This window comes from Pseudomonas sp. NPDC089743 (assembly GCF_044748785.1).
GTDB classification, from domain to species: Bacteria; Pseudomonadota; Gammaproteobacteria; order Pseudomonadales; family Pseudomonadaceae; genus Aquipseudomonas; species Aquipseudomonas putida_X.
On record NZ_JBIVGS010000010.1, the window covers coordinates 112,198 to 168,482 of the forward strand.

The window sequence follows — 56,285 nt, forward strand, 5'->3', positions numbered from 1 at the left end:
CCTCGTCCTCTTTCTTCAGTTCCTTGAGCGGCTCTTCACCCTTGGCCTTGCGGCGGATGTTTTCCAGCGCCAGCTGCTTGGCTTCGATTTCATCGTGGCGGGCGCGGCGGTCCTGCTCGTTGAGGCTGACGGTCTTCTCATTCATCAGCTTCTGGGTCAGGGCCAGGCGGTCACGGATATAAGTGAACTCCGCGTCCTTGTCGCTGCGCGCTTCATGCTGCGCCTTGAGCTGCGCCAGGAAGGGCTTGAACGGGTCGGCCGCTGGCTTGACAACCGGGCGGATGGTGTCCCACGGCATGGCCTCGGGCAGGGCGCTTTCACCGATTTCCTTGGTGTCGATGATCGACGGGTAATCGATGTCCGGCAGCACGCCCTGATGCTGGGTGCTCTGCCCGGAAACCCGGTAGAACTTCGCCAGGGTCAGTTTCAGCTCGCCATGGTTGAGCGGCTGAATGGTCTGCACGGTGCCTTTACCGAAGGTCTGACCGCCGATGATCAGCGCGCGGTGATAATCCTGCATGGCGCCGGCGAAGATTTCCGAGGCCGAGGCCGAGAGGCGGTTGACCAGCAGCGCCAGCGGGCCTTTGTAGAAGGCGCCAGGGTTTTCGTCTTCCAGCACGTCCACCCGGCCATCGCTGTTGCGAACCAGCACCGTAGGGCCCTTCTCGATGAACAGGCTGGTCAGCTCGGTGGCTTCTTGCAGGGAGCCGCCGCCGTTGTTGCGCAGGTCGATGACCACGCCGTCGACTTTTTCCTTCTGCAGTTCGGTGAGCAGCTTTTTCACGTCACGCGTGGTGCTCTTGTACTCCGGGTCCCCGGCGCGATACGCCTTGAAGTCCAGGTAGAAGGCCGGAATTTCAATGATCCCCAGCTTGTAGTCACGGCCAGCCTGCTTGAGCTTGAGCACCGACTTCTTGGCCGCCTGCTCTTCAAGCTTGACCGCCTCGCGGGTGATCGACACCACTTTGCTGGTCTGGTCGCTCGGGGCATTGCTGGCCGGGATGATTTCCAGGCGCACGACCGAGCCTTTCGGGCCACGGATCAACTTGACCACTTCGTCCAGGCGCCAGCCGACCACGTCGACCATTTCCTTGTTGCCCTGGGCAACGCCGATGATCTTGTCGGCCGGGGCCACTTGCTTGGTCTTGGCCGCAGGGCCTGCAGGGACCAGGCGCACGATCTTGACCTGGTCATTGTCGCTTTGCAGCACCGCGCCGATGCCTTCGAGCGACAGGCTCATGTTGATGTCGAAGTTCTCGGCGTTGTCCGGCGACAGGTAGTTGGTGTGCGGGTCGTAGGACTGGGCGAACGTATTGATGTAGGCCTGGAAGATGTCTTCGGCACGGGTCTGGTTCAGGCGCGACAGCTGGTTCTTGTAACGCTTGGTCAGGGTTTCCTGAATCTGCTTGGGCTCTTTGCCGGCGATCTTCTGGCGCAGCACCTCATCCTTGACGCGTTTGCGCCACAGGTCGTCCAGCTCGGCCTGGTTCTTCAGCCACGGCGCATCCTTGCGGTCGATCAGCAAGGTTTCCTTGGTGGTGAAGTCCATCTTGTCGACGCCCTTGTTCAGCTCGGCCAGGGCGAAGTCCAGGCGTTGCTTGACGCGGTCCAGGTAGCGCTTGTAGATGGTGAAGCCAGGGTCGAGGTTGCCGCTTTTGAGGAAGTCGTCGAACTGGCGCTTCCACTTGTCGAACTCGGCGATGTCAGCCGCAGTGAAGTAGCTGCGCGCAGGGTCGAGCAGCTTGATGTAGCTGTCGTAGATGATCACCGAACGGGCGTCATCGAGCGGCGGCTTGCTGTAATGGTGACGTTTGAGCAACTCAACCACATTGAGACTGGCGACGATTTCGTCACGGTCCGGCTGCAGGCTGTCCCATTTGTTGGCGGCCGACGCATTGCCGCCGAGCGTGAGGCTACCCAGCCCGATCATCAGGGCCAGGGCGGTGCTTGGAAGGAAATGCTTCATGCTGATTCGACGTGGAGGCAATTGATCACGCATAGTAGGCCGTCTTTTCCGTTGCCGGTTCCATGGAGCCGGGCAAATACTGCAAAAAGCCAGGGGCGTGGGTACCCCAGGCTCAGTCATGTCAATCAACTATGGAGGCACTGTGAAGGCATTGCAAGGCGAAGACGGACATGTGGAGTGGGTCGAGGCCGAGCGCCCGGCCCTGGATGCCGGCCAGGTACGCATTCGCGTGGCTGCGGCGGGCCTGAATCGGGCCGATCTGCTGCAAATGAAGGGGCTTTATCCGCCACCGCCCGGCGCCAGCCCTTACATGGGCCTGGAATGCGCCGGGGTGGTGGAAGAGGTGGGCGCGGGTGCCGACTGGCGGGTAGGCGACCGAGTGTGCGCGCTGCTGGCCAGCGGGGCCATGGCCGAAGAAGTGGTGGTCGATGCCCGCCATGTGCTGCCAGTACCCGAGGGCCTGACCCTGCACGAGGCCGCAGCGCTACCCGAGGTCTACGCCACCGCGTGGCTGAACATTTTCCAGTTGGGCGCAGTGAAGGCTGGCGAGAAGGTGTTGGTACACGCCGGTGCCAGTGGCGTCGGCTCGGCCGCCATCCAGTTGTGCAAGGCGTTCGGCAACCCGGTGTACGTCAGCGTTGGCTCGCAGGACCGCCTGGCGTACTGCCAGGCACTGGGCGCGACGGGCGGGGTGGTGCGCAATGAAAACCTGGACGCGCTGGAGGGCATGGGCCCGTTCGACGTGATTCTCGACCCGGTGGGCGCCAGCTACGGGCAGCTCAACCTCAAGCTGCTGGCCCGCGATGGACGCTGGGTGATCATCGGCCTGATGGGCGGGCGCACGGTTGAACTGGACCTGGCGCAGGTGCTGGGCAAGCGCCTGGAAATCACCGGCTCCACGTTGCGCAACCGTGACGACGGGTTCAAGGCCGAGCTGCTGCGCGAGTTGCAACAGCAGGTGTGGCCGTTGTTCAGCGAAAAGCGTTTGTCGCCGCAGCTGGTGGACACCTACCCGGTCGAGTTCGCCCAGGCAGCCTATGCCGAACTCGAGAGCAATCAGGTGTCGGGCAAGCTGGTGATGGTGATCGACCCTAGCCTGGCGTGAGATTGCCGGGGCTGCTTTACGGCCCAACCGCGACACCAGCCCGCTGCTGCAAGGGCGTGCAAGCCCCTGCAGCAGCCTTGGGTCGCGATTGGGGCGCAAGGCGCCCCTGCGGCCCTCAAGACCAGCTCAAGATTGGCCAGCCATTCTTCTCGGCATGCTCGCGCAGCACCGCATCAGGGTTAACTGCATGCGGGTGATCAACCTTCAGCAACAACGGCAGATCATTGCGCGAGTCGGAATAGAAGCTCGCTCCCTCCAGGTTTTCCTGTTCCTGGTCCAGCCACTCCAGCAAGCGGGTGATCTTGCCCTCACGGTAAGTCAGCACCCCATGGGTCTTGCCGGTATACACCCCGTTCACAGCCTCCAGCTCGATCGCCAGGTACTCGTCCACGCCTAACCGCGCCGCAATCGGCCCGACCAGGTGGGTGCCGGAAGCAGAAATGATCAGGATGCGGTCGCCACGCTTGCGGTGCTCGGCGATGCAGCGGCAGGCATCACCGAAAATGATCGGCTCGATGACATCCTCCACCCAGGGTTCAACCAGGTGCTCGACTTCTTCCAGGGTGCGCCCGGCAATCGGCTCCAGGCTGAAGGCCATGTACTCCTCCATCTGCAGGTGGCCTTTGCCGTAGGCCTCCATCAGGGCATGGTCGCGGCGCAGGAACTCCTTGCCGTCGACCCAGCCCAGCCGCGCCATCTGCTCGCTCCATAGCGACGCGCAGTCGCCGTGGATCAGGGTTTCGTCCAGATCGAAAATTGCCAGTGCCATGCGTTGAGTCTCCTTAGGCCACTTCCCGTAGCGCCGTGGGGTCGATCGACAAGGATACCCGTTGGCCGTCCGCGTGCAGATCGGCCGATGAGCGATTGAGCACATCCACCACCAGTTCCACGTCACGCACCCGTACCCGGTAGCGGATCACATTGCCGAGCAGGCTGTGGCTGCGCACTTCGCCGTCCCGTTCGCCCTCCAGGCTCAAGGTGATCGACTCGGGGCGAATCGCCAGGCGGCTGGTCACCGGGCGCTGCAGCAGGCGGCTGGCGCTTTGCGGGTCGAGCAGGTTGTAGTTGCCGATAAAGCCGGCGGCGAACAGGTCCACCGGTGCCGTGTAAAGGGTTTCGGCATCGCCGCTCTGGACGATACGCCCTTGGTTCATCAGGAAGATGCGATCAGACATGGTCAGCGCTTCTTCCTGGTCATGGGTAACGAAGATGGTGGTCAGCCCCAACTCGCGCTGAATGGCGCGGATCTGCTCGCGCAGGTGCTTGCGAATACGTGCATCCAGCGCCGACAACGGCTCGTCCAGCAGCAGCAGGCGTGGGCGGGTGACCAGCGAGCGGGCCAGGGCCACACGCTGGCACTGGCCGCCGGACAGCTGCTGCGGGTAGCGCCCGGCAAAGCTGCCCAGCTCCACCAGGTCCAACGCCTCGCGCACCCGTACCTGAGTGTCACTGGCCTTGACCTTCTGCATGCGCAGGCCAAAGGCGACATTCTGCTCCACGGTCATGTTGGGGAACAGCGCATAGCTCTGGAACACCATGCCGATGCCACGCTTTTGCGGGCTCAGCGGCACGATATCCTGGCCATCGAGCAGGATCTGCCCGCCGTCCACCGGGGTCAGCCCGGCGATGCAGCGCAGCAGGGTGGACTTGCCGCAGCCGGAAGGGCCGAGCAGGGTGACGAATTCGCCGCGTTCGATGTGGCAGTCGATCTGTTCGAACACCGGGGTCCCGGCATAGCGTTTGTGCAGTTTCTGTACGCTGACGAAGCTCATGTCAGGTCTTGTCCTTGTTCAGGCGGTTGGCGACCCAGGTGAGTACCAGCACGAAGGCGAAGTACGAGATCACCAGCGCGCTGTTGAAGTGGCCGCTGCTGTTGCGCATGTTGTTCAGGTACACCTGCAGGGTTTCGTAGCGCGTGCCGACCAGCAGGTTGGCGAACACGAATTCGCCGAACAGGAACGAGAACGACAGCAGCAGCGCCACCATCAGGCCTTTGCGCAGGTTGGGCAGCACCACCAGGAACGCCGCCTGCCAGGTGCTGGCGCCGAGCAACTGGGCGGCGTCCATCAGGTCGCGCAGGTTGATCGCCTGCAGGTTGTTGGTGATCGCCCGGTACATGAACGGCAGGGCGATGGTGAAGTAGCAGCCGATCAGGATCCACGGCGTGCCGACCATGGCCATCGGCCCGCTGCCGTACAACTGCAGCAGGCCCACCGAGGACACCACCGGCGGCACCGCGAAGGGCAGCAGGATGAGGATGTTCATCAGTGCATCGAGCCTGGGGAAGTGGTAGTGCACCACGAACAGCAGCGGCAGGATCAGCACCACCGACAGTAGCAGCGCGCCCAGGCACACCAGCAGCGACTGGCCGAAGGCCGCGAGAAAGCGCGGCTCGCCCCACAGCGCCACGTACCACTTCAGGGTCAGGCCGCTGGGCAGCAGGCTGGCTGACCAGCTGGTGGCCAGCGAGTAGAGCAGGGTACCGGCCAGTGGCAGCAGCAGGATGAGAAACAGCAGGTACACCACGACGCGGTGGTAGAGGCTGCCGGCGCTCGGCCTGGTTGAGCGGTTAGCGTGCATGGTAGCTCCGTTTCAGCAGCCATTGATGAACGAGCGTGACCACCGTCATCAAGCCCACCAGCACCATGGCCAGCGCGCTGGCCAGGTTGGGGTCCAGGCTGATGTCACCGGCCACCAGGCCGGCGATGCGGATCGGCAGCACGTTGAAATTGCCGGTGGTCAGCGCATACACCGTGGCATACGCGCCCAACGCGTTGGCCAGCAGGATGACGAAGGTGCCGAGCAGGGCCGGTGTCAGCACCGGCAGGCCGATGTGCCGCCAGTATTGCCAGTGGCTGGCGCCCAGCAACGCGGCCGATTCGCGCCAGTCTTCGCGCAGGGCATCGAAGGCCGGGTAGAGCAGCAGCACGCCCAGGGGGATCTGGAAGTAGGTGTAGACCAGGATCAGGCCGTTGCTGGAGTAGATGCTGAAGTCTTCCAGCAGGCCAATCTGCTTGAGCAGCAGGGTCAGCGCCCCATTGAAACCCAGCAGGATGATGAACGCGAAGGCCAGCGGCACGCCGGCGAAGTTGCTGGTCATGTTGGCGAAGGCGCTGACGAAGTCGCGCAGGCGCGAATCGACCTGGCGCAGCGAGTAAGCACCGAGGGTGGCGATGATGATGCCGAACAGGCTCGACCAGAAGCTGATTTCCAGGCTGCGTTGCAGTGCCTGCAGGTAGAACTTCGAAGCGAACACTTTGCTGAAGTTGGCCAGCCCCCAGCCCGCCTCCGACTGCACGCTGTTGATGGCCACCCAGGCCAGCGGGGCGATCTGGAAGATGACGAAGAACACGGCAAACGGCAGCAGGCAGAGCAAGGCCAGGTAGCGCCCGCGGGCGCCGCCACTCACTTGAGCAGCTCCCGGCAGACCGTCTTGTCGTGGGCAACGTCAAGCAACTCGCAGATGGTGCCGCATAGCTCGGTCTGCAGCGGCTTGGCGGCCGGGTCGAGGCTGAAGGCGTCGCCAAACACGAACAGCGGTACTTCACGCTCCTCGGCCAGCAGGCCGTTGTGCGAACGGTCGTTGTTCATGCCGTGGTCGGCGGTGACCAATACCTGGTAGCCCTCTTCAAGCCAGTGCGGCAGGTAGTCGGCCAGCAGGATGTCGGCGCTGCGCGCAGCGTTTCGGTACTGGCTGCTGTCCAGGCCGTGGCGGTGGCCGGTGTCGTCGATGCTCATCGGGTGCACCAGCAAAAAGTTCGGCGCATGCCGGCGGCGCAGGTACTCGGCGTCGGCCAGCAGGTGCGAGTCGGGGTAACGGTCGTCCCAATAGAACAGGCCATGCTGGATCGGCAGCTTTGGCGCGTGGGTATGGCGGTCGCGCTGCGGGTCGAAAGGCGAGCGGTTGTACAGTTCGCTCATCCAGTGATAGGCCGCCGCCGCGGTGCCCAGGTTGGCCTCGCGGGCGTAGTGGAACACGCTGCGCTGGTTGGACAGGCGGTTGACGTTGTTGTGCACGATGCCGCTGTCGATCGGCGCCACGCCGGTGAGGATGCACTCGTACAGTGGCCGGGACAGCGAGGGCAGCTCGCATTCCACCCGATACAGCGCGGCACGGTCGGCTTCGACGTACGCGTGCAGGTGGCCCATGGCGTGGTGCGCGACCTGGTGGTTGAGGCCGTCGAGCAAGACCAGGATGACGTTGTGTTGCATGGTGGCTCCCAGTGGAGCTGCAAGCTTCAAGCTACAAGCTGCAAGCACACGCCGGCATGTCGAACACCGGCTTGTACTTGCAGCTCGCGGCTTGAAGCCTGAAGCTTCTTCATTCCATCTCGATGATGACTTGCTCCTGCCACATCTGCGGCAGCTTTTTCGAGGTCGTTTCCCATACCTCGGGGTTCTTGATCGGCTGCGCAGCGCCGTACTGCTCATTAGGCAGCAGCTTGGCCTGCACGTCCGCCGGCAGTTTCAGGTGCTCGGCGCGGATCGGCCGGGCATGCCCCTTGGCCAGGTTGATCTGCCCGGCATCGCTGAAGATGTACTCACGCGCAAGCTTGGCCGCATTGGGGTTCTTGGCGTACTTGTTGATGATGGTGGTGTAGCCGGAAATGACCGAGCCGTCCGACGGGATCAGCACTTCGAAGCGTTTCGGGTCGATCTGGTCGCGGTAGCTCAGGCCGTTGAAGTCCCATACCACGCCCACCTCGACCTCGCCTTTCTCCAGGGTCTGGATGGTTGGGTTGGCCAGCGACAGTCGCTTCTGCTGGGCCAGCTTGGTGAACAGCTGAAGGCCCGGGGCGACGTTGCCCTCATCGCCCTTGTAGGCGATGGCTGCGGCCAGCACACCATTGGCGGCCTGGGCGGCAGTGCTGACATCACCGATGGCGACCTTGTACTTGCCTTTTTCCAGGTCGTGCCAGGTTTTAGGGCGTTCTTCTTCCTTCACCAGGTCCTTGTTGATGATGAAGGCGATGGTGCCGGTATACGCCAGCGCCCAGTGCCCATCCTTGTCCTTGGCCCACGCCGGCACCTGGTCCCAGGTGCTTGGCTTGTACGGCTGGCTCACACCCTTGGCCACCGCAATCGGGCCGAAGGCGGCCCCGACGTCACCGATGTCGGCGCTGGCGTTGTCCTTCTCGGCATCGAACTTGGCGATTTCCTGGGCCGAGCTCATGTCGGTGTCGGTGTGCTTGAGGCCGTACTTGCTGGCCAGGTCTTCCCAGGTGCCTTTCCAGTTGGCCCAGGCATCGGGCATGCCCACGCTATTGATCGTGCCTTCCTTTCGGGCGGCGTCTTCCAGGGCCTTGAGGTCGGTGCCGGCGGCCATGGCCGAGGTACACAGGGCCATGGCCGAGCCCAGCAGTGACGCCATGAACAACTTTTTCATCCGAAGCTCCTTTGGTGGGTGCCTTGCGCGATCGTTGTTATGAGTGAAGCCTTGCTTGGCAAACCTTTGGTCTAGGTCAGCAAACCTTGCGCCAAGGTAGGCCGGTTGCGTGACAATTTGATGTAAGGGAAGGGGTGAACCCCGGTGCTGCCGCTTCCTGCGAATACAGCGTAGACCAGATCGCAAGCCCCGATTCACAAGGCTTGGCCCGAATCTGGCAGTGCCCTGATCAAGCGTGTAACGGCGCTTTGTCACAGCATGTTCATCAGCCCTGCCTAGGCTTGCACTATTCTCCAAGTGCCCTGTTCTGGGGCTGGACTAGTCCAGATAGGTAACCCTTGATGCAGTCGACGCCACCGCGTGCGGTAACAGCCATCTGCCATGCCTTGCAGGAGCAGATCGAGCACGGCCTGCTGGCGCCGGGCGGCAAGCTGCCGTCCGAGCGCAAGCTCAGCGAGGTGTTCGATACCACCCGTATCACCCTGCGCGAGGCCCTGGTGCAACTGGAAGCCCAAGGGCTGATCTACCGCGAAGAGCGGCGCGGCTGGTTCGTCGCCCCCGAGCGGCTGACCTACGACCTGATCGAGCGTAGCCATTTTCATGCGATGGTGCGCAGCCAGGGGCGGGTGGCCAGTACCGAACTGCTTTCGGCCCGGTTGCAACCGGCATCGGCGGCCATTTGCGCGCGGCTGCACCTGCCGGCGCTGTCCAGCGTGATCCGCATCTGCCGCTTGCGGCGTATCGATGGGCGGGCGGTGCTGTATGCCGAGCATTACCTCAACCCGCGCTACTTTCCCGAAATCCTCGAACATGACCTGGCGCAGTCGCTGACCGAGATCTATGGGCGGGTCTATGGCATCCGCTATGGGCAGGTGTGCTTTGAAATCCTGCCCACGGCGTTACCCGTGGCGGCGGCGGCGGCCTTGAAGGTGTCCACCGGCAGCCCGGGGCTGCATATCACCCGGGTCAACAGTGACCAGCATGGGCACCTGATCGACTGTGACCTGGAGTACTGGCGGCATGATGCGATCTGCATCCGCGCCCAGGCGGGCTAGTGGCTGCTCTGCAGGCCCGCGCAGGGGCTAACTGGCAGCGCCGCCGGCCTCTGCCATCGCGCCGCCGCCCGCCGTCACTACCTGCACCGACAAACGTGGCGTCGCCAGGTCCAGCCCTGCGGCATCCAGCTGGCGCTTCAAGGCCAGGTTGAACGCCCGCGACACTTCCCATTGCTTGATGGGCGCGGTCTTGAAGCGTGCCCGCAGAATCGCCGACCCCGACTCGAAACTTTCCACCCCTTGCAGCTCAAGGGGTGACCAGATATTGCGGCGCATCAGTGGATCGTTGCGCAGTTTCTGCCCCACTTCGCGGATCAGCGTGATGGCCTGGTCGATATTCATGCTGTGCGGGATGGCCACCCGGAAGATCGCATAACCGAACTCGCGCGAGTAGTTCTTGATGCTCTTGATCTCGCTGAACGGGATGGTGTGCACGATGCCATCGATGTCACGCAGGCGTACGGTGCGGATGGTCAGGCCTTCGACGGTGCCCAGGTGGCCGCCCACATCGACATAGTCGTCGATGGCCAGGGAGTCTTCGATGATGATGAACAGGCCGGTGATCAGGTCGGCCACCAGCGACTGCGCGCCGAAACCGATCGCCAGGCCGATCACACCGGCACCGGCCAGCAGCGGCGTGACGTTCATGCCCATGTTGGCCAGGGCGACGATCAGCGCAATGATGAAGATCACCACGAACATCACGTTGCGGATCAGCGGCATCATGGTTTGCGCGCGGGCATTGGCCAGGCCACGACGCGAACCCACCAGCGCGTGGTGCACGGCCGTGTCGGCCAGGATCCACACCAGCCAGGCGACAATCAGCGTGCCGGCCAGGCCAAGCAGGCGCAGGCTGACTTCATGCCCCTCACCTTCGGCAAAGCTGATCATCGACTGGCCCCACACGCGCAGCCCCAGCTCGATGAACACCAGCCAGATGAACAGGTGCACCAGCACATAAGCGAAGTTGCGCAGGCGCTCGGTGTACACCGCCTGACGCTTGCTGGCGCGCTTGGGGTTGGCCGCGTGGCGGCGTACCAGGCCGTTGAGCACCATGCACAGCACCACCAGTACCGTGCACATCAGTGACTGGCGCAGCGCAGTGCTGGTGTCGCCGGCCGACACGAAGGTGGCGAACAGCGAGATCGCCACCAGGATCATCGCCGGTATGTACCAGAAGCTGCCGAGGATTTCGATGGTGTCGCTCAGGGTGCGCCGGGTCAGGCGCCGCGACAGTGGCTGGTTACGGATCAGGTGGGCGATCGGGCGGCGGAAGCGCAGGATGAACAGCCCGGTGCACAGCGCGGCAATCACATTGGCCAGGGTGGCCAGGGTGTGCGCCAGGTGCGTGCCAAGGGCGACGGTCAGGCGTGGGTCGCTCATCGCTTCGCCAAAGGCGGCGAAGCTGCCGATCAGCCACAGCGGCCTGAAGGCCTGGTGGCGCAGGATGTGCAATGCGCGGTGGCGGTGCGGGCCGTCGAGCAACGAGAAGGCGATCACGCAGATGGCCGAGAAGCAGGTGCCCACCACCAGCGCATAGGCCAGCACCATGGCCATGGACTTGCCGAGCGAGGAGGGCAGGGCAAAGCTCAGGTACACCGTGAACACCAGCGCCACCAGCCAAGGCCCGAGCTTGCGCAGGGCGAAGCGCACCAGGTCCCAGGGGCGCGGGTGCTGTGGCAATTCCTCGGTCAGCCCGAAGCGCACTCGCACACGGTGGCTGATCCAGTTGAACGCATAGGCCAGCAGGCTCCACACGGCGATGATCGCGGCAAAGCCGAACAGGATCGCCGGCCATTGGTGTACGGGCACCACCAGTGCCGCCAGCTCCGCCTGGGCCTGGTCGATTTCCAGCGTCCAGCGGTGGAACGGGCTGGCGTCGCCGCTGAACTGCTTTTCGAAATCATGCAGCGCACCGCCTATCAACCCCAGCACGCCCTGTTCGACGGTGGGTTGCGACTGCTTGGTGGCGTCACGCAGCTTTTTCAGGTCGGCCAGCAGCTTGGCGCGTTGCTGGTCGTTCTCCAGGTTCTTGATCACCTCGTCCAGCGATTTGCCCAACGGCTCGGTGGCTTCCGGCTGGGCCGGCGCACTGGAACCAAGCAGGCCGGGCAGGCCGGCCGCCTGTACCGGGGCGATGAACAGAAACAGCAGCAGGGCAAGGCAACGCAGAAGGGCTGGCACCGGGAAATCTACCTCAGGTCAAACGATTGGCCGAGTGTAGAGGTTTATGTGGGGAGTTTCTCCAGGATCTTCCAGCAGGTGAGGCCGAAGATGCCCAAGGTGCCGATCCACATCATCAGCACACCGACGTCGCGCTCGCGCAGGCTGAAGCCGATGGTCAGCAGCATCAGGAAACCGAACACGGGGACGAACAGGGACAGGAAAGGGGACATGACGGGCGATCCTTCTGCACGTGAGGGGATGCTTTAAGCATAGTGCGCAAACGGTGGAACAGCTTGATGTGCGTCAGCTTATGTTTATGGCGTTTATATTCTGGTTATTTTTCCTACATGTTTATCAGATCTCTTTCCTACAAAGAATAGCTTCGCTGTGTCGATAACAGTATAGGGCCCGCAAAAAGTCTGCCTTTCCCCTGTAGAGGATTAGTCATGAAAATGTTGATTAAGGGACTTTCGCTCGCGTTGGTCGCGATACACAGTATGTCGTTGTATGCGGCAAACAATGAAGCGACGGTGTTGATAGATAATAAAACCAATGCGATTGCTAGGCTCTGTACGAAATCCCGAGAAACCTAATCGTCGCTCCTCTAGCGCTGAGATTTTGTAGAGTCACGTGCCATTAACGGAAAGGAATTCTGTGATGGCAAGGCGCTACGAACTCACGAACGAGGCCTGGGATGTGGTCTCCGATCTCTTCATCGAAACCCATGGTCGAGGCCGGCCTCGACTGAGCGACCGACTGATGCTCGATGGCGTGCTGTGGGTGCTCTGCTCAGGTGCTGCATGGCGAGATATGCCAGAGCGCTTCGGCCCATGGTCAACGGTGTATCAACGGTTTCGGGGCTGGCGAAACCAAGGGACTTTCGAGCAGATGCTCAAACGTCTGCACCTGCGATTGAATGAGCAGGGCTTGATCGATCTGCAAACCTGGATGATCGACTCAACCGCAGTACGCGCAACCCGAGCCTCATCTGGCGCCGGGAAAAAAGGGGGCCTGACGAGCCTGCCGATCATGCTCTAGGCCGCAGTCGCGGTGGCCTGACAACCAAAATCCACATGCTCTGCGACGCCAACGGAACACCGCTGCGCTTTCTCCTCTCTGGCGGTCAAGCCAGTGACATCAGCTACGCACAACCACTGTTGGACGAGGTCAGCATTCCATCGAGCCAACGTGGCCGCCCGCGCAAGCGCTGCAAATGGCTGCTCGCCGACAAGGGCTACGACGCCGAAGCGCTACGCCGCTACTGCGACCAATATCGAATGCAACCCGTCATCCCGCTGCGCTCGATGAAGCGCAAGCCCAAGCCTGGCTTACCAAGACTATTTGACCGGCCCAAATACCGACAGCGCAACATCATCGAGCGCATGTTCGGCTGGCTGAAAGAGAACCGCCGGATCGTGACCCGCTTCGACAAGCTCGCAAAAAGTTATGCTGCCATGGTCTCACTGGCTTGCTCCATGCGGTGTTTGCGACATCTCTTTTCGTACAGAGCCTAGCTATACGCATGAACACATGACCGGGACCTCCAGTCCGCTCATGTCAGCTGTCAATCCTAATACTGTCGCGACTTAAAGGGTTACCAGTTACGCGGATTCGGTATCAGGAATGCGCTTTGTGTACACAGCCGGCAGCAAGAAGTGTCGCTTCTCTGTTTCTCACACAGCGACGCCGCCTGGTTATTTGCCATCCTGGAAAAAAGAGGCTGTTTCCATTGGCTCGACGCGAGCCAGTTGTACCGTGAAGATGGAGCGAATTGAAAGTCGGATGCCCTACAATTATTCCGTCAGGTTCACCCTTCAGTAAAACATGAAGAGCGCTCCTTGGCGGGCGCTCCACTTATTTCCAAGCGACCTGAGAACCACGATGAAAATTACTACAACGCCCTATGTGCCTGTTGTTCGTGATATGCCTGCCTCATCGGCTGCCAAGCCCGCGGCTGCGCCCCCCCAGGATGAAACCGTCACCTTGTCAGCGCAAAGCAAAGCCTTAGCGGCAAAGGATGCCGAGGTCAGTGCCCTGCACAAGCGAATCTATGGGGATCCAAGTTTGGGCGTACGGGTACAGACAAAACTTCAGCATGCGGGGTACCAAAAATTCAGCCAGACCGAGCCGCCGCAGGGCTATTCCGGTCAGGAAGCGGAGCGCTTTCAACGTGCGCTGGACTATCTCAACCACCGGCACGGTGCGAAGACTGACGCGCAGAATCCATTTGCAAGCCTGGGCAGAGATGCGCTGGTGGCGATTATTCAGGACGAGCGGTCCTACTCTGAGGAAGAGCGGTACGCGGCAGAACTAGCGAAGTCTGATCTGGACGAAGCCTTCTTTTCACGGCTGATCCAGTACTCCGACACGACAGGGGACTCCCGCCCACTGATGAAAGGTTACTTGGAGTACCTGAACAACTTAACGCCGGTGGAACGGCTCAATTACCCGAGCAATGAGGGCGATAAAGTCGCCGGGCGGCTGGCTCGCCTGGAGGAGGAACTTGGCAGCCTCCCCGAAGGCTTCTCCCTCTGGCAATACATGAACTGGGCCCCTGAAGGCCGCCTCGACCTCGACGCGCTGCTGAACCCCGCGCCTTCGTCGGCACCGCCCGCCGCCACTGAAGGGGCGGGCGATGCAGGAGGTCAGGGCAGTTCGCGGCTGCGGTAGAACGCGGTCAACACCTTCACCAGGTGCGCGAGGTCATGGCTGCCGCACAGTTCACGGATCGAGTGCATGGCAAAGGTCGGCAGGCCGATGTCGACCGTGCGCACGCCAAGGTGGCTGGCGGTGATCGGGCCGATGGTCGAGCCGCAACCCATGTCGCTGCGCACCACGAAGCTTTGCACCGGTACTTCTTCGGCCATGCACAGGTGGCGGAAGAACCCGGCGGTTTCGCTGTTGGTGGCGTAGCGCTGGTTGTTGTTGACCTTGATCACCGGCCCTGCGTTGAGCTTGGGCCCGTGGTTGCCGTCATGCTTGTCGGCGTAGTTGGGGTGCACCCCGTGGGCATTGTCGGCCGAGACCATGAGCGAGCGCTGGATGGTGCGCACGTAGGTGTCGCCGTCCGGCAGCAGGCGCTGCAGGGTTTGCTCGAGCATCGGGCCGTCGGCGCCGCAGGCCGAGCAACTGCCGACTTCTTCGTGGTCGTTGCACACCAGCACGCAGGTTTCGTCACTGTCAGCGGCCAGCAGCGCCTGCAGGCCGGCGTAGCACGACAGCAGGTTGTCCAGGCGTGCCCCGGCGATGAAGTCACCGTTCAGGCCGATCAATGCGGCGTCCTGGGTGTCGTAGAAGCTCAGTTCGTAGTCCAGCACCACATCGGCATTGAGCTGGTGCTCACGGGCCAGCTGCTCGGTGAGCAGGGCGCGGAAGTCGATGCGCTCGTCGCCGGCCACTTGGGCGAGGATCGGCGGCAGTTCGTTCTGTGGGTTGATCTGCCAGCCTTCGTTGGCCGTGCGGTTGAGGTGGATGGCCAGGTTGGGAATGATGGCGATCGGCAGCTTGAAGTCGATCAGCTGGCTTTCGACCTTGCCATCACGCCGGAAGGTCACGCGCCCGGCCAGCGACAGGTCACGGTCGAACCACGGCGCCAGCAGGGCGCCGCCGTACACTTCCACACCCAGTTGCAGAAAACCTTGGCGCTGCAGCTCTGGCTGCGGCTTGACCCGCAGGCACGGGCTGTCGGTGTGCGCACCGACCATGCGAATGCCCCCGAGCAGCGGTGCTTGTTTGCCCAGGTTGATGGCGATTATCGAAGAATCGTTACGGGTGACGTAATAGCGGCCGCCAGGCACCGTGGCCCAACTGTCACGCTCGTCCAGGCGCTGGTAGCCGGCCGCTTCCAGGCGCAGGGCCAGGCTGGCGGTGGCGTGAAAGGGCGTAGGGGAGGCCTTGAGAAAATCAATCAGACCGGTGTTCAGTGCTTCACGCATAACTCACTCCAATTCGAGCTGCAAGCTTGAAGCTTCAAGCCGCAAGCTGCAAGCCTCAAGCCTCAAGCCTCAAGCTGCAAGCTGCAAGCTGCAAGCTGCAAGCAAGAGCAGACCGCGGTGTAAGCTCCAACGCGATCTGCTTTCGCTTGAAGCTTGAAGCTTGAAGCTTGAAGCTTGAAGCTTGAAGCTTACCGCTTAAACAGCGCAGGGCACTTGGGCTTCAAGCCACAAGCCGCAAGCAAGAGCAGACCACGGAGTAAGCTCCAACGCGATCTGCTTTTACTTGCAGCTTGTAGCTTGCAGCTTGCCGCTTAAAAAGGCGCAGGACATTCGAACTTCAGTCGTTCGCCGGAAACGGGGTGGGTGAAGCTCAGCATTGCTGCATGCAGGCACAAGCGATCATGCGCCGCCAAGGCTTCGGGGTTGGCATACAAACGGTCACCGAGCAGCGGGTGCCCGATCGACAGCATGTGCACCCTCAACTGGTGCGAACGGCCGGTGATTGGCGTCAACTCCACCCGGCAGTGGTCGCCGCAACGCTCAAGGATGCGCCAGAAGGTCAGGGCGTGTTTGCCTTGCTCATGGTCCACCACATGGCGTGGCTTGGTGGGCGGGTCGTAGCGCAGGGGCAGGTCGATGCTGCCGCTGTCCAGCACCGGCTGGCCCCAGCACAGCGCGGTGTAGGCCTTCTCCGTCTCGCGGTCGTGGAACTGGCGCGACAGCTCGCGGTGGCTGTCGGCATCGCGGGCCAGCAGAATGATGCCGGAGGTTTCCCAGTCCAGGCGGTGGACGATCAGCGCATCCGGGTAGCCGTTTTCCTGCAGGCGAGTGATCAGGCAATCCTTGTTGTCATCGGCGCGGCCTGGCACCGACAGCAGCAGGGTCGGCTTGTTGACCACCAGGATGGCGGCGTCTTCATGAAGGATCTGGACGTTCGACAGCGGCATTACGGGTTCTCGGTCAAATCGGGGAAAACCATTGGGGCCGCGTTGCGGCCCATCGCCGGCAAGCCGGCTCCCACACGTACCGCGCAGGCCCCGTAGAAGCCGGCAAACCGGGTTCCAGAGGTACAACGCAGACCCTGTGGGAGCCGGCTTGCCGGCGATGGGCTGCAACGCAGCCCCAATGATCGAGCCAGTTCGCTGTATCAGCGCTCAGGCAACGTGATGTTCAGCTCCAGAATCGAGCAACTACCCTGGTTTTCCAGTTCGATGTGCACATCATCACTACCGATGTTCACATACTTGCGGATCACCTCGAGCAGCTCTTTTTGCAGCGCCGGCAGGTAGTCCGGTTCGCTGCGCTGGCCGCGCTCATGCGCCACGATGATCTGTAGACGCTCTTTCGCCACCGACGCACTGGTCTGTTTCTGTCTGCCACGAAAGAAGTCAAAAAGGTTCATGGTTTATTTGCTCCCGAAAATGCGCTCGAAGAATCCCTTCTTCTGTACATCGATGAAGCGCATCGGCTTCTCTTTGCCCAGCAGGCGGTCGACCGCATCGCTGTAGGCCTGGCCGGCATCGCTCTGATCATCGAGAATGACCGGGATACCTTGGTTGGACGCCTTGAGTACCGCCTGCGACTCCGGGATCACGCCCTTGAGCTTGATCGACAGAATCTCTTCCACGTCGGCCACGCTCAGCATTTCGCCCTTGACCACACGCTCCGGGTGGTAACGCGTGATCAGCAGGTGTTCCTTGATCGGCTCTTCCCCGTTTTCGGAGCGGCGCGACTTGCTCGACAGAATGCCCAGCATACGGTCGGAGTCACGTACCGAAGACACTTCAGGGTTGGTCACGACGATGGCTTCGTCGGCGAAGTACATGGCCAGGTGCGCGCCTTTCTCGATACCCGCCGGCGAGTCGCAGATGACGTACTCGAACTGTTCTTTGAGGTCCATCAGAACCTTTTCAACGCCTTCCTGGGTCAGCGCGTCCTTGTCGCGAGTCTGGCTGGCGGCCAGTACGTACAGGTTCTCCAGGCGCTTGTCCTTGATCAGGGCCTGCTGCAGGTTGGCTTCGCCGTTGACCACGTTGACGAAGTCGTAAACCACGCGGCGCTCGCAGCCCATGATCAGGTCGAGGTTACGCAGGCCCACGTCGAAGTCGACGATGACCGTCTTGTGGCCGCGCAGTGCGAGGCCGGTGCCGATGGCGGCGCTGGTGGTGGTCTTGCCCACACCCCCCTTGCCGGAAGTAACGACGAGAATCTTGGCCAAGGTGTTTCACCCCTAAATAAGTCGGGACAGGCGTCCCAGCAAAATGCAAAAAAACGGCAACAGGTAAAAAAGTTGCTCTAAAAATGACGGCAAGTATCCGTTAAAGACGGGTGATGTTCAACACGTCACCAGACAGGCTGACTTGCACGCCGCCGCCCCACAGCGGGTCGCGGCGCAGGTCCTCGCAGACCTTGTACTGGCCAGCGATGGAGACCATTTCGGCGGTCATCTGCTGGCAGAAGATACGGGCCTTGGTGTTGCCTTTGATGCCGGCCAGGGCACGGCCGCGCATGGCGCCGTACACATGGATGTTGCCATCGGCGAGAAGTTCCGCACCCGGGCTTACCGACCCTGTGACCACCAGGTCGCCACCCTGAGCATAGATCTGCTGGCCGCCACGTACAGGCGAAGTGATGATCCGCGTCGGGCGGATTTCCGGCTCTGCAGCGGGCGCCGGTGCCGGCTCGGGCTTTTTCACTTCCGGCTCTGGCTCCAGCGGACGCTCACGGGCGCCGGAGGGCGGCAGTACCGGCAGGTCGATGGCGATCGCCGCAGCGATGTCCTCGATGCGGCTGGCACGGATCGCCAAGGTCCGCAGGCCGTGGTGACGGCAGATGCGCATCAGCCCGGGCAGGTCGATCGCCCCTTCGTCGGCTGGCAGCTTGTCCAGCGCCAGCACCAACGGCGTATTGCTGAAGAAATTGGGGGCCTGGGCCACTTTCGCCGCCAACTGGCGGTCGAGGGCTTCAAGGTCGTTGCGCCCCAGCTCCAGCACAGTGATGGCGAGCATGCTGCCCTTGAGCTGGAACACGGAGGCGGTGTCGGGTGTGTGGTTTGGGCTCATGGTCTGCATAGACGGCTTGTTGCGGAAAAAGTGCCCTGACTTATAACGATAAGACCGGTTGGCCGCAACCGGCGCCGATCCGATGTAGAATGCTCGGCCTTTGACTTACCGGAAGCTTCAATGGAACGCCCGCGTTTTCGTCCCTATTTCCTTCACCCCAGGTTCTGGGGCCTGTGGCTGGGCCTGGGCCTGCTGTGGCTGGTGGTGCAGTTGCCCTACCGCGCCCTGCTGTGGCTCGGCGCTGCCCTGGGCGCGCTGATGTACCGGGTGGCCGGTGAGCGCCGACGCATCGCTGCACGCAACCTGGAACTGTGTTTCCCCGAGATGTCCGTCGACGAACGGCGCCGTTTGTTGAAGGCGAATTTCGCCTCCACCGGCATCGCCTTCTTCGAAATGGCCATGAGCTGGTGGTGGCCCAAGGCCAGGCTGGCGCGCCTGGCGCACATCGAGGGCCTCGAGCACCTGCAAGCCGCGCAACAGGCCGGGCAGGGCGCGATCCTCATGGCCGTGCATTTCACCACCCTGGAGATCGGCGCCGCCTTGCTCGGCCAGGTGCACACCATCGACGGCATGTACCGCGAGCATGGCAATGCGCTGTTCGACTTCATTCAGCGCAGCGGCCGTGAGCGTCACAACCTCGATTCGCTGGCCGTGGAGCGTGAAGACGTGCGCGGCATGCTCAAACTGCTGCGTGCCGGGCGCGCCATCTGGTATGCGCCCGACCAGGACTACGGCGCCAAGCAGAGCCTGTTCGTGCCGTTGTTCGGCATCCAGGCGGCAACGGTCACCGCCACCACCAAGTTTGCCCGCCTGGGCAAGGCGCAGGTCATTCCCTTCACCCAGAAGCGCCTGGAGGATGGCAGTGGCTATCGCCTGGTGATCCACCCGCCGCTGGAAGGCTTCCCCGGTGAAAGCGAAGAGGCCGATTGCCTGCGCATCAACCAGTGGATCGAAGGCGTGTTGCGCGAGTGCCCCGAGCAATACCTGTGGGCGCACCGGCGCTTCAAGTCGCGGCCTGAAGGTGCGCCGCGGCTGTATGACAAGAAAAAGCGCTGACCATGTGGCAGCCGGCTTGCCGGCGATGAGGCCAGCGCTGGCAGTCAAAGATCCTGGGAGCAAGACATGGCCCCACCCCCCACCACCGGCCTGATCCTCTCTGGCGGCGGCGCCCGCGCCGCCTACCAGGTCGGTGTTCTGGCCGGCATCGCTGAGCTGCTGCCTGCCGGCGCAGCCAACCCCTTCCCGGTGATCGTCGGCACCTCGGCCGGCGCCATCAATGCCGTGACCCTGGCCAGTGGCGCCATGCGCTTCAACGAGGCGGTACACAGGCTCACCGCCTTCTGGCAGAACCTGGGCAGCCACCTGGTGGTGCGCAGCGACTGGCCGGGTGTGATCCGCCAGGCCAGCCGCTTCGTCGGCCACAGCCTGCTAGGGCTGGGCGGCCAAGCACCGGTTGCGCTGCTCGACAGCAGCCCGCTGCGCGGCCTGTTGCAGGCGCACATCGACCTGGATGGCATCACCCATGCCCTGGCCAGCGAGCAGCTGCGCGCGATTGCGGTCACCGCATTCGGCTACGAGTCTGGCCAGGCGGTGACCTTCTACCAAGGCCGCGGCACCATCGACGCCTGGCTACGCCACCGCCGCCTCGGCGTGCCCACGCCATTGACCGTTGACCACCTGCTGGCCAGCGCGGCTATCCCGCTGCTGTTCGCCCCGGTCCGGCTCGGTGACGAGTACTACGGCGACGGCGCGGTACGCCAGTCGGCGCCGATCAGCCCGGCGCTGCACCTGGGGGCCAGCCGCGTGCTGGTGGTCGGCGTCAGCGGCAACCCGCAACGGCCAGCACCGCCGTTGCCGCCCCAGCGCGTGTTCAGTGGGCACCAGCCAAGCCTGGCGCAGATCGCAGGGCATATGCTCAACAGCACGTTCATCGACAGCCTGGAAGGCGATATCGAGCTGTTGCAGCGCTTGAACCACCTGAGCCGCCTGCTGCCGGCCCACCTGGATGCGCGACGCCTGGGGCTGGCGCCGATCGAGGTGCTGGTGGTGGCGCCCAGCCAGCCGCTGGACGAAATCGCCGCGCGGCATCGGCGTGAGCTGCCGGCGGCGCTACGGGTGTTCCTGCGCGGCCCGGGGGCGACGCGGACCAGCGGGGCGGGGGTGTTGAGCTACCTGCTGTTCGAGGCCAGCTATTGCAGTGAGCTGATCGAGCTGGGGCGGCGGGATGCGCTGACCAAGCGGCGGGAGCTGGTGCAGTTTCTGGGGCTGTAATCGATGGGGCCGCCGTGCGGCCCATCGCGACACCAAGCCGCCTTTACGGCAGCGCGTTACTCGGCAATCTGCAGCTTGCGCGACTGGGTATACACATACCGGACCTTCTCATACTCGAAGGGCGAGTTGAGCTGGCCATAGCGGAATTTGGTGGTGTAGCGCTTGTCCACCGCGCGCAGCAGGAAGATTTCCGGATGATCGGTGCTCACCTCGGCCATGTTCAGGTAATTGATCGCCTGTTCGCCGGCGTAATCCACCACCACCCCGGTGGTATCGCGCAGGTTCGACGGCCCCAGTACCGGCAGCATGATGTACGGGCCATCAGGCACGCCATAGAAGCCCAACGTCTGGCCAAAATCCTCGCTCTGGCGCGGCAGGCCCATCTTGGTCGCCGGGTCCCAGAGGCCACCCACACCGATGATGGTATTGAACATCAGCCGTGCGGTGATCTCTGCCGAACGCTTGGCCTTGAGCTGCAGCACGCTGTTGAACAGGTTCGGCACATCGCCCAGGTTGTTGAAGAAATTGCTCACCCCGGTGCGCACGAACCGGGGCGTGACGTACTGGTAGCCGTCCACCAGCGGCAGCAGCACCCACTGGTCCAGGCGGTAGTTGAAGTGGTAGATGCGCCGGTTCAGCGACTCCAGCGGGTCGTATACGTTGAGCGCCGCCAAGGTGGAGCGTTCGAACTCGCGCTGGTCCAGGCCTGGGTTGAATTTCAGTTCGCGCAGCGGGTCGATGAACCCGTCCGCTTCGGGGGCCAAAGGTTGGGCGGTAACCTGAGGGTCGGACTCGATCACGCTGGTGCGCGGCGCGGTTTCCGCGGCCAGGGCATTGCCGGCAAACAGCAGGGCGGTGGCGAAGAGGAATTTGTTAACCACGGAAGAACTCCAGCATGGCGTCGCTGTTGACGCGGTAGTTGAGGTTGCCGCAATGGCCGCCATGGGGGTAAAGGGTCAGGCGATCACCGAACACCTTGCGCAGGAAACCGATATCGCCCGGGCCGAGGATGACATCGTCGGCATTGTGCATCACGGCGATTTTCGGGCTGTTGCGCAGGTAGTCCTCCAGCGCGTACAGGCTCACCTGGTTGACCAGTTGCAGGATGCTGTTGCCGTCGGTGCGGGCGCGCCACATCGGGATCACCTGCTCAGTCATGTAGCAGTCGAAGTCGCATTGCAGGGCACGCTTGAAGAACGGCGTAAGGCTGCTGCCTTCGGTGATTGGGTACTTCGGCGGGATGATCAGGCCGCGCCGGTTGATCAGGTCCGAAGTGAAGGCGATATCGGCCGCCGAGAAGCGGAACGAGGTGCCGATCAGCATCGCCATCTGTTCGTTGGACAGGTGCTGACGCGACTGCTGGAAGTCATACAGCAGGGCTTCGTTGAGGTCGATGTAGCCCTTGTCCTGGAAATAGCGGGTGAGCTTTTCCAGCATCAGCTCATAGAACGTGGTGCTGCGGTCGATGCCTTTGACCTGGGTCTGTACCAGTTTGTCGAGGTTGTTGATCGAGGTGTACAGGTTGACCGGCGGGTTGAGCAGCAGCACACGCTTGAAGTTGAAGCTGCGACGGGTTTCATCCAGGTGGCTGACGAACGCTGCGTCCAGTGCGCCCAGGCTGTAACCGGTGAGGTAGTACTCGCTGATCGGCAGGCGTGGGTGCTGGGCACGTACGGCTTGCATCACCCGGTACATGTCTTCGGCGTCTTCCCGGCTGATGCCCGGGGTGGCGAAGCGCGAGGCGGCGCTCATGAAGTCGTAGCTGGTCGGCGACGACAGCTGAACCACGTGGTAACCGGCCTGGTAGAACAGCTTTTTCAGGTATTCGTTGATGGTGCTCGAATACGGTGCGCCGGTGCCGGCGATGATGAAGATCAGCGGCGCTTCATGGTCCTGGCGAGCCAGTCGGTACTTGAGCTTTTTCACTGCCCAGAAGTTGTCGGGCAGGGTGAACTCACGCTCCGGGCGCAAATTCAGGCTGTAGTCGCTCTGGTCGATTTCGTCGTCGCTGGGCAGCGTTGGTCGCTGATCGGGCGGCGTCGTGGCGATCGTCGCCTCGAACGGGTTGGTCAAGGGGAAGCCGTAGGTCGCGGCGTCGATGTCGCGCGCAGAAGCGGCCACAGCCATGAGCAGGCCGCCAAGAAGGGCGGCTAGGCGCCAATATCGAAGCATGTAATCCCCCAGAAAGAACGCGAGCAAGGTACTGCGCTACGCAGGCTAGGACCACAAGTGCCTTGGCAAAGTTGCCAAGTGCGGTGGCCTTTGGTGTGCTTGTTATCTGCAACATAGCTGCAGGAGTGTGATTTTGCCTTACAACTGGCCTTGGGCGATCATGCACCGTTTCGATTACTGCTATTGGAGAACAGGATGTCTCGTACCTTGCCGGCTGCGCTGCTGTTGCTGTTTCTCGCCTTGTGGCTCGCTGCCAGTTACGGCGTGCGTTACGGGTTGATGGAGGAGGCGCAGTGGGTCGGCCTTTGCGCCGTGCCCGGTGAGCACTGGCAGTGCCAGGTGCGCTCGGTGCTGGGGTTGGGGATTCACTTTCAGGTGATGGCCTGGGCCGGGCTTGCGCTGGCGTTGCTGGCGCAGGTGGTTGGCGGGCGCAACGGTTGGTGGCTGGCGGTATTGGCGCTGGTGTTCGGCATCCCGGCGCTGGTGCTGTATACCGCCAGCATTGCGGTGTTTGCTGTGGTGCTGGCGGGGTTACGGCTGGTCCGGCAAGCGCGGCGCGGCTGACTGCAATTGCTGTGTTGGCAACTGTCTCACCGGCTTGTCGGCGATGGAGGATCACGCCTTGCGCACGCGCAAACTCCGCCACAACGCCGCTGTCATCAGCACACTGACCACCGCCCAACCCCAGGCCTGCTGATTCTCCAGCCCTTCCCGGTACAGCTGAGGCATCACCCCGGCCCCGACGATGAACGCCAGCAGCGCCACCTCTGCCCGTGCCGCCGCCACCGGGCGCAACAGGTAAACCACAGCCGGCAACGCCAGCGCCGCCGTGGGGAAACTGCGATAACGCGGGTCGAACACCATCGCCAGCATGCTCACTGCCGCCGCAAAGCCCGCCGCCAGCAATAGCCACCCTGCGCGCGCCTCGAACCAGGCGAACCAACGTTCCCGCCAGCCAGCCCGGCGCGCCAGCGCCAGCACCGCATGGGCCAACACCAGCAGGTTCAGCCCCGCCAGCAACGCCGCCCACAGCCATTCCCCGGCGAACCGTGCGTGGGTGCGCATCAACTCGCCCCACAGCCCCAGGCAGCCAGCTCCAAACGCCGCCAGCAAGGGCAACAGCAAAGCCCCAGCCGCGGTGCCAGGACGCCCGGCGAACAGCAGCATCGTTGCCATCAACACCACGCTTGCCAGCAACCATTGCGGCCAGTGGTGCAGGTTGCTCACCGGGCCCTCGAGTACCCCTTTGTCCTGCCGGTCGGCATCGTACAGCCCCCAGTAGCCGCCCACCGCGCCTTCACTGGCGCGCTTCCACGGCTGGTCGAAGGCTTCGATCAGGTTGTAGTGCCAGCCATTGGCCTCGGCCATGGCGACGAAACCGCGGATGAAGCGTGCCTCGTTGGCCCGGCTGGGCACGGCCGTCTCGCGCTGGCGGCCTTCGCTGGGCCAGCCGGTTTCGCCGATGAAGATATCCTTGGGCGCAAAGCGCGTACCGAACACCCGACGCACATCGGCGACATGCGCCAGGGCATCTTCGATACCACGCGGGTCGTCCTCCCAGTAGGGCAACAGGTGAATCGTCAAAAAGTCCACCGCTGGCGCCACCTGCGGGTGCTGCAGCCAGAACTCCCAGACATCGGCATAGGTCACCGGTACCTTGACCTGGCGCTTCACGTTGCCGATCAGCGCGGCCAGGCGCTCGCCGGTCACTTCCTTGCGCAGCAACGCCTCGTTGCCCACGATCACCGCACTGACCACATCCGGGTTGGCGTTGGCGGCGGCAATCAGCAGATCCACTTCCTTGTCGGTATCGACCGGGTTGGCATTGACCCAGGCCCCGAGCATCACCTTCAGGCCATGCTTGCGCGCCAGTGCCGGGATCGCTTCCAGTCCGGTCATGGAATAGGTGCGGATGCACTGAAATCGTTCAGCCAACAGCGCCAGGTCAGCGTCCATGCGCGCCGGGCGCAAGCGAAAAGGCTGGTCGAACGGCGACTGGTCCTTGTCGAACGGCGTGTAGGAGGCGCACTGCAATTTGTGCGTGGGGCTGGCCGCGTCCGGTAGCAGGATCGGCTTGCCGAGCGTGTACCAGAGCGCCCCAAGCCCTGAGAGGGCAAGCAGGCAGGCGAACAGGTACAGCGGGAGCAGCAGGCGGGCAGGGCTGGGCATCAGGCGGTCCATCGTCAGGCGCAAAGCGTTAGATAGTAGCCCGGCGCCAAACCTTTGGCATGCAAGGATCGCGCAGAATGGCGCAGGCCGATGCCGCTAATGGCACAGTGCTGTCGCAAAGGGTTCGGTTGCAGGTCGCAGCTGGAGCAGGTTGGGCAGCGTTGCAGGACCATGATGCAATCTCCGAGACCTGACGAGGGGATGCTTTGATGGCAACTTTGAAGAAAATGCGACGACTCCTGGGGGCGGGCACCGCCCTGGTATTGGCCATGAGCGGTGCACAGGCCATGGCCAAAGAAGTGAGCATCGGTTACGTGGATGGCTGGGCCGACAGCGTGGCGACCACCAACGTGGCCGCCGAAGTGATCAAGCAGAAGCTCGGCTACGACGTGAAGCTGCAGGCCGTGGCCACCGGCATCATGTGGCAGGGTGTAGCCACCGGCAAACTCGACGCCATGCTCTCGGCCTGGCTGCCGGTAACCCATGGTGAGTACTGGACCAAGAACAAGGACAACGTGGTCGATTACGGCGCCAACTTCAAAGATGCCAAGATCGGCCTGATCGTGCCGGAGTACGTCAAGGCCAACAGCATCACCGACCTCAAGACCGATGAAAGCTTCAAGCAGAAGATCGTCGGCATCGACGCAGGCTCCGGGGTCATGCTCAAGACCGACCAGGCCATCAAGGACTACGACCTTACCGGCTACAAGCTGCAGGCAAGCTCCGGCGCGGCGATGACCGCAGAACTGGGCCGTGCCTACGCCAAGCAGCAGTCCATCGCCGTGACCGGCTGGGTGCCGCACTGGATGTTCGCCAAATGGAAGCTGAAGTTCCTTGAAGACCCCAAAGGCGTCTATGGCGCGGCCGAGACGGTCAACAGCATCGGCAGCAAAGAGTTGGCGACCAAAGCGCCGGAAGTGGCCGAGTTCCTGAAGAAGTTCAGCTGGAATTCCAAGGATGAGATTGGCGAGGTGATGCTGGCGATTCAGGAAGGCGCCAAGCCTGAAGCTGCGGCGAAAGATTGGGTAGCCAAGCACCCGGATCGTGTCCAGGAGTGGACGGGCAAATAACCGATCAGATTCTCCAGAACGGGGCCACACAGTGGCCCCGCTTTGTTACTGATTCTGCAAAACAGCATTGCATCTAAGACTAAGGTCGTCTGGTTGGCGTTCAAAGGCAGCATAAAGTGACGGTGTGGGTTCCATCCCCTATCTGTGCTGCTAGGACAAAAACAATGAACGACAGCATTTACCTCTCGATACAAAACAGCCCCCGTTTCAAGGAGCTGGTCAGCAAGCGCGAACGGTTCGCCTGGGTTCTCTCGGCGATCATGCTCGGCCTGTACTGCGCCTTCATCCTCCTGATCGCCTACGGTCCTCATCTGCTGGGCGCCAAGCTCAGCCCTGAGTCGTCGATTACCTGGGGCATCCCCCTGGGCGTCGGCCTGATCGTTTCGGCATTCGTCCTGACCGCCATCTACGTGCGCCGCGCCAACGGCGAATTCGATGAGCTGAACAAGGCCATCCTCAAGGAGGCGCAACAATGATTCGCCACACCAAAGCCTTGGCCGTACTGGCCTGCGGCGTTTTCGCACCCGCCGTGTGGGCAGCCGATGCCCTGACCGGCGAGGTGCAGAAACAGCCGCTGAACGTCGCAGCGATCGCCATGTTCGTGGCCTTCGTCGCCTTTACCTTGGGCATCACCTACTGGGCCTCCAAGCGTAACAAGTCGGCAGCCGACTACTACGCTGCCGGCGGCAAGATCACCGGCTTTCAGAACGGTCTGGCGATTGCCGGCGACTACATGTCGGCAGCGTCGTTCCTGGGTATTTCCGCGCTGGTGTTCACCTCCGGCTACGACGGCCTGATCTACTCGATCGGCTTCCTGGTCGGCTGGCCGATCATTCTGTTCCTGATCGCCGAGCGCCTGCGCAACCTGGGCAAATACACCTTTGCCGACGTAGCGTCCTACCGCCTGGGGCAAAAGGAAATCCGTACCCTGTCGGCCTCCGGTTCACTGGTGGTGGTGGCCTTCTACCTGATCGCGCAGATGGTCGGCGCCGGCAAGCTCATCGAGCTGCTGTTCGGCCTTGACTACCATGTCGCGGTGATCCTGGTGGGCATCCTGATGTGCCTGTACGTACTGTTCGGCGGCATGCTGGCCACCACCTGGGTACAGATCATCAAGGCCGTACTGCTGCTGTCCGGTGCCAGCTTCATGGCACTGATGGTGATGAAGCACGTAGGCTTCGACTTCAACACCCTGTTCTCCGAAGCGATCAAGGTGCACAGCAAGGGTGAGGCGATCATGAGCCCGGGCGGCCTGGTCAAGGACCCGATCTCGGCGTTTTCGCTGGGCCTGGCGCTGATGTTCGGTACTGCCGGCCTGCCGCATATCCTGATGCGCTTCTTCACCGTCAGTGACGCCAAGGAAGCCCGCAAGAGCGTGCTGTACGCCACCGGCTTCATCGGCTACTTCTACATCCTGACCTTCATCATCGGCTTTGGCGCGATCCTGCTGGTCAGCACCAACCCGGACTTCAAGGACGCCGCCGGCGCCCTGCTGGGCGGCAACAACATGGCGGCGGTGCACCTGGCCGATGCCGTGGGTGGCAGCATCTTCCTGGGCTTCATCTCGGCGGTGGCGTTCGCCACCATCCTGGCGGTGGTTGCCGGCCTGACCCTGGCCGGTGCCTCGGCGGTGTCCCATGACCTGTACGCCAGCGTATGGCGCAAGGGCAAGGCCAACGACAAGGACGAGATCCGTGTGTCGAAGATCACCACCATCGCCCTTGGCGTGCTGGCGATCGGCCTGGGCATTCTGTTCGAGAAGCAGAACATCGCCTTCATGGTCGGCCTGGCGTTCTCCATTGCCGCCAGCTGCAACTTCCCAGTCCTGCTGCTTTCGATGTACTGGAAAAAGCTGACCACCCGCGGCGCCATGATCGGCGGCTGGCTGGGCCTGGTGAGTGCAGTGACGCTGATGATCCTTGGCCCGACCATCTGGGTGCAGATCCTCGGCCACGAGAAGCCTATCTACCCGTACGAGTACCCGGCGCTGTTCTCGATGCTGATTGCCTTCGTCGGTATCTGGTTCTTCTCGGTCACCGACAAGTCCAAGGCAGCTGAAAGCGAACGTGCACTGTTCTTCCCGCAGTTCGTCCGCTCGCAGACTGGCCTGGGGGCTTCGGGCGCCGTGTCGCACTGATTGACGCCCAATGAAAAACCGCGCTGCGGCTGATGCCGTAGCGCGGTTTTTTGCATTGCAGCGCCTGACAGCGCTAGATCATCCCAAGCAACAACAACACCAGCAGTATCACCAGCACCACGCCAATGATGCCGGACGGGCCATAGCCCCAGCTGCGCGAGTGCGGGAAGACCGGTAAGCCACCAATCAACAGCAGGATGAGGATGATGATGAGGATCGTGGTCATGACGGAGTCCTTGCGTGGTTAGGGGTCAAGGGCCTCGAGTAGCTGGCCTCTTGTTAATTCGGACCGGCGCCGCTTGGCAAAGATTCCATTTGCTTGGCACGACCGTAGGGTCATGCCCACCCATTCACTACCCTGATGGACCCTCCCTGACGGCAACGCCTTGATTAGACTGGGCTCATCACCCATCAGTACAAGGCCTGCCACCATGCACAAACGCATCATGATCACTGGCGCCGGTTCCGGCCTCGGCCGCGAGATTGCCCTGCGCTGGGCGCGCGAGGGCTGGCGCCTGGCGCTGGCCGATGTCAACGAGCCAGGGCTGCGCGAAACCCTTGAGCAGGTGCGGGGTGCCGGTGGCGAGGGTTTCATCCAGCGCTGCGACGTGCGCGACTACAGCCAGCTGACCGCCCTGGCCCAGGCCTGCGAAGAGAAGTTCGACGGTATCGACGTGATCGTCAACAACGCCGGTGTAGCGTCGGGCGGCTTCTTCGCCGAGCTGTCGCTGGAAGACTGGGACTGGCAGATCGCGGTCAACCTGATGGGCGTGGTCAAAGGCTGCAAGGCCTTCCTGCCACTGCTCGAGCGCAGCAAGGGGCGCATCATCAATGTGGCGTCGATGGCGGCCCTGATGCAGGGGCCGGGCATGAGCAACTACAACGTTGCCAAGGCCGGTGTGCTGGCGCTGTCGGAGAGCCTGCTGGTAGAGCTGCGCCAGCTGGAAGTGGCGGTGCACGTGGTGTGCCCGTCGTTCTTCCAGACCAACCTGCTGGACTCCTTCCGTGGCCCGAACCCGGCCATGAAGGCCCAGGTGGGCAAACTGCTGGAGGGCTCGCCGATCAGTGCAGCGGACATCGCCGACTACATCCACCAGCAGGTCGAGGCCGGTGAATTCCTGATCCTGCCCCACGAGGCCGGGCGCCAGGCGTGGCAGCTCAAGCAGCAGGCGCCGCAGCGGCTGTATGACGAGATGGCAGAGATGGCGGTGAAGATGCGTAGCAAGGCCCAGGCGCGCGGATTGTAGTACCGTCTGTAGGGCGAATTACCAGCCAGTGTAGGCTTGCTCTGAATTGCTCCCGGGGCGTTGAGTCAGCGGATTTCCCCATGCAATCTCCGGTTTTTCCTGTTGCCGGAGGGCCGGAACATGTTGGTCATTGGACGTGAAGTCGGCGAAGTCATCAACATTGGTGACGACATTCAGATCAAGGTGGTGGAAACACGCAATGGCATGGTGCGTTTTGGCGTGAGCGCGCCGCGTGAAGTGTCGGTGCACCGGGCAGAGGTGTACAAGCGGATAAAGGCGGGGGAGAAGCGCAAGGGCAAATCGGCTTGATGTCGACGTTACCCACCGCTTCGCGGGCGAGTGCCGCGAAGCGGTGGGTATCGATCAGTCGAGCAGTTCGCGCGGCACATCGTGCTTGGCCAGCAGCTGGCACTGCTGGCTTTCCGGGTCGAACAGGATGAACGCCTGGCCCTTGGCCAGCGCCTGGCGCACCCGCAGCACACGGGTTTCCAGTGGCGTGTCGTCGCCATTGTCGGTGCCGTCGCGGGTGACGAAGTCCTCGATCAGGCGCGTCAGGGTTTCGGCTTGCAGGTGTTCGTAGGGGATCAGCATGGGCGGCAATCAGCTTGGTAACGGAATGCGCCCATGCTACGCCAAACCGGGCCGCTGCGGCTCACTCCTTGTTCCCCACCAGGCTGTCGACTGCAGGCACCCGGGTGTCGCTCTCCATCTGCGCATCGTGCTCCAGCTGGTGGCTGAAGCGCTCCAGGGACGCATTGGTCGGGTTGGAATCGCTTGCGAACACCGGCGGGCTGAGCAGGTAACCCGACAACAGGCGGCTGAGCGCGGCCAGGCTGTCGATATGGGTGCGCTCGTAACCGTGGGTGGCATCGCAACCGAACGCCACCAGCGCGGTGCGGATGTCGTGCCCGGCGGTGACCGCCGAATGGGCATCGCTGAAGTAATAGCGGAACACGTCACGGCGCACCGGCACATCCTGGTCGCCGGCCAGTTTCAGCAGGTGGCGTGACAGGTGGTAATCGTAGGGCCCCGACGAGTCCTGCATGGCCACACTGACCGCGTGCTCGCTCGATGCCTGGCCGGGTGCTACCGGGGCGATGTCGATGCCGACGAACTCGCTGACGTCCCAGGGCAGGGCAGCGGCAGCGCCTGAGCCGGTTTCTTCGGTAATGGTGAACAGCGGGTGACAGTCGATCATCGGCTGGCGGCCACTTTCCACCACTGCCTTGAGGGCTGCCAGCAGCGCAGCCACGCCGGCTTTGTCGTCCAGATGGCGGGCACTGATATGGCCGCTCTCGGTGAACTCCGGCAGCGGGTCGAATGCCACGAAGTCGCCGATGGCAATCCCCAAGGACTCGCAGTCGGCGCGGGTGGCGCAGTAGGCGTCCAGGCGCACTTCGACGTGTTCCCAGCTGACGGGCATCTGGTCGATGGCGGTATTGAAGGCGTGCCCGCTGGCCATCAGTGGCAATACGCTGCCGCGGAACACGCCGGTGTCGGTGAAGACGCTGACCCGGCTGCCCTCGGCGAAGCGGCTCGACCAGCACCCCACCGGGGCCAGGGCCAGGCGGCCGTTGTCCTGCAGCTGGCGCACGCTGGCGCCGATGGTGTCGAGGTGGGCCGAGACGGCGCGGTCTGGCGAGCTTTGCCGGCCTTTGAGGGTGGCGCGGATGGTGCCGCGGCGGGTCAGTTCGAAGGGAATGCCCAGTTCGTCCAGGCGTTCGGCGACATAGCGCACGATGGTATCGGTGAAGCCGGTCGGGCTGGGGATGGCGAGCATCTCCAGCAAGACGCGCTTGAGGTAGTCAAGGTCCGGCTCGGGGTATCGTTCAGACATGGGTACTCCTCAGGTATTGCTTTGCTCTTGCCGGCCCCATCGCCGGCAAGCCGGCGCCCACAGGTAGGGGGTAATGCACAGGTTCAGGAAGCTGCGCGAGAGACCAGTGGGAGCCGGCTTGCCGGCGAGAGGGCCGTCATTGATTCACGCCAACGCCCGGCTGTGCGGGAACAGCAGGTCGACAAAGCGCTCTGCAGTTGGCTGCGGCTCATGGTTGGCCAAGCCGGCGCGCTCGTTGGCCTCGATGATCACGTAGTCCGGCTGTTCGGCATCACGCACCATCAGGTCCAGGCCCACCACTGGAATCTCCAGCGCCCGCGCAGCGCGCACGGCGGCATCGGCCAGCACCGGGTGCAGGCGCTCGGTAACGTCCTCCAGGGTGCCGCCGGTGTGCAGGTTGGCGGTGCGGCGCACAGCCAGGCGCTGGCCTGCGGGCAGTACGCTGGTGTAGTCGAAACCGGCGTCACGCAAGGTGCGCTCGGTCTCGTCGTCCAGCGGAATGCGGCTTTCACCACCGGTAGCGGCCTGACGGCGGCGGCTCTGGGCTTCGATCAACTGATGGATGCTGTGCTTGCCGTCACCAACCACCTGGGCCGGATGCCGAACCGCCGCTGCAACCACCTCGAAACCGATCACCACGATGCGCAGGTCATGCCCCGGGTGGAAGCTCTCCAGCAGCACGCGGCTGTCGAAGCGGCGGGCGTGTTCGATGGCCTGGCTGACTTCCTCGTAAGTCGTCAGGTTCACCGCCACCCCTTGGCCCTGCTCACCATCGACCGGTTTGACCACCACCGCGCCGTGCTCGTCGAGAAACGCCAGGTTATCGTCGGCATTGCCGGCCAGTTGCTGCACCGGCACCAGCAGGCCTGCGTTGTGCAAGGTTTGCTGGGTCAGGCGCTTGTCCTGGCAGAGGGTCATGCTGACCGCACTGGTCAGGTCGCTGAGCGACTCGCGGCAACGCACGCGGCGCCCGCCGAGGCTGAGGGTGAACAGCCCGCCTGCGGCGTCGTCCACCTGCACCTCGATGCCACGGCGGTAGGCCTCATCGACGATGATCCGTGCATACGGGTTCAACCCCGCCTCAGGGCCGGGGCCAAGAAACAATTGCTGGTTGATGCCGTTCTTGCGCTTGACGGCGAAGGTCGGCAGGTTGCGGAAACCGAGCTTTTCATACAGCCGCTTGGCCTGACGGTTGTCGTGCAGCACCGACAAGTCCAGATAGGCCAGGCCGCGGCTCATGAAGTGCTCGACCAGGTGGCGCACCAGCACCTCACCCACGCCAGGGCGGGTGCAATGCGGGTCCACGGCCAGGCACCACAGGCTGCTGCCGTGCTCGGGGTCATCGAACGCCTTGCTGTGGTTCAGGCCCATGACGCTGCCGATCACCGCGCCGCTGTCTTCATCTTCGGCCAGCCAGTACACCGGCCCGCCCTGGTGGCGCGGCGTCAGCAGTTCCGGCTGCACCGGCAGCATGCCGCGTGCCTGGTACAGGGTGTTGATCGCCTGCCAGTCACTGCTGCTTTGTGCACGGCGGATGCGGAAACCGCGAAACACGCGTTGCGCCTGGCGGTAGTCGGTGAACCACAGCCGCAGCGTGTCGGACGGGTCCAGAAACAGCTGCTGCGGTGCCTGCGCCAGCAGCTGTTGAGGGGCCGCCACATACAGCGCGATGTCACGCTCGCCGGGGCGTTCCTGCTGCAGTGCCTCGGCCAGGCTGGCCGGGTCGGGGTAGGTGTGACCTATCAGCAGCCGGCCCCAGCCGCAGTGCAGCGCACGCGGCTGGTCGTGGGGTTCGCTGCCATCGCCGGCCAGGCGCGCCTGCAGGCGCTCGTAAGACGGCGTCTGGCCACGCAACAAGCGCTGACCGTAGGCAGTTTCATGGGCTTTCATCGGTCAGATTCCTTGTTCGCTGAGCCACAGGTTCAGCGCCGCCAGCTGCCACAGCTTGGAGCCGCGCAGCGGGGTAAGTTGGCCATGCGGGTTGCTCAGCAGGCGGTCGATCATGGTCGGGTTGAACAGCCCGCGGTCCTGGCTGGGGTCGGTGAGCAGCTCGCGTACCCAGTCCAGGGTGGCGCCTTGCAGGTGCTTGAGGCCGGGTACCGGGAAGTAGCCTTTCTTGCGGTCGATCACCTCATGGGGGATCACCCGGCGTGCGGCTTGCTTGAGCACATGCTTGCCGCCATCGGGCAGTTTGAAGCGCGCCGGGATACGTGCCGACAATTCGACCAGGCGGTAATCCAGGAACGGCGTACGGGCTTCCAGGCCCCAGGCCATGGTCATGTTGTCGACCCGTTTGACCGGGTCGTCGACCAGCATCACCGTGCTGTCCAGGCGCAGCGCCTTGTCCACCGCGTCGGGCGCGCCCGGGCGGGCGAAGTGTTCACGCACGAAGTCGCCGGCAACATCGGTCTCCAGCAGCCAAGGGGCTTGCACGGTATCGCGGTACTCGGCATGGCTGCGGTCGAAGAACGCATCGCGGTAGGCGCCAAAGGCGTCATCGGCGCCGTCCACCTGCGGGTACCAGTGGTAGCCGGCGAACAGCTCGTCGGCACCCTGGCCGCTCTGCACGCCCTTGCAATGCTTGGCCACCTCGCGTGACAGCAGGTAGAAGGCGATGCAGTCGTGGCTGACCATCGGCTCGCTCATGGCGCGGAACGCGGCCGGCAATTGCTCGATGATTTCGCTTTCGGCGATGCGCAGCTTGTGGTGGCGGGTGCCGTAGTGCTTGGCGATCAGGTCGGAGTACTGGAACTCGTCACCGCGCTCGCCGCCGGCATCTTCGAAGCCGATGGAGAACGTCGACAGGTCATCTACGCCCACTTCCCGCAGCAAGCCGACCAACAGGCTGGAGTCGACGCCGCCGGACAGCAGTACACCCACGTCTACCGCGGCGCGCTGGCGGATGCCGACGGCATCACGGGTGGCATCGAGCACACGGGTGGTCCAGCCTTCCAGGTCCAGGTCGCGCTCGTCCGGGTTGGGGCCGTAGTGCAGCTGCCACCAGGTCTGGCGCTCGACTTCACCGTGGCGGTCGATGCGCATCCAGGTGCCGGGTTCGAGCTTTTGCACATTGGCCAGCAAGGTGCGTGGCGCCGGCACCACCGCGTGGAAGTTGAGGTAGTGGTTGAGCGCTACCGGGTCGATCATCGGATCGATGTCGCCACCTTTGAGCAGCGCTGGCAGGGTCGAGGCAAAGCGCAGGCGTTCGCCGTTGCGCGACAGGTACAAAGGCTTGACGCCCAGGCGGTCGCGGGCCAGGAACAGGCGCTGGTTGTCGCGCTCCCAGATGGCCAGGGCGAACATGCCGTTGAGCTTGGGCAACAGGGCCGCGCCCCAGGCGTGGTAGCCCTTGAGCAGCACCTCGGTATCGCCGTCGGACCAGAAGGTGTAGCCCAGGTCCTGTAGCTCTTGGCGTAGTTCGGGGAAGTTGTAGATAGCCCCGTTGAAGGCCAGAGACAGGCCCAGGGTGTTGTCGACCATGGGCTGAGCCGAGCCGTCGGACAGGTCCATGATTTTCAGCCGGCGATGGCCAAGGGCGATCGGGCCCAGGCTATGGAAGCCCCAGGCGTCGGGGCCACGGGGCGCCAGGTGATGGGTCATGCGCTCTACCGCGGCGAGGTCCGCCGGGCGAGGGGCTTGGTCGATGGGGGTGAAACGCAACTCTCCTGCTAATCCGCACATAGGTCCTTACCGGTTTTTCCGTTGGGGAATCAGCGCCCCAGTTTAGGGCACCTGTAAGGAACTGACCTGGGGGATTTGTGAGAGTTTTAGATCGATCTGTTATAAGTAGTGCCCTGCGTTACGGCCAATCGCCGGCAAGCCGGCGATTGGGCTGCACAGCAGCCCCATTCACTTCCCCCGAATCAACCTGCGCAAGCCAAACCGGTTCGGGTGGCACGCCTCTGCCACCGCCCGCGGCAGCGGCAACGGCTCGCCACTGACCCACGCCGCAATCAGCTCGCCCGACAGCGGTGCCGTGATCAGCCCCCGTGACCCATGCCCACTATTCACATACAGCCCCTCCAGCCAAGGGCAGGGCACTTCGGGCACCTGCCGCGCATCCTTGGCCAGTACGGCGTAGGCCTTGGCAAAGGCTGCAGGGTCGGCAACCGGCCCCACGATCGGCAAGTAATCCGGGCTGGTGCATCGAAATGCCGCGCGCCCCTGCAACTGCTCAGGGTCAAGCGCCGCAGCACCCAGCCGCCGGGCCAGGTCGGTAGAGATTTCATCGAGCATGGCCAGGTTGCCCTGGTGTTCGGCCACGGTCGGCGTCAGGTCATCGCTATGGAAGTCAAAGCTGGCGCCCAGCGTGTGCTCTTCACCCCTGGGCGGTGCGACATAGCCCTCGGCGCAGACCACGGTAGCCAGCGCCCGGCTGGCGTCGGTCGCCGGCAGGCGGGTGACCTGCCCGCGGATGCGCTTGAGCGGTAGCTGGGCACAAGGCTCGAAACGCTTCACATCAGCCGCCCCGGCCAGCACCACTACAGGCGCGCTGGCCAATAGCCGGTCGCCGGCCCAGGCTTGCCACAGGCCATCGGCCTTGCGCAGTGCGAGTACATCGTGATGGGCCAGCAGGCGAACGTTGGGGTGCTGCAGTTGTGCCTGGCACAGTGCCGGTGGATGCACCCAGCCGCCTTCGGGGTAGTACAACCCGCCGGCAGGCAGCGCGACCCCGGCAATCGTTTCGGCTTCACTGCGCTGCACTGCTCGCAGCAAGCTGCCCTCGAAGGCGTCGGCGAGCTTGCCCTGGCGTTCGGCTTCCTTGTCGTCGAATGCCAGTTGCAAAACCCCGCACGCATCCCAGTCCTGGCCGCGCTGCAGGCGTTGAAGCTGGCGCCGGGTGTAGCCGAACCCGGACAGGATCATCTGCGACAAAGCCGTGCCGTGCGCGGACAGCTTGAGGTACAGCACACCCTGAGGGTTGCCGGAGGCTTCGCGGGCGGCGGCGTCGTGACGCTCCAGTACCGTTACCTGCCAGCCCCGTGCGGCCAGGCTGGCAGCGCTGGCAGTGCCGGCGAGCCCTGCGCCGATCACCAGGGCCTCGCGCGGGCCTTCGGGCGTACGTGGCCGCGCGTACCAGGGCGCCGGCAGGGGGGCGTTGGGCGGGCCGGTGTACTCACCGCTCATCACCTCCCACTTCTTGCCGATGCCAGGCACCTTTTTCATGGTGAAGCCGGCTTCGATCAAGCTGCGACGCACCCAGCCGGTAGTGGTGAAGGTGCCCAGGGCGGTGCCGGCATGGGACAACCTGGCCAGTTGCCTGAACAGCTCGGGTGTCCACATGTCGGGGTTTTTCGCCGGGGCGAAGCCGTCGAGAAACCACACGTCGATACGCGCGTCCAGTTGCGGCAGCTGCTCCAGCACATCGCCGATCAGCAGGGTGAGGGTGATTCGGCCCTGGTCGAAGGTGAACTGCTGGAAGCCTTGGTGCACCGCGACGTACTGCTGCAAAAAGGGTTCGGTGAACCCGGCCAGCTCCGGCCACAGGCGCATCGCACGGGCCATGTCGGCATGGCCCAGGGGATACTTCTCGACGCTGATGAAATGCAAGCGGGCATCTGCGTGGGCTGTTTCGGCGAACAGCTGCCAGGCACAGAAAAAATTCATGCCGGTGCCAAAGCCGGTTTCGCCGATCACCAGGCAGCCGTAGGGCGCCAGGTCGGCGAAGCGCTGGCGCAGGCGGGTTTGTTCGAGGAACACATGCTGGGTTTCGGCAATGCCCTCGTTGATGGCGAAGTAGACATCGCCGTATTGCCGCGAATGTGGGCGGCCCTGGTCGTCCCAGTCGATCTGGGCATGCTGAAGGAGGGTGGGTGCGGGCATGGCTGGTTTCGCTGGGATTGGTGAGCTGCAAGCTTCAAGCTACAAGCTGCAAGAAAAAGCAGATGGTGGCACGCCCTGGCTTTTCTTGCAGCTTGAAGCTTGCGGCTTGCAGCTTCAAGCTTGCAGCTCCCCCCCAGGATTCCGCTAGTCTTGCTTATCCATTGAAGGAGCGAGTGCATGTTTGAATCCGCGGAAATTGGTCACAGCATCGACGACGATACCTTCGAGGCAGAAGTGCCCGCGCTGCGCGAGGCTTTGCTCGAAGCCCAGTACGAACTCAAACAGCAGGCACGCTTCCCGGTGATCGTGCTGATCAATGGCATCGAAGGCGCTGGCAAGGGCGAGACGGTCAAACTGCTCAACGAGTGGATGGACCCGCGCATGATCGACGTGCTCACCTTCGACCAGCAAACCGACGAAGAACTGGCCCGCCCGCCCGCCTGGCGCTACTGGCGGGCGCTGCCGCCGAAGGGGCGCATGGGCGTGTTTTTCGGCAATTGGTACAGCCAGATGCTGCAGGGCAGGGTGCACGGGCAGTTCAAGGATGCCGTGCTCGACCAGGCCATCACCGGCGCCGAGCGGTTGGAGCAGATGCTTTGCGACGAAGGTGCGCTGATCATCAAGTTCTGGTTCCACCTGTCCAAGAAACAGATGAAAGCGCGGCTCAAGTCGCTCAAGGACGACCCCTTGCACAGCTGGCGCATCAGCCCGCTGGACTGGCAACAGTCCCGGACCTACGACCGTTTCGTGCGTTTTGGCGAGCGGGTATTGCGCCGTACCAGCCGTGACTATGCACCCTGGCACGTAGTCGAAGGCGTCGACCCCAACTACCGCAGCCTGGCCGTCGGGCGCATCCTGCTGGAAAGCCTGCAGGCCGCACTGGCTGTCAACCCCAAAGGCAAGCACCAGGGCAACATTGCGCCGCTGGGCCGCAGCATCGACCAGCGCAGCCTGCTGGGCGCGCTGGACATGACCCTGCGCCTGGACAAGCAGGACTACCAGGAGCAACTGGTGACCGAGCAGGCACGCCTGGCCGGCCTGCTGCGCCACAAACACATGCGTCGGCATGCCCTGGTGGCAGTCTTCGAGGGTAATGATGCGGCGGGCAAAGGGGGCGCGATCCGCCGCGTGGCCGCTGCGCTGGACCCGCGCCAGTACCGTATCGTGCCAATCGCCGCCCCCACCGAAGATGAGCGTGCTCAGCCGTACCTGTGGCGGTTCTGGCGGCATATCCCGGCGCGCGGCAAGTTCACCATCTTCGACCGGTCCTGGTATGGCCGGGTGCTGGTCGAGCGCATCGAGGGTTTTTGCACCCCGGCCGACTGGATGCGCGCGTATGGCGAGATCAATGATTTCGAGGAGCAGCTGGCAAACGCCGGCGTGGTGGTCGTCAAGTTCTGGCTGGCGATCGACCAGCAAACCCAGCTGGAGCGTTTTGAAGAGCGCGAGCAGATCCCGTTCAAGCGCTACAAGATCACCGAGGACGATTGGCGCAACCGCGAGAAGTGGGACCTGTACGTGGATGCCGTGGGCGACATGGTCGACCGCACCAGCACCGAGATCGCGCCATGGACCCTGGTCGAGGCCAATGACAAGCGCTGGGCGCGGGTGAAGGTGCTGCGCACCCTCAATGAAGCCCTGGAAGCGGCGTTTGCCAAACACAAGAAATAGCCCGCCGGCATGCCACGGGGGAATGACCTGATGAATTCTTTTCCCGCCTTTTTTCCCCGTTGGCAGGCGGCAAGCCTTTAGAATCGAGGCACCCCACAACGGGCTCGACCGAGGACTTTATGCACATCACATCCGGGCGCCGGAGCTATGGACTGGCTCTGGCGCTTCTGACTGCGCTGCTCTGGGGCATCCTGCCGATCAAACTCAAGCAGGTGTTGCAGGTGGTCGACCCCATTACCGTCACCTGGTTCCGCCTGCTGGTGTCCGGCGGCCTGCTGTGCGCCTGGCTGGCGGCCAAGCGCCGCTTGCCTTCTTTCGCCAGGCTCGGCGCCAAGGGCAAAGGCTTGGTGGTGGTGGCCGTATGCGGGCTGATGGGCAACTACGTGCTGTACCTGATCGGCCTCAATCTGCTGAGCCCCGGCACGGCGCAATTGGTGGTGCAGATCGGCCCGGTGCTGCTGCTGGTGGCCAGTGTGTTCGTGTTCAAGGAACGCTTCAGCCTGGGCCAAGGCCTGGGGCTTGTGGTGCTGCTGGCCGGCTTCGGCCTGTTCTTCAACCAGCGCCTGGAAGAGCTGCTGACCTCGCTGGGCGCCTACACCACAGGCGTGCTGACCATCCTGCTGGCCACCAGCATCTGGGTGTTCTATGCCCTGAGCCAGAAACAGCTGCTGACGGTGTGGCATTCGCAGCAGGTGATGATGGTGATCTACCTGAGCTGCGCCGCGCTGCTGACACCTTGGGTGCACCCGCTGGAGGCGCTGCAGTTGACCCCCCTGCAAGGGTGGTTGCTGCTGGCGTGCTGCCTGAACACGCTGGTGGCGTATGGGGCTTTTGCCGAGGCCCTGGCGCACTGGGAGGCATCGCGGGTCAGCGCCACACTGGCGCTGACGCCACTGGTGACCTTTGTGGCGGTGGCGATTGCGGCCTGGCTGTGGCCGGACTATGTGCAGGCCGAGGACATCAATGCCTTGGGCTATGTTGGCGCGGTGACCGTGGTGCTGGGGTCGACACTGGTGGCCCTGGGGCCATCGCTGGTGGCTGGGTGGCGGGCGAGAAGGGCGCGTTTGGCTCAGGTTGGTTGAGAGCCTGTTCCGGCCCTATTGCCGGCAAGCCGGCGATAGGGCCCTAAGTACCCGCCAATCAATCAGCCCTTGCCACCCGGCGCCAGCATGTTCTCCGGCCTTACCCACTCATCGAACTGCTCGTTGGTCAGGTATTTCAACTCCAGCGCCGCCTCGCGCAGGGTCTTGCCCTCGCTGTAGGCCTTCTTGGCGATTTCCGCCGCTTTGTCATAGCCGATATGCGGGTTGAGTGCGGTCACCAGCATCAGCCCACGCTCCAGGTGCGCCGCCATCTGCTCGGCATCCGGCTCGATCCCCGCCACGCAGTGCTGCTGGAAGTTGCGGCAGCCATCGGCCAGCAGTTCGATCGACTGCAGCAGGTTATGGATGATCACCGGCTTGAATACATTCAACTGCAAGTGCCCCTGGCTGGCGGCGAAACCGATGGCCGCGTCATTGCCCAGCACCTGGCAGGCCAGCATCGACAGCGCCTCGCACTGGGTCGGGTTGACCTTGCCCGGCATGATCGAGCTGCCCGGCTCGTTGGCCGGCAGGCGCACCTCGGCCAAGCCGGCGCGGGGGCCGGAACCGAGCAAACGCAGGTCGTTGGCGATTTTCATCAAGGCGACCGCCAAGGTCTTCAGTGCCCCGGCCAGGCTGGTCAGCGGCTCGTGGCCGGCCAAGGCGGCGAACTTGTTCGGCGCGGTGACGAACGGCAGGCCGGAGAGGGCGGCCAGCTCAGCAGCGATGGCTTCGGCGAACCCCTGCGGGGCATTGAGCCCGGTACCCACGGCAGTACCGCCCTGGGCCAGCTCGCACACCGCCGGCAAGGTGGCGCGGATGGCGCGCTGGGCGTAGTCCAGCTGGGCAACGAAGGCCGACACCTCCTGGCCGAAGGTGATGGGCGTGGCGTCCATCATGTGTGTGCGGCCAGTCTTGACCAGTTTGTGGTGGCGCGCCGCCAGCTCCGCCAGCCCCGAAGACAGCTCGGCGATCGCCGGTAGCAGTTGCTCGTGCACCGCCTGTGCTGCGGCGATGTGCATGGCGGTGGGGAAGCAGTCGTTGGAACTCTGCGAACGGTTGACGTGGTCGTTAGGGTGCACCGGCGCCTTGCCGCCGCGGCCTTGGCCGGCAAGCTCGTTGGCCCTCCCGGCGATCACTTCGTTGACGTTCATGTTGCTCTGGGTGCCGCTGCCGGTCTGCCACACCACCAGCGGGAACTGGTCGTCGTGCTCGCCGCCCAACACTTCGTCGGCCGCCTGCTCGATCAGCCGGGCGATGTCCGCGGGCAGGGCGCCATTACGGTCGTTGACCCTTGCCGCGGCCTTCTTGATCAGCGCCAGGGCGTGCAGCACCGGTAGCGGCATGCGTTCCTTGCCAATGGCAAAGTTGATCAGCGAGCGTTGGGTCTGTGCGCCCCAGTAGGCGTGCTCCGGAACTTCGACCGGGCCCAGGCTGTCTGTTTCGATACGGCTCATGCTGCGTTCACTCCCCTGTCAGTCAGAATCAGCAGTTTAGGCCCCCATGCGATCGTGCGGTTCAATCGCACTTCGTGCCACTTGAGCGCTGCCCCCTGGCGGGAGCAGAATGTTCATCTCTGAGGTAACGCCTCCCCCTCCTTGAAGGATATGCAATGACCCGTCTCCGTGCCCTCTGTGCTGCCGTCGCCCTGGCCTGTGCCAGCGGCCAGGTGCTCGCTGCCACTGCCAGCCACAACGCTGCCGCCGAGAAATTCCTGACCCTGGCCAACGCTGACAAGCTGGGCACCCCGGTGTACATGCAAGTCCAGCAGATGTTCGCCCAGCGCTTCGCCCAGACCAAGGCCCCGGCCAGCAAGCAGTCGGTGCTCGAGAGCTACCAGGCCAAGGCCAACGCCGCGCTGGACAGCGCCATCGGCTGGAACAAGCTCAAGCCGAAGATGGTCGACCTGTACACCCAGACCTTCACCGAGCAAGAGCTCAAGGACCTGGTCAAGTTCTACCAGTCGCCACTGGGCAAGAAAGTCCTCACCCAGATGCCCAAGGTCACTCAGCAGTCGGCCCAGCTGACCCAGCAGAGCCTGGAGCCGGCAGTGCCGGTGGTGAACAAGCTGCTCGAAGACATGACCAAAGAGCTTGACCCCAATGCCGGCAAGGCTGCCGCCCCGGCCAAGAAGTGAGTGACGCGCGATGACCATGCAGCAACGCATTGAGCAGCAGCTTGCCGCCCTGGCGCCGCAGCACCTTGAAGTGCTCAACGAAAGCCACATGCACAGCCGTGGCCAGGAAACCCACTACAAGGCGGTGATCGTCAGCGAGCAGTTTGCCGGGCTCAACAGCGTCAAGCGCCACCAGAAGGTGTACGCCACCATGGGTGAGCTGATGGGCCAGATCCATGCCCTGGCCATCCATACCTACACCGACGAGGAGTGGGCGAAGGTGGGCGTCGCGCCTGCGTCGCCGGTGTGTGCAGGTGGCGGCAAGCACTGAATCCTTTCTGTCGTTCTGGTACACTCCGCACCATTCCTAGGGGGCCGCTTGGCGGCCCATCGCCGGCAAGCCGGCTCTCACTGGTACAGCGCAGCCCCTGAGCATTGCGCCGGCCCTGTGGGAGCCGGCTTGCCGGCGATGGGCTGCAGGGCAGCCCCCAGCTTTTTGCCAAACCCGGTCCGCCCCTTACGAGGGCAACCACCTGGAGATTCAACGCAATGACCCACCCGATCGTCGTGGCGGCGCTGTACAAGTTCGTCACCCTCGAAGACTACGTAGAACTGCGCGAGCCCCTGCTGAAGGCCATGCTCGACAATGGCGTCAAAGGCACTCTGCTGCTGGCCAACGAGGGCATCAACGGCACCGTTTCGGCCACCCGCGAAGGCATCGATGGCCTGCTCGCCTGGCTGCGCAGCGACCCGCGCCTGGTCGATGTCGACCACAAGGAGTCCTACTGCGACGAGCAGCCGTTCTACCGCACCAAGGTCAAGCTCAAGAAAGAGATCGTCACCCTCGGCGTACCCGGCGTGGACCCGAACAACGCCGTTGGCACCTATGTCGAGCCCAAAGACTGGAACGCCCTGATCAGCGACCCGGAAGTACTGCTGATCGACACCCGCAACGATTACGAAGTGGCCATCGGCACCTTCAAGGGCGCAATCGACCCCAAGACCGAGACCTTCCGCGAGTTCCCCGAGTACATCAAGGCCAACTTCGACCCCAGCAAGCACAAGAAAGTCGCCATGTTCTGCACCGGCGGCATCCGTTGTGAAAAAGCCTCCAGCTACATGCTCGGTGAAGGCTTCGAGGCGGTCTATCATCTTAAGGGCGGCATCCTGAAATACTTCGAGGAAGTACCCCAGGAAGAAAGCCTGTGGGACGGTGACTGCTTTGTCTTCGACAACCGCGTCACGGTGCGCCATGACCTGAGCGAGGGCGAGTACGACCAGTGCCATGCCTGCCGCCACCCAATCGACGCCCAGGACCGCGCGTCCGAGCACTATTCGCCAGGCGTGAGCTGCCCGCACTGCTGGGACACCCTTAGCGAAAAGACCCGGCGCAGCGCCATCGACCGGCAAAAGCAGATCGAGCTGGCCAAGGCCCGCAACCTGCCGCACCCGATCGGTTACAACTACAAAGCCGAGGCCTGATTGCATGACTGCCCGCCTGCTCTATGTGATGGACCCGATGTGCTCCTGGTGCTGGGGTTTTGCACCGGTGGCCCAGGCCCTGATCGCCCAGGCGCGTGAAGCGGGCGTGGCCACCCGAGTGGTGCCGGGCGGGTTGCGTCGCGGCGCCAGCGCGCTGGACGCCTCCACCCGCAAGTACATCCTCGAGCATTGGCAGGCGGTGGCCGAAGCTACCGGGCAGCCGTTCGCGTTCGACAATGCCATGCCCGACGGTTTCGTCTACGACACCGAACCGGCCTGCCGTGCCCTGGTGGCCGCCCGCGAACTGGATGCCGAGCGGGTCTGGCCGCTGCTGGCGCTGATCCAGCGGGGGTTCTACCAGCAGGGCCTGGATGTCACCAGGGCGCCGCAGCTGGTCGAGCTGGCCGAGCAGGCCGGGTTTGATCGCACAACCTTCGCCGAGGCCCTGCAGGGTGCGGACGTGCGCGCCGCCACCGCAGCCGATTTCAGCTGGGTGCAAGACCTTGGGATTGCTGGCTTTCCGACGCTGCTGGCTGAGCGCAACGGCCAGCTCGCCCTGTTGACCAATGGCTACCAGCCGCTGCAAAGCCTGCAGCCCTTGCTTGCCCGCTGGCTACAGCAGGCCGCCTGTGCTTGACCTGCCCGGCTCGCCCGACCCGGTGCCCGGGAAGCCCGCCCCTGTGCCTGACCGGCTGAGCTGGGCGCAAATCCGCCGTTTGGCGCTGCACCACAAGAAACACCTCTGGGCCGCCAACCTGGTGGCCGTGCTGGCGGCCTGCTGCAGCGTGCCCATCCCATTGCTGCTGCCCTTGCTGGTGGACGAGGTGCTGCTGGGCCACGGCGATGGCGCGCTGAAGTTCATGAACCACCTGCTGCCCAGCGGTTGGCAGGTGGCGGCCGGGTATATCGGCCTGATGCTGGTCGCCACCCTGTGCCTGCGGGTGGCCGCCCTGGGGTTCAACGTGGTGCAGGCCAAGCTGTTCGCCGGCCTTGCCAAAGACATCGTCTATCGCCTGCGCATCCGCCTGATCGATCGGCTCAAGCGTATTTCGCTCAAGGAATACGAAAGCCTGGGTAGCGGCACCGTGACCACACACCTGGTCACCGACCTGGAGACCCTCGACAAGTTCGTCGGCGAAACCCTGAGCCGTTTCCTGGTGGCGATGCTGACCCTGACCGGCACGGCGGCGATCCTGATCTGGATGCACTGGCAGCTGGCCTTGCTGATCCTGTTGTTCAACCCGCTGGTGATCTACTTCACCGTGCAGTTGGGCAAGCGCGTCAAACACCTTAAAAAGCTCGAAAACGACAGCACCTCGCGGTTCACCCAGGCGCTGGCCGAAACCCTGGACGCCATCCAGGAAATCCGCGCCAGCAACCGCCAGGGCTACTTCCTCGGGCGCCTGGGCCTGCGCGCCCGCGAAGTGCGCGATTACGCCGTGGATTCGCAATGGAAAAGCGACGCCAGTGGCCGTGCCAGTGGCCTGCTGTTCCAGTTCGGTATCGATATTTTCCGTGCTGCGGCCATGCTCACGGTGCTGTTCTCCGACCTGTCGATCGGGCAGATGCTGGCCGTGTTCAGCTACCTGTGGTTCATGATCGGCCCGGTCGAGCAGTTGCTGAACCTGCAATATGCCTACTACGCCGCCGGCGGTGCCCTGAGCCGGCTCAACGAATTGCTGGCGCGGGATGACGAGCCACAATACCCGGCTGCCCGCGACCCGTTCGCTGGCCGTGAAACGGTTGGCATCGAGGTGCGCGACCTGCGTTTCGCCTATGCCGACGAGCCGGTGCTGGAGCACCTGGACCTGACCATCGCCGCAGGCGAAAAGGTCGCCATTGTCGGTGCCAGTGGCGGCGGCAAGAGTACCCTGGTGCAATTGCTGCTGGGCCTTTACAGCGCCCAGGCCGGGACCATCCGTTTTGGGGGTGCCAGCCTGCAGGAAATCGGCCTGGAGACCTTGCGTGAAAATGTGGCGGTGGTGCTGCAGCACCCGTCACTGTTCAACGACACGGTACGCGCCAACCTGACCATGGGCCGTGACTGCACGGACGAGGCCTGTTGGCAGGCGCTGCGCATCGCCCAGCTGGACGCCACCATCGCTGCTTTGCCGCAAGGGCTGGACAGCGTGGTCGGCCGCTCTGGTGTGCGCCTGTCTGGCGGCCAGCGTCAGCGCCTGGCGATTGCCCGTATGGTCCTGGCGGAGCCGAAGGTGGTGATCCTCGACGAGGCCACTTCGGCCCTGGACGCCGCCACTGAGTACAACCTGCACCAGGCGCTGGCGCGTTTCCTGAGTGGCCGCACCACCCTGATCATCGCCCACCGCCTTTCTGCGGTGAAGCAGGCCGACCGTGTGCTGGTGTTCGATGGCGGCCATGTAGCCGAGGATGGCGGCCACCAGCAGTTGATCGCCGAAGGCGGCCTGTACGCCAAACTGTACGGCCACCTCCAGCAGACCTGACCCAGCGAGCTGCAAGCTTCAAGCTACAAGCTGCAAGCGGACCGTGTGCGGCTCTGCTTTTTCTTGCAGCTTGCGGCTTGCAGCTATAAGCGGACCGTACGCGGCTCTGCTTTTTCTTGCGGCTTGAAGCTTGCAGCTTGCAGCTATAAGGGGACCGTGCGCGGCTCTGCTTTTTCTTGCGGCTTGAAGCTTGCGGCTTGCAGCTACAAGCGGCCCGTGCGCGGATCTGCTTTTTCTTGCAGCTTGCAGCTTACAGCTTGAAGCTCAAAATTCCCTCCAAATAGATGGCAGATGGCCTACTCTGAGCTTGTCTAGGTTGGTTCGAGCCTTATCTGCTCTGTGACAGGGACTTCATGAAGGGACATCGCACACTAGAGGCGCCAAGGCTGCTGGGTATCATCTGGCCCTTCATCGCCGTTGTAGTCTTCCAGGTCCTGCTGGGCAGCCTCAGCCTTTACGCGCTGTCTGCCGTGCGTGCCTACGTCGCCGGCGAAAGCCTGTGGTCCAAGGCCCAGAAAGACGCCATCTATTACCTGAACCTGTATGCCGAAACTGGCGATGAGCGCAATTACCAGCGCTATCGCCAAGTCATCACTGTGCCCCACGGTGACCGGCAGATGCGCGAGGTGCTCGACCAGCCAAACCCAGACCTCGATGTCGCGCGCCAGGCCGTGCTGCAAGGCGGCAACCACCCCGACGACGTCGACCGCATCATCTGGTTCTACCGCAATTTCAGCCGGATCAGCTACGTGCAGGCGGCGATCGACTACTGGAATGTCGGTGACGATTACCTTAAACAACTGGATGTGCTGGGCAACGAGATACGTGAAGGTTTTGCCAAAGGCCAGGTGGGGCCGGGCCAGGTCAGCCAATGGCGCGCTCGCATCGTCGCTATCAACGATGGCGTGACGCCAGCCTCCAAAGCCTTCAGCGATGCCCTGGGTGAGGGGTCGCGCATGCTGTTGCGGGTGCTGCTGGTCACCAACCTGCTCACCGCGCTGTTTCTCATTGGCTTCGCCTGGCGCCGGTCGAGCAAGCTGCTGGCCCAGCGCCAGGCCTTCGCCAGCGCCCTGCAGGAAGAAAAGGAACGCGCGCAGATTACCCTGCAGGCGATCGGCGATGCGGTGATCACCACCGATGTCGATGGCAGCATCGGCTACATGAACCCCGCTGCCGAGCAGCTGACCCATTGGCAGGCAGGCCAGGCCCTGGGCCTGCCATTGACAGCGCTGTTCAGCCTGGTGGATGAGCAGGCCCAGAGCGACAGCAGCACCCTGTTCGAACAGGTGCTCAGCGGCAGCCTCAAGGGCGGCGCCGAACATGCACGGCTGATCCAGCGCCTGGACGGCAGCACGGTTTCGATCAACCTGGTAGGGTCGCCCATCATCAGTGACGGGCAGGTGGCTGGCATTGTCCTGGTGCTGCATGACATGACCCAGGAGCGCCAGTACATCGCCAACCTGTCCTGGCAGGCTACCCATGACGCCCTGACCGGCCTGGCCAACCGCCGTGAATTCGAGTACCGCCTGGAGCAGGCCCTGAACGACCTGGTGCGCCAGGGCGGGCGGCATTCGCTGATGTTCCTGGACCTGGACCAGTTCAAGCTGGTGAACGATACCTGTGGCCATGCCGCCGGTGACGAATTGCTGCGGCACATCTGCGCCGTGCTGCAATCGGTGCTGCGCGAAGGCGATACCCTGGCGCGGCTGGGCGGCGATGAATTTGGTGTGCTGCTGGAAAACTGCCCGGGCGAACAGGCCGAGCGGATTGCCGAAAGCCTGCGCCAGGCAGTGCAAAGCCTGCACTTTGTGTGGAAAGGCAGGCCGTTCGTTACCACTGTGAGTATCGGCCTGGTGCACATGGCCCAGGCCCCGGCTACGCTGGAAGCCTCCCTGCGGGCAGCGGACATGGCGTGCTACATGGCCAAGGAGAAGGGCCGTAACCGCATCCAGGTCTACCATGCCGATGACAGCGAACTGTCGATGCGTTTTGGCGAAATGGCCTGGATACAGCGCCTGCACGTTGCCCTGGAGGAGAACCGCTTCTGTTTATATGCTCAGGAAATCGCTGCGCTAACGGCCCTCGAAGGGCCGGGGCATGTCGAGATCCTGTTGCGCCTGCAAGACGAAAGCGGCCGCACCATCCTGCCTGACAGCTTTATCCCGGCGGCCGAGCGCTATGGCCTGATGACCGCTATCGACCGCTGGGTGGTGCGCAATGTGTTCCAGGTCATTCGCCGTTGCCTGGACGAGGAGCGCGAGGGCCCGCTGTCGATGTGTGCCATCAACCTGTCGGGGTCGAGTATCGGTGACGACAAGTTCCTGGAGTACTTGCAGCGGCTGTTCGTCGAATATTCGATTCCGCCACGGCTGATTTGCTTCGAAATCACCGAGACCAGTGCCATTGCCAACCTTGGCAGTGCCATCCGATTCATCAATGAATTGAAAGGGCTGGGTTGCAAGTTCTCGCTGGATGATTTTTGTGCCGGAATGTCGTCCTTCGCTTATTTAAAACATTTACCTGTCGACTTCTTGAAGATCGACGGAAGTTTTGTCAAAGATATGCTGGATGATCCGGTCAATCGGGCCATGGTCGAAGTCATCAATCACATCGGCCACGTCATGGGTAAGCGCACCATTGCCGAGTTCGTCGAAACTCCGTTGATCGAGCAGGCCTTGCAGGAGATCGGCGTGGACTACGCCCAGGGCTATCTGATCGAACGACCGCAGGTCTTCACTTGCGACAGTCTGCAGCGTCAACGGATTGCTGCACGGCCCCTGCTGCATCGGGCGCCTGGAACCTTTCGCTGAAGTAGCGTTGGTAAATCACAGGGATCAAGGAGCTGAAAAGTGATCGATGCATTCGTCCGTATCGGGCCTTTGATGGACCCGGCCAGTTACCCCCAATGGGCCCAGCAACTGATCGAAGACTGCCGCGAGAGCAAGCGCCGGGTAGTGGAACATGAGTTCTACCAGCGCCTGCGCGATGGCCAGTTGCGGCAAGCGACCATTCGCCAGTACCTGATCGGTGGCTGGCCGGTGGTTGAGCAGTTTTCCTTGTACATGGCCCACAACCTGACCAAGACCCGCTATGCCCGCCACCCGGGGGAAGACATGGCGCGGCGCTGGCTGATGCGCAACATCCGCGTGGAGCTCAACCATGCCGATTACTGGGTGCATTGGTGCCACGCCCACGGTATTCACTTGCACGAACTGCAGTCGCAGGAAGTGCCCGCCGAGCTCAATGGGCTGAACGACTGGTGCTGGCGTGTGTGTACCACCGAGTCGCTGGCCATTGCCATGGCGGCCACCAACTACGCGATCGAAGGGGCGACGGGGGAGTGGTCGGCAGTGGTCTGTGCTGAAGACACCTACGCCATGGGCTTCCCGGAGGACCAGCGCAAGCGCGCCATGAAGTGGTTGAAGATGCATGCGCAGTATGACGACGCCCACCCCTGGGAGGCGCTGGAGATCATCTGTACGCTGGCTGGCGAAAACCCGACCCTGGGGCTGCGCAATGAGCTGCGCAAGGCGGTCTGCAAAAGTTATGACTGCATGTACCTGTTCCTGGAGCGGTGCATGCAACTGGAGGGCCGCCAGCAAGGGCGCATGCGCCCGAGCCTGGCAGCTGGCTGAAATGCCTGGGGCCGCGCGGCGGCCCCCTAGGCATGAAGCCTTACTGGGCGTTGAAGGCTTGCCCGTTCACCCCGGTACTGTCTGGCCCCATCAGGTACAGGTACACCGGCATGATCTCTTCAGGCAGCGGGTTGTTCTGCGGGTTTTCGCTCGGGTAGGCCTGGGCCCGCATCGCCGTGCGGGTAGCCCCGGGGTTGATGCTGTTGGAGCGCACCGGTGCCACACCTTCCAGTTCGTCCGCCAAGGTCTGCATCAGGCCTTCGGTCGCGAATTTGGACACACCATAAGCGCCCCAATAAGCCCGGCCCTTGCGCCCGACGCTGCTGGAGGTGAACACCACGGAGGCGTCTTCCGACAGCTTGAGCAGCGGTAGCAGGGTGCTGGTGAGCATGAACGTGGCATTGACGTTGATGTGCATCACCCGCATGAAGTTCTCGCCCGAAAGCTGTTCCAGCGGGGTGCGTGGGCCGATGATCGAGGCGTTGTTGAGCAGGCCGTCCAGGCGGCCGAACTGGTCCTCGACCATCGCCGCCAGTTCGTCGTACTGGTGGGGCAGGGCGGTTTCCAGGTTGAACGGAATCACCACCGGCTGTGGGTGGCCGGCGGCCTCGATTTCATCGTAGACCTCGTTCAGGTTGGCTTCGGTCTTGCCCAGCAGCAGTACAGTGGCGCCCAAGGCGGCGTAAGCCTTGGCGGCGGCTGCACCGATGCCGCGGCCAGCGCCGGTGACCATGATGACGCGACCCTGAAGCAGGTCGGGGCGGGCAGTGTAGTCGAACATGCGTTTGTCCTTGGTTTGAAGCGGCAAGCTTCAAGCTTCAAGCCGCAAGCTTCAAGCTGCAAGAGAAAGCGAGCAGTGCGCGGACTGCTTTTTCTTGCAGCTTGCAGCTTGAAGCTTGCCGCTGAGTGTCAGCACCCGCAGAGTGCGGCGTCGAGCACCTTGCGCAGTTCCAGTGGGTGGTCCACCACCACGTCGGCGCCCCAGTTGTTCGGGTTGTCTTCTGGATGAATATAGCCGTAGCGCACAGCCGCCGTGCGGGTGCCGGCATCGCGGCCCGACTCGATGTCGCGCAGGTCGTCGCCGACGAACAGCACGCTGGCCGGGTCCAGGTTCAGGGTCTTGCAGGCCAGGATCAACGGCTCAGGGTCGGGCTTGCTGTTTTTCACGTGATCCGGGCAGATCAGCAGTGCCGAACGCTCGGCCAGGCCCAGGCGCTGCATGATCGGCTCGGCGAAGCGGACCGGCTTGTTGGTCACCACCCCCCACAGCAGGTTGCCTCTCTCGATATCGGCCAGCAATTCGCCCATACCGTCGAACAGCTTGCTGTGCACCGCGCAGTCGCGCTGGTAGCGTTCGAGGAACTCCAGGCGCAGGGCCTCGAAGCCCTCGTCCTCCGGGCTCATGGCGAAGGTCGCGGCGACCATCGCCCGCGCACCGCCAGAAATCACGTCACGGATCAGCTTGTCGTCGATGGCCGGCAGGCCACGCTCGGCGAGCATGGCTTGGCAAATGGCGATGAAGTCCGGCGCCGTGTCGAGCAGGGTGCCGTCCATGTCAAAGAGTACCGCTCGCAAACGCATGCTCATTCCTCGCGCAGGGTCTGGATCATGTAGTTGACGTCCACATCGCTGCTGAGCTTGTAGTGCTTGGTCAGCGGGTTGTAGGTCAGGCCGATGATGTCCTTGACTTCAAGGCCCGCGACGCGGCTCCAGGCACCCAGCTCGGAGGGGCGGATGAACTTCTTGAAGTCATGGGTACCGCGCGGCAGCATCTTGAGGATGTACTCGGCGCCGATGATGGCCAGCAGGTAGGCCTTGGGGTTGCGGTTGATGGTCGAGAAGAACACCTGGCCACCCGGCTTGACCATGCGGTAGCAGGCGCGGATGACCGAGGACGGGTCGGGCACGTGCTCGAGCATTTCAAGGCAGGTGACCACATCGAACTGCTCGGGCATTTCTTCAGCCAGGGCCTCGGCGGTGATCTGCCGGTACTCCACCTGCACGCCGGACTCCAGCTGGTGCAGCTGGGCCACAGCCAGGGGCGCCTCGCCCATGTCGATACCGGTGACGGTAGCGCCACGCAGGGCCATGGCTTCACTGAGTATGCCGCCGCCGCAGCCGACGTCCAGCACCTTCTTGCCCGCCAGGCTGACGCGCTCGTCGATCCAGTTGACGCGCAGCGGATTGATGTCGTGCAGCGGCTTGAACTCGCTCTCGCGGTCCCACCAACGGTGCGCCAAGGCTTCAAACTTGGCGATTTCGGCGTGGTCGACGTTGCTCATTGAACAGTCCTCTGAAACTTCTACGAATTGCGCCGGAGTATACCCGAGCGCCCGAGGCTGTTGGTCGCTATAATCGTCCGCTTTTGATATGCGAAAGTCAGGGAGAGGTGATGCGCGAGCGACTTATGGCGGCGGAGAAGGTGACCGGTATCCGGTGGCACCACGGCGCCTTGCACCTGCTCGACCAGCGCCTGCTGCCTTCGCAAGAACGCTGGCTGGCCTGCGACACTGTCGCGCAGGTGGCGGCGGCGATCCGCGACATGGCTGTGCGTGGTGCGGCGGCCATCGGCATTGCGGCGGCCTATGGCCTGGTGCTGGCCCTGGAAGAGCGCCTGGCCGAGGGCGGCGACTGGGAAATGGACCTGGAAGAGGATTTCCTCAGCCTGGCCGAGGCGCGCCCTACGGCCGCCAACCTGTTCTGGGCGCTCAACCGCATGCGTGAGCGCCTGCAGCGCCTGCGCCCGGGCGAGGATGTGCTGGCCGCGCTGGAGGCCGAGGCCGTGGCCATTCATGAAAGCGACCGTGAGGCCAACCTGACCATGGCCCAGCAGGGCATCGAGCTGATCCGCCGCCACCAGGGCAGCGAGCAGGCCCTGCTGACCTATGGCAACTCCGGTGCCCTGGCCAGTGGCGGTTTCGGTACGGCGTTGGGGGTGATCCGCGCGGGCTTTCTCGAAGGCATGGTCGAGCGCGTCTATGCCGGCGAAACCCGGCCCTGGCTGCAGGGTTCGCGCCTGACCGCCTGGGAGCTTGCCAACGAAGGCATCCCGGTGACCCTGTGCGCCGATTCGGCGCTGGCCCACCTGATGAAGAGCAAGGGCATCACCTGGGTGGTGGTCGGCGCCGACTGCATTGCCGCCAACGGTGATGTGGCGAGCAAGATCGGCACCTACCAGCTGGCGGTGAACGCCATGCACCACGGTGTGCGGTTCATGGTGGTGGCGCCCAGCACCAGCATCGACCTCAACCTGGCCACGGGTGAAGACATCCCGCTGGAAGAGCGTGATGCCGACGAATTGCTGGATTACGCCGGTAACCGCGTAGCACCGCAGGTGGAGGTGTTCAATCCGGTGTTCGATGTGACCCCGGCTGACCTGATCGATGTGATCGTGACCGAGAAAGGCGTCGTCGAGCGCCCGGATACCGCCAAACTGGCGCAATTGATGTGTCGCAAGCGCCTGCATTGAGCGTTTGGGGTGGGGGCAGGAGAGGGGGGGCGCATGGGCGGGCGCCGGCAATGCGGTATCGGCGGCGATCACGCCAACAATCCCCCACAAAACCCCCTGTACCCCCTGCGCCATATCTCCCCACCGCTACTGCCTTTGTGATAACATCCGGCAGTTTCCAAGACCGCCCATGACGGCGGCCTTCATTGCGCAGATCCATGGCACAACTCATTGATTTGTCGTAAGTCGTCGCACCCTTATGCGCTGCGGCGGCGAGCTTCGTTCGGCCCTTGATGGAGCTGCGAAGTTTCACCAGAAAAAGGAATCAGGCTTCTCATGGGCGAACTGGCCAAAGAAATCCTCCCGGTCAATATCGAAGACGAACTGAGACAGTCTTACCTCGACTACGCGATGAGCGTGATTGTCGGGCGAGCGCTGCCCGATGCACGTGACGGCTTGAAGCCCGTGCATCGTCGCGTTCTCTATGCGATGAGCGAACTGGGCAACGACTGGAACAAGCCGTACAAGAAATCCGCCCGCGTGGTCGGTGACGTGATCGGTAAGTACCACCCGCACGGCGACACTGCGGTCTACGACACCATCGTGCGTATGGCCCAGCCCTTCTCGCTGCGCTACCTGCTGGTCGACGGCCAGGGCAACTTCGGTTCGGTCGACGGCGACAACGCCGCGGCGATGCGATACACCGAAGTGCGCATGGCCAAGCTGGCCCACGAGCTGCTGGCCGACCTGCACAAAGAAACCGTCGACTGGGTGCCCAACTACGACGGCACCGAGCAGATCCCGGCGGTCATGCCTACCCGCATCCCCAACCTGCTGGTCAACGGTTCCAGCGGTATTGCCGTGGGCATGGCGACCAACATCCCGCCGCACAACCTCGGTGAAGTCATCGACGGCTGCCTGGCGCTGATCGACAACCCGGAAGTCACCGTCGACGAGCTGATGCAGTTCATCCCCGGCCCCGACTTCCCGACTGCCGGCATCATCAACGGCCGCCAGGGCATCATCGAGGCGTACCGTACCGGCCGTGGCCGCATCTACATGCGCGCGCGCTCCGAGATCGAAGACATCGACAAGGTCGGTGGCCGCCAGCAGATCGTCGTCACCGAGCTGCCGTACCAGCTGAACAAGGCGCGTCTGATCGAAAAGATCGCCGAGCTGGTCAAAGAGAAGAAGATCGAAGGCATCACCGAGCTGCGCGACGAGTCCGACAAGGACGGTATGCGCATCGTCATCGAGCTGCGCCGCGGCGAGGTGCCGGAGGTGGTGCTCAACAACCTCTACCAGCAAACCCAGCTGCAGAGCGTGTTCGGCATCAACGTGGTGGCACTGATCGACGGCCGCCCACGTGTGCTCAACCTCAAGGACCTGCTCGAAGCGTTCGTCCGCCACCGCCGTGAGGTGGTCACGCGCCGTACCGTGTTCGAGCTGCGCAAGGCCCGTGAACGTGGCCACATCCTTGAAGGCCAGGCGGTCGCGCTGTCCAACATCGACCCGGTCATCGCCCTGATCAAGGCCTCGCCGACGCCGTCCGAAGCCAAGGAAGCACTGATTTCCACTGCCTGGGAATCCAGCGCCGTGCAGGTCATGGTCGAGCGCGCCGGCGCCGATTCCTGCCGCCCGGAAGACCTGCCGGAACAATACGGCCTGCGCGAAGGCAAGTATTACCTGTCGCCGGAACAGGCCCAGGCGATCCTCGACCTGCGCCTGCACCGCCTGACTGGCCTGGAGCACGAGAAGCTGCTGGCCGAGTACCAGGAAATCCTCGAGCAGATCGGCGAACTGATCCGCATCCTCAGCAGCGCCGAGCGCCTGATGGAAGTGATCCGCGAAGAACTCGAAGCGATCCGCGCCGAATACGGCGATGCGCGCCGCACCGAAATCCTCAACGCCAGCCACGACCTCAACTACGGCGACATGATCCCGGAAGAAGAGCGCGTGGTGACCATCTCCCACGGTGGCTATGCCAAGACCCAGCCGTTGTCCGCTTACCAGGCCCAGCGCCGTGGCGGTAAAGGCAAGTCGGCGACCGGCGTGAAGGACGAGGACTACATCGAACACCTGTTGGTCGCCAACAGCCACGCCACCCTGCTGCTGTTCTCCAGCAAGGGCAAGGTGTACTGGAAGAAGACCTACGAGATCCCTGAGGCATCCCGCGCCGCGCGTGGCCGCCCGCTGGTCAACCTGCTGCCGCTGGAGGAGGGTGAGCGCATCACCGCCATGCTGCAGATCGACCTCGAGGCCCTGCAGCAGAGCGCCGACCCGGACGAAGAGCTGGAGGACGGCGACGAGGGCGTGATCGAAGGTGAAGTGGTCGAGGTTGAAGAAGTCGACGAAGAAGACGGCGACACGCCTGAGTGGGTGGCTGAGCCGACCGGCGCGTACATCTTCATGGCCACTGCTTCCGGTACCGTCAAGAAAACCCCGCTGGTGCAGTTCGCCCGTCCGCGCTCCAATGGCCTGATCGCCTTGAAGCTCAAAGAAGGTGACACCCTGATTGCCGCGGCCATCACCGATGGCGCCAAGGAAGTCATGATGTTCTCCGACGCCGGCAAGGTGATCCGCTTCGCCGAGAGCGTGGTGCGCGAAATGGGCCGTACCGCCCGTGGTGTGCGCGGCATGAAGCTGGGCAAGGGCCAGCAGATCATCTCGATGCTGATCCCGGAGTCTGGCGCGCAGATCCTCACTGCATCCGAGCGTGGCTTCGGCAAGCGTACCCCGCTGTCCAAGTTCCCGCGCCGCGGCCGTGGTGGCCAGGGCGTGATTGCCATGGGTACCAAGGGGCGCAACGGCCTGCTGATCGGTGCTATCCAGGTGCAGGAAGGTGAAGAGATCATGCTGATCTCCGACCAGGGCACCTTGGTGCGGACACGGGTTGGCGAGGTATCCAGCCTCAGCCGGAACACCCAGGGCGTGACCCTGATCAAGCTGGCTGCAGACGAAACGCTGGTAGGCCTGGAGCGAATCCAG

At 63.3% G+C, this 56,285-nt stretch carries 50 protein-coding genes (2 of these 50 only partly in view); 23 read left to right on the plus strand and 27 right to left on the minus strand.

The features are described 5' to 3' along the window. Positions 1-1,966: the 5' portion of a carboxy terminal-processing peptidase gene (locus tag ACIPZC_RS18165; RefSeq protein ID WP_241802814.1), read on the minus strand. 116 nt of this gene lie to the left of the window's left edge; only the first 1,966 of its 2,082 coding nucleotides appear in the window; its start codon is at positions 1,964-1,966; its stop codon lies beyond the left edge, outside the window. 142 nt (positions 1,967-2,108) lie between these two features. Here ACIPZC_RS18165 and ACIPZC_RS18170 point away from each other — a divergent pair, with 142 nt between their 5' ends. Beyond that, a complete protein-coding gene (locus ACIPZC_RS18170) occupies positions 2,109-3,071 on the plus strand; it encodes an NAD(P)H-quinone oxidoreductase (protein WP_241802815.1) in 963 nt (320 codons plus the stop codon). 115 nt (positions 3,072-3,186) lie between these two features. On the opposite strand, the gene ACIPZC_RS18175 is transcribed toward ACIPZC_RS18170, so the two are convergent. From ACIPZC_RS18175 to ACIPZC_RS18200, 6 genes are all read right to left on the minus strand, one after another. Beyond that, entirely contained in the window at positions 3,187-3,840 is a 654-nt protein-coding gene (locus ACIPZC_RS18175) for an HAD family hydrolase (RefSeq protein ID WP_400628581.1), read from the minus strand. Positions 3,841-3,853: 13 nt separating this feature from the next. After that, positions 3,854-4,843 carry an ABC transporter ATP-binding protein gene (locus ACIPZC_RS18180; protein ID WP_400628583.1) on the minus strand — a complete coding sequence of 330 codons (990 nt, stop codon included), beginning with the start codon at positions 4,841-4,843 and terminating at the stop codon, positions 3,854-3,856. Position 4,844: 1 nt separating this feature from the next. Beyond that, complete coding sequence (locus tag ACIPZC_RS18185) at positions 4,845-5,651, minus strand: ABC transporter permease (protein WP_267821797.1); 807 nt, start codon at positions 5,649-5,651, stop codon at positions 4,845-4,847. Continuing rightward, positions 5,641-6,480 (minus strand): ABC transporter permease subunit, encoded by an 840-nt coding sequence (locus ACIPZC_RS18190; RefSeq protein WP_267821799.1) that lies wholly within the window; start codon positions 6,478-6,480, stop codon positions 5,641-5,643. The genes ACIPZC_RS18185 and ACIPZC_RS18190 overlap by 11 nt, the downstream gene beginning before the upstream one ends. Further along, positions 6,477-7,283 (minus strand): alkaline phosphatase family protein, encoded by an 807-nt coding sequence (locus ACIPZC_RS18195; protein ID WP_400628586.1) that lies wholly within the window; start codon positions 7,281-7,283, stop codon positions 6,477-6,479. Before ACIPZC_RS18195 ends, ACIPZC_RS18190 begins: the two co-directional genes overlap by 4 nt. Before the next feature lie 109 nt (positions 7,284-7,392). Beyond that, on the minus strand, positions 7,393-8,457 hold the full coding sequence (locus ACIPZC_RS18200) for an ABC transporter substrate-binding protein (protein WP_349976040.1): 1,065 nt from the start codon (positions 8,455-8,457) through the stop codon (positions 7,393-7,395). Positions 8,458-8,798: 341 nt separating this feature from the next. On the opposite strand from ACIPZC_RS18200, the gene ACIPZC_RS18205 reads away from it, so the two are divergent. Continuing rightward, positions 8,799-9,512 (plus strand): UTRA domain-containing protein, encoded by a 714-nt coding sequence (locus ACIPZC_RS18205; RefSeq protein WP_241802823.1) that lies wholly within the window; start codon positions 8,799-8,801, stop codon positions 9,510-9,512. Positions 9,513-9,539: 27 nt separating this feature from the next. Here the strand turns inward: ACIPZC_RS18205 and ACIPZC_RS18210 are convergent, their stop codons facing one another. Beyond that, positions 9,540-11,696 carry a mechanosensitive ion channel family protein gene (locus ACIPZC_RS18210; RefSeq protein WP_400628589.1) on the minus strand — a complete coding sequence of 719 codons (2,157 nt, stop codon included), beginning with the start codon at positions 11,694-11,696 and terminating at the stop codon, positions 9,540-9,542. 44 nt (positions 11,697-11,740) lie between these two features. Beyond that, positions 11,741-11,908: a hypothetical protein gene (locus ACIPZC_RS18215; protein WP_012313193.1), complete on the minus strand. Its 168-nt coding sequence runs from the start codon at positions 11,906-11,908 to the stop codon at positions 11,741-11,743. Positions 11,909-12,335: 427 nt separating this feature from the next. On the opposite strand from ACIPZC_RS18215, the gene ACIPZC_RS18220 reads away from it, so the two are divergent. Continuing rightward, positions 12,336-13,192 (plus strand): IS5 family transposase gene (locus ACIPZC_RS18220; RefSeq protein WP_400628591.1). Its coding sequence is split into 2 segments (ribosomal slippage): positions 12,336-12,677 and positions 12,680-13,192, totalling 855 coding nucleotides; the frame shifts between segments, so codons are not numbered across the junction. A gap of 367 nt (positions 13,193-13,559) precedes the next feature. After that, on the plus strand, positions 13,560-14,348 hold the full coding sequence (locus ACIPZC_RS18225; RefSeq protein ID WP_400628592.1) for a hypothetical protein: 789 nt from the start codon (positions 13,560-13,562) through the stop codon (positions 14,346-14,348). Here ACIPZC_RS18225 and ACIPZC_RS18230 read toward each other — a convergent pair. The 5 genes from ACIPZC_RS18230 to minC form a co-directional block, all read right to left on the minus strand. Next, complete coding sequence (locus ACIPZC_RS18230) at positions 14,324-15,613, minus strand: M18 family aminopeptidase (RefSeq protein ID WP_241802829.1); 1,290 nt, start codon at positions 15,611-15,613, stop codon at positions 14,324-14,326. The two genes, ACIPZC_RS18225 and ACIPZC_RS18230, sit on opposite strands and share 25 nt — an antisense overlap. 311 nt (positions 15,614-15,924) lie before the next feature. Beyond that, positions 15,925-16,560, minus strand: a complete 636-nt coding sequence (locus ACIPZC_RS18235; protein ID WP_400628595.1) for an RluA family pseudouridine synthase — start codon at positions 16,558-16,560, stop codon at positions 15,925-15,927. Positions 16,561-16,760: 200 nt separating this feature from the next. Further along, positions 16,761-17,015 (minus strand): cell division topological specificity factor MinE, encoded by a 255-nt coding sequence (gene minE / locus ACIPZC_RS18240; RefSeq protein ID WP_241802832.1) that lies wholly within the window; start codon positions 17,013-17,015, stop codon positions 16,761-16,763. A 3-nt stretch (positions 17,016-17,018) separates the two neighbouring features. Beyond that, the gene (gene minD, locus ACIPZC_RS18245) at positions 17,019-17,831 is read right to left on the minus strand and encodes a septum site-determining protein MinD (protein WP_012313198.1); all 813 of its coding nucleotides are present in this window, start codon (positions 17,829-17,831) and stop codon (positions 17,019-17,021) included. 100 nt (positions 17,832-17,931) lie between these two features. Next, on the minus strand, positions 17,932-18,684 hold the full coding sequence (gene minC / locus ACIPZC_RS18250; protein ID WP_349976044.1) for a septum site-determining protein MinC: 753 nt from the start codon (positions 18,682-18,684) through the stop codon (positions 17,932-17,934). A 111-nt stretch (positions 18,685-18,795) separates the two neighbouring features. Between minC and ACIPZC_RS18255 the strand changes: the two genes are divergently transcribed. Both ACIPZC_RS18255 and ACIPZC_RS18260 read left to right on the plus strand, forming a co-directional pair. After that, on the plus strand, positions 18,796-19,731 hold the full coding sequence (locus ACIPZC_RS18255; RefSeq protein ID WP_241802836.1) for a lipid A biosynthesis lauroyl acyltransferase: 936 nt from the start codon (positions 18,796-18,798) through the stop codon (positions 19,729-19,731). A 66-nt stretch (positions 19,732-19,797) separates the two neighbouring features. Continuing rightward, complete coding sequence (locus ACIPZC_RS18260) at positions 19,798-20,946, plus strand: patatin-like phospholipase family protein (protein ID WP_400628598.1); 1,149 nt, start codon at positions 19,798-19,800, stop codon at positions 20,944-20,946. A gap of 56 nt (positions 20,947-21,002) precedes the next feature. Here ACIPZC_RS18260 and ACIPZC_RS18265 read toward each other — a convergent pair whose 3' ends face one another. Then, positions 21,003-21,827, minus strand: a complete 825-nt coding sequence (locus ACIPZC_RS18265) for a VacJ family lipoprotein (protein WP_267821821.1) — start codon at positions 21,825-21,827, stop codon at positions 21,003-21,005. Beyond that, positions 21,820-23,118: a serine/threonine protein kinase gene (locus tag ACIPZC_RS18270; RefSeq protein WP_241802847.1), complete on the minus strand. Its 1,299-nt coding sequence runs from the start codon at positions 23,116-23,118 to the stop codon at positions 21,820-21,822. The genes ACIPZC_RS18265 and ACIPZC_RS18270 overlap by 8 nt, the downstream gene beginning before the upstream one ends. 195 nt (positions 23,119-23,313) lie before the next feature. On the opposite strand from ACIPZC_RS18270, the gene ACIPZC_RS18275 reads away from it, so the two are divergent. Continuing rightward, positions 23,314-23,682: a hypothetical protein gene (locus ACIPZC_RS18275; RefSeq protein WP_400628601.1), complete on the plus strand. Its 369-nt coding sequence runs from the start codon at positions 23,314-23,316 to the stop codon at positions 23,680-23,682. Between the two features lie 51 nt (positions 23,683-23,733). Here ACIPZC_RS18275 and ACIPZC_RS18280 read toward each other — a convergent pair whose 3' ends face one another. After that, positions 23,734-25,299 (minus strand): beta (1-6) glucans synthase, encoded by a 1,566-nt coding sequence (locus ACIPZC_RS18280; RefSeq protein ID WP_400628603.1) that lies wholly within the window; start codon positions 25,297-25,299, stop codon positions 23,734-23,736. Positions 25,300-25,496: 197 nt separating this feature from the next. Between ACIPZC_RS18280 and ACIPZC_RS18285 the strand changes: the two genes are divergently transcribed. The 3 genes from ACIPZC_RS18285 (at position 25,497) to ACIPZC_RS18295 (ending at position 28,494) form a co-directional block, all read left to right on the plus strand. Continuing rightward, positions 25,497-26,357 carry a glycine betaine ABC transporter substrate-binding protein gene (locus ACIPZC_RS18285; RefSeq protein ID WP_400628605.1) on the plus strand — a complete coding sequence of 287 codons (861 nt, stop codon included), beginning with the start codon at positions 25,497-25,499 and terminating at the stop codon, positions 26,355-26,357. Between the two features lie 164 nt (positions 26,358-26,521). After that, entirely contained in the window at positions 26,522-26,833 is a 312-nt protein-coding gene (locus ACIPZC_RS18290; protein ID WP_176517221.1) for a DUF485 domain-containing protein, read from the plus strand. Next, positions 26,830-28,494 carry a cation acetate symporter gene (locus ACIPZC_RS18295; RefSeq protein WP_241802854.1) on the plus strand — a complete coding sequence of 555 codons (1,665 nt, stop codon included), beginning with the start codon at positions 26,830-26,832 and terminating at the stop codon, positions 28,492-28,494. The genes ACIPZC_RS18290 and ACIPZC_RS18295 overlap by 4 nt, the downstream gene beginning before the upstream one ends. A 73-nt stretch (positions 28,495-28,567) precedes the next feature. On the opposite strand, the gene ACIPZC_RS18300 is transcribed toward ACIPZC_RS18295, so the two are convergent. Next, complete coding sequence (locus tag ACIPZC_RS18300) at positions 28,568-28,720, minus strand: DUF3309 family protein (protein ID WP_003252624.1); 153 nt, start codon at positions 28,718-28,720, stop codon at positions 28,568-28,570. Positions 28,721-28,925: 205 nt separating this feature from the next. Here ACIPZC_RS18300 and ACIPZC_RS18305 point away from each other — a divergent pair, with 205 nt between their 5' ends. Continuing rightward, positions 28,926-29,741 (plus strand): SDR family oxidoreductase, encoded by an 816-nt coding sequence (locus ACIPZC_RS18305; protein ID WP_349976048.1) that lies wholly within the window; start codon positions 28,926-28,928, stop codon positions 29,739-29,741. 120 nt (positions 29,742-29,861) lie between these two features. Next, positions 29,862-30,050 (plus strand): carbon storage regulator CsrA, encoded by a 189-nt coding sequence (csrA, locus tag ACIPZC_RS18310; protein ID WP_241802856.1) that lies wholly within the window; start codon positions 29,862-29,864, stop codon positions 30,048-30,050. 54 nt (positions 30,051-30,104) lie between these two features. On the opposite strand, the gene ACIPZC_RS18315 is transcribed toward csrA, so the two are convergent. From ACIPZC_RS18315 to mnmC, 5 genes are all read right to left on the minus strand, one after another. Beyond that, entirely contained in the window at positions 30,105-30,332 is a 228-nt protein-coding gene (locus tag ACIPZC_RS18315; RefSeq protein ID WP_039603187.1) for a YheU family protein, read from the minus strand. Positions 30,333-30,393: 61 nt separating this feature from the next. Next, entirely contained in the window at positions 30,394-31,578 is a 1,185-nt protein-coding gene (locus ACIPZC_RS18320; RefSeq protein ID WP_267821835.1) for an osmoprotectant NAGGN system M42 family peptidase, read from the minus strand. 144 nt (positions 31,579-31,722) lie between these two features. Then, a complete protein-coding gene (gene ngg / locus ACIPZC_RS18325; RefSeq protein WP_349976049.1) occupies positions 31,723-33,468 on the minus strand; it encodes an N-acetylglutaminylglutamine synthetase in 1,746 nt (581 codons plus the stop codon). Between the two features lie 3 nt (positions 33,469-33,471). Next, positions 33,472-35,259: an N-acetylglutaminylglutamine amidotransferase gene (locus ACIPZC_RS18330; RefSeq protein ID WP_241802860.1), complete on the minus strand. Its 1,788-nt coding sequence runs from the start codon at positions 35,257-35,259 to the stop codon at positions 33,472-33,474. Between the two features lie 168 nt (positions 35,260-35,427). Next, positions 35,428-37,401 (minus strand): bifunctional tRNA (5-methylaminomethyl-2-thiouridine)(34)-methyltransferase MnmD/FAD-dependent 5-carboxymethylaminomethyl-2-thiouridine(34) oxidoreductase MnmC, encoded by a 1,974-nt coding sequence (mnmC, locus tag ACIPZC_RS18335; protein WP_400628610.1) that lies wholly within the window; start codon positions 37,399-37,401, stop codon positions 35,428-35,430. A 177-nt stretch (positions 37,402-37,578) separates the two neighbouring features. Here mnmC and pap point away from each other — a divergent pair, with 177 nt between their 5' ends. Continuing rightward, on the plus strand, positions 37,579-39,072 hold the full coding sequence (gene pap / locus ACIPZC_RS18340) for a polyphosphate:AMP phosphotransferase (protein ID WP_241802866.1): 1,494 nt from the start codon (positions 37,579-37,581) through the stop codon (positions 39,070-39,072). A 119-nt stretch (positions 39,073-39,191) separates the two neighbouring features. After that, complete coding sequence (locus ACIPZC_RS18345; protein WP_241802868.1) at positions 39,192-40,154, plus strand: DMT family transporter; 963 nt, start codon at positions 39,192-39,194, stop codon at positions 40,152-40,154. 62 nt (positions 40,155-40,216) lie between these two features. Here the strand turns inward: ACIPZC_RS18345 and ACIPZC_RS18350 are convergent, their stop codons facing one another. Then, positions 40,217-41,611, minus strand: a complete 1,395-nt coding sequence (locus ACIPZC_RS18350; protein WP_400628613.1) for a class II fumarate hydratase — start codon at positions 41,609-41,611, stop codon at positions 40,217-40,219. Positions 41,612-41,766: 155 nt separating this feature from the next. On the opposite strand from ACIPZC_RS18350, the gene ACIPZC_RS18355 reads away from it, so the two are divergent. The 7 genes from ACIPZC_RS18355 to ACIPZC_RS18385 all read left to right on the plus strand — a co-directional run bounded on the left by ACIPZC_RS18355 (position 41,767) and on the right by ACIPZC_RS18385 (position 49,849). Beyond that, positions 41,767-42,291: a DUF2059 domain-containing protein gene (locus ACIPZC_RS18355; RefSeq protein ID WP_241802870.1), complete on the plus strand. Its 525-nt coding sequence runs from the start codon at positions 41,767-41,769 to the stop codon at positions 42,289-42,291. A gap of 10 nt (positions 42,292-42,301) precedes the next feature. After that, the gene (locus tag ACIPZC_RS18360; protein WP_241802871.1) at positions 42,302-42,601 is read left to right on the plus strand and encodes a BolA family transcriptional regulator; all 300 of its coding nucleotides are present in this window, start codon (positions 42,302-42,304) and stop codon (positions 42,599-42,601) included. Between the two features lie 218 nt (positions 42,602-42,819). Beyond that, positions 42,820-43,752: a rhodanese-related sulfurtransferase gene (locus ACIPZC_RS18365; protein ID WP_400628616.1), complete on the plus strand. Its 933-nt coding sequence runs from the start codon at positions 42,820-42,822 to the stop codon at positions 43,750-43,752. A gap of 4 nt (positions 43,753-43,756) precedes the next feature. After that, positions 43,757-44,389 (plus strand): DsbA family protein, encoded by a 633-nt coding sequence (locus ACIPZC_RS18370; protein ID WP_400628618.1) that lies wholly within the window; start codon positions 43,757-43,759, stop codon positions 44,387-44,389. After that, entirely contained in the window at positions 44,382-46,214 is a 1,833-nt protein-coding gene (locus ACIPZC_RS18375; RefSeq protein ID WP_241802876.1) for an ABC transporter ATP-binding protein, read from the plus strand. The genes ACIPZC_RS18370 and ACIPZC_RS18375 overlap by 8 nt, the downstream gene beginning before the upstream one ends. A gap of 353 nt (positions 46,215-46,567) precedes the next feature. After that, complete coding sequence (locus tag ACIPZC_RS18380; RefSeq protein WP_400628620.1) at positions 46,568-49,024, plus strand: EAL domain-containing protein; 2,457 nt, start codon at positions 46,568-46,570, stop codon at positions 49,022-49,024. 39 nt (positions 49,025-49,063) lie between these two features. Beyond that, positions 49,064-49,849, plus strand: a complete 786-nt coding sequence (locus tag ACIPZC_RS18385; RefSeq protein WP_241802884.1) for a TenA family transcriptional regulator — start codon at positions 49,064-49,066, stop codon at positions 49,847-49,849. Positions 49,850-49,889: 40 nt separating this feature from the next. Here the strand turns inward: ACIPZC_RS18385 and ACIPZC_RS18390 are convergent, their stop codons facing one another. The 3 genes from ACIPZC_RS18390 to ubiG form a co-directional block, all read right to left on the minus strand. Then, entirely contained in the window at positions 49,890-50,630 is a 741-nt protein-coding gene (locus ACIPZC_RS18390) for a YciK family oxidoreductase (protein ID WP_400628622.1), read from the minus strand. A 128-nt stretch (positions 50,631-50,758) separates the two neighbouring features. After that, on the minus strand, positions 50,759-51,430 hold the full coding sequence (mupP, locus tag ACIPZC_RS18395) for an N-acetylmuramic acid 6-phosphate phosphatase MupP (RefSeq protein ID WP_241802891.1): 672 nt from the start codon (positions 51,428-51,430) through the stop codon (positions 50,759-50,761). Positions 51,431-51,432: 2 nt separating this feature from the next. Then, a complete protein-coding gene (ubiG, locus tag ACIPZC_RS18400) occupies positions 51,433-52,131 on the minus strand; it encodes a bifunctional 2-polyprenyl-6-hydroxyphenol methylase/3-demethylubiquinol 3-O-methyltransferase UbiG (protein WP_241802900.1) in 699 nt (232 codons plus the stop codon). Positions 52,132-52,241: 110 nt separating this feature from the next. Here ubiG and mtnA point away from each other — a divergent pair, with 110 nt between their 5' ends. Further along, positions 52,242-53,318: an S-methyl-5-thioribose-1-phosphate isomerase gene (gene mtnA, locus ACIPZC_RS18405; protein ID WP_267821859.1), complete on the plus strand. Its 1,077-nt coding sequence runs from the start codon at positions 52,242-52,244 to the stop codon at positions 53,316-53,318. A 315-nt stretch (positions 53,319-53,633) separates the two neighbouring features. Further along, a protein-coding gene (gyrA, locus tag ACIPZC_RS18410; protein ID WP_241802903.1) for a DNA gyrase subunit A crosses the window boundary here: on the plus strand, positions 53,634-56,285 show its 5' portion. 120 nt of this gene lie beyond the right edge of the window; 2,652 of the gene's 2,772 nt are visible here — the first part of the coding sequence; the start codon lies at positions 53,634-53,636; the stop codon falls past the right edge of the window.

What these genes read in the sequence shown, in the direction of transcription:
- ACIPZC_RS18175 (WP_400628581.1), bottom strand. Translation starts at nt 3,840, where the DNA reads ATGGCACTGGCAATTTTCGATCTGGACGAAACCCTGATCCACGGCGAC.
- ACIPZC_RS18180 (WP_400628583.1), bottom strand. Translation starts at nt 4,843, where the DNA reads ATGAGCTTCGTCAGCGTACAGAAACTGCACAAACGCTATGCCGGGACC.
- ACIPZC_RS18185 (WP_267821797.1), bottom strand. Translation starts at nt 5,651, where the DNA reads ATGCACGCTAACCGCTCAACCAGGCCGAGCGCCGGCAGCCTCTACCAC.
- ACIPZC_RS18195 (WP_400628586.1), bottom strand. Translation starts at nt 7,283, where the DNA reads ATGCAACACAACGTCATCCTGGTCTTGCTCGACGGCCTCAACCACCAG.
- ACIPZC_RS18200 (WP_349976040.1), bottom strand. Translation starts at nt 8,457, where the DNA reads ATGAAAAAGTTGTTCATGGCGTCACTGCTGGGCTCGGCCATGGCCCTG.
- ACIPZC_RS18205 (WP_241802823.1), top strand. Translation starts at nt 8,799, where the DNA reads ATGCAGTCGACGCCACCGCGTGCGGTAACAGCCATCTGCCATGCCTTG.
- ACIPZC_RS18215 (WP_012313193.1), bottom strand. Translation starts at nt 11,908, where the DNA reads ATGTCCCCTTTCCTGTCCCTGTTCGTCCCCGTGTTCGGTTTCCTGATG.
- ACIPZC_RS18225 (WP_400628592.1), top strand. Translation starts at nt 13,560, where the DNA reads ATGAAAATTACTACAACGCCCTATGTGCCTGTTGTTCGTGATATGCCT.
- ACIPZC_RS18230 (WP_241802829.1), bottom strand. Translation starts at nt 15,613, where the DNA reads ATGCGTGAAGCACTGAACACCGGTCTGATTGATTTTCTCAAGGCCTCC.
- ACIPZC_RS18235 (WP_400628595.1), bottom strand. Translation starts at nt 16,560, where the DNA reads ATGCCGCTGTCGAACGTCCAGATCCTTCATGAAGACGCCGCCATCCTG.
- minE (WP_241802832.1), bottom strand. Translation starts at nt 17,015, where the DNA reads ATGAACCTTTTTGACTTCTTTCGTGGCAGACAGAAACAGACCAGTGCG.
- minC (WP_349976044.1), bottom strand. Translation starts at nt 18,684, where the DNA reads ATGCAGACCATGAGCCCAAACCACACACCCGACACCGCCTCCGTGTTC.
- ACIPZC_RS18255 (WP_241802836.1), top strand. Translation starts at nt 18,796, where the DNA reads ATGGAACGCCCGCGTTTTCGTCCCTATTTCCTTCACCCCAGGTTCTGG.
- ACIPZC_RS18260 (WP_400628598.1), top strand. Translation starts at nt 19,798, where the DNA reads ATGGCCCCACCCCCCACCACCGGCCTGATCCTCTCTGGCGGCGGCGCC.
- ACIPZC_RS18270 (WP_241802847.1), bottom strand. Translation starts at nt 23,118, where the DNA reads ATGCTTCGATATTGGCGCCTAGCCGCCCTTCTTGGCGGCCTGCTCATG.
- ACIPZC_RS18275 (WP_400628601.1), top strand. Translation starts at nt 23,314, where the DNA reads ATGTCTCGTACCTTGCCGGCTGCGCTGCTGTTGCTGTTTCTCGCCTTG.
- ACIPZC_RS18280 (WP_400628603.1), bottom strand. Translation starts at nt 25,299, where the DNA reads ATGGACCGCCTGATGCCCAGCCCTGCCCGCCTGCTGCTCCCGCTGTAC.
- ACIPZC_RS18285 (WP_400628605.1), top strand. Translation starts at nt 25,497, where the DNA reads ATGGCAACTTTGAAGAAAATGCGACGACTCCTGGGGGCGGGCACCGCC.
- ACIPZC_RS18290 (WP_176517221.1), top strand. Translation starts at nt 26,522, where the DNA reads ATGAACGACAGCATTTACCTCTCGATACAAAACAGCCCCCGTTTCAAG.
- ACIPZC_RS18295 (WP_241802854.1), top strand. Translation starts at nt 26,830, where the DNA reads ATGATTCGCCACACCAAAGCCTTGGCCGTACTGGCCTGCGGCGTTTTC.
- ACIPZC_RS18300 (WP_003252624.1), bottom strand. Translation starts at nt 28,720, where the DNA reads ATGACCACGATCCTCATCATCATCCTCATCCTGCTGTTGATTGGTGGC.
- ACIPZC_RS18305 (WP_349976048.1), top strand. Translation starts at nt 28,926, where the DNA reads ATGCACAAACGCATCATGATCACTGGCGCCGGTTCCGGCCTCGGCCGC.
- csrA (WP_241802856.1), top strand. Translation starts at nt 29,862, where the DNA reads ATGTTGGTCATTGGACGTGAAGTCGGCGAAGTCATCAACATTGGTGAC.
- ACIPZC_RS18315 (WP_039603187.1), bottom strand. Translation starts at nt 30,332, where the DNA reads ATGCTGATCCCCTACGAACACCTGCAAGCCGAAACCCTGACGCGCCTG.
- ACIPZC_RS18320 (WP_267821835.1), bottom strand. Translation starts at nt 31,578, where the DNA reads ATGTCTGAACGATACCCCGAGCCGGACCTTGACTACCTCAAGCGCGTC.
- ngg (WP_349976049.1), bottom strand. Translation starts at nt 33,468, where the DNA reads ATGAAAGCCCATGAAACTGCCTACGGTCAGCGCTTGTTGCGTGGCCAG.
- ACIPZC_RS18330 (WP_241802860.1), bottom strand. Translation starts at nt 35,259, where the DNA reads ATGTGCGGATTAGCAGGAGAGTTGCGTTTCACCCCCATCGACCAAGCC.
- mnmC (WP_400628610.1), bottom strand. Translation starts at nt 37,401, where the DNA reads ATGCCCGCACCCACCCTCCTTCAGCATGCCCAGATCGACTGGGACGAC.
- pap (WP_241802866.1), top strand. Translation starts at nt 37,579, where the DNA reads ATGTTTGAATCCGCGGAAATTGGTCACAGCATCGACGACGATACCTTC.
- ACIPZC_RS18345 (WP_241802868.1), top strand. Translation starts at nt 39,192, where the DNA reads ATGCACATCACATCCGGGCGCCGGAGCTATGGACTGGCTCTGGCGCTT.
- ACIPZC_RS18350 (WP_400628613.1), bottom strand. Translation starts at nt 41,611, where the DNA reads ATGAGCCGTATCGAAACAGACAGCCTGGGCCCGGTCGAAGTTCCGGAG.
- ACIPZC_RS18355 (WP_241802870.1), top strand. Translation starts at nt 41,767, where the DNA reads ATGACCCGTCTCCGTGCCCTCTGTGCTGCCGTCGCCCTGGCCTGTGCC.
- ACIPZC_RS18360 (WP_241802871.1), top strand. Translation starts at nt 42,302, where the DNA reads ATGACCATGCAGCAACGCATTGAGCAGCAGCTTGCCGCCCTGGCGCCG.
- ACIPZC_RS18365 (WP_400628616.1), top strand. Translation starts at nt 42,820, where the DNA reads ATGACCCACCCGATCGTCGTGGCGGCGCTGTACAAGTTCGTCACCCTC.
- ACIPZC_RS18370 (WP_400628618.1), top strand. Translation starts at nt 43,757, where the DNA reads ATGACTGCCCGCCTGCTCTATGTGATGGACCCGATGTGCTCCTGGTGC.
- ACIPZC_RS18380 (WP_400628620.1), top strand. Translation starts at nt 46,568, where the DNA reads ATGAAGGGACATCGCACACTAGAGGCGCCAAGGCTGCTGGGTATCATC.
- ACIPZC_RS18390 (WP_400628622.1), bottom strand. Translation starts at nt 50,630, where the DNA reads ATGTTCGACTACACTGCCCGCCCCGACCTGCTTCAGGGTCGCGTCATC.
- mupP (WP_241802891.1), bottom strand. Translation starts at nt 51,430, where the DNA reads ATGCGTTTGCGAGCGGTACTCTTTGACATGGACGGCACCCTGCTCGAC.
- ubiG (WP_241802900.1), bottom strand. Translation starts at nt 52,131, where the DNA reads ATGAGCAACGTCGACCACGCCGAAATCGCCAAGTTTGAAGCCTTGGCG.
- mtnA (WP_267821859.1), top strand. Translation starts at nt 52,242, where the DNA reads ATGCGCGAGCGACTTATGGCGGCGGAGAAGGTGACCGGTATCCGGTGG.